This window comes from Micromonospora sp. NPDC049903, assembly GCF_044460945.1.
GTDB lineage: Bacteria > Actinomycetota > Actinomycetes > Mycobacteriales > Micromonosporaceae > Micromonospora.
Genome location: NZ_JBITKL010000003.1, coordinates 285661 through 342839, shown reverse-complemented (window position 1 = coordinate 342839; position 57179 = coordinate 285661). Strand labels below are relative to the sequence as shown.

At 72.0% G+C, this 57179-nt stretch carries 50 protein-coding genes (1 of these 50 running past the window's edge); 22 read left to right on the top strand and 28 right to left on the bottom strand.

The window, feature by feature from the left end:
- The first annotated feature begins 137 nt into the window (after nucleotides 1–137).
- On the top strand, nucleotides 138–932 hold the full coding sequence (locus ACIBO1_RS09295) for a hypothetical protein (protein WP_350696656.1): 795 nt from the start codon (nucleotides 138–140) through the stop codon (nucleotides 930–932).
- A gap of 16 nt (nucleotides 933–948) precedes the next feature.
- Here the strand turns inward: ACIBO1_RS09295 and ACIBO1_RS09290 are convergent, their stop codons facing one another.
- The 4 genes from ACIBO1_RS09290 to fabG all read right to left on the bottom strand — a co-directional run bounded on the left by ACIBO1_RS09290 (nucleotide 949) and on the right by fabG (nucleotide 4430).
- Nucleotides 949–1728 carry an HAD-IIA family hydrolase gene (locus ACIBO1_RS09290; RefSeq protein WP_131054931.1) on the bottom strand — a complete coding sequence of 260 codons (780 nt, stop codon included), beginning with the start codon at nucleotides 1726–1728 and terminating at the stop codon, nucleotides 949–951.
- A 36-nt stretch (nucleotides 1729–1764) separates the two neighbouring features.
- A complete protein-coding gene (locus tag ACIBO1_RS09285) occupies nucleotides 1765–2796 on the bottom strand; it encodes a ferrochelatase (RefSeq protein WP_396743088.1) in 1032 nt (343 codons plus the stop codon).
- Nucleotides 2797–2932: 136 nt separating this feature from the next.
- On the bottom strand, nucleotides 2933–3700 hold the full coding sequence (gene fabI, locus ACIBO1_RS09280; protein WP_350696652.1) for an enoyl-ACP reductase FabI: 768 nt from the start codon (nucleotides 3698–3700) through the stop codon (nucleotides 2933–2935).
- 25 nt (nucleotides 3701–3725) lie between these two features.
- Nucleotides 3726–4430 carry a 3-oxoacyl-ACP reductase FabG gene (gene fabG / locus ACIBO1_RS09275; protein ID WP_396743084.1) on the bottom strand — a complete coding sequence of 235 codons (705 nt, stop codon included), beginning with the start codon at nucleotides 4428–4430 and terminating at the stop codon, nucleotides 3726–3728.
- A gap of 403 nt (nucleotides 4431–4833) precedes the next feature.
- On the opposite strand from fabG, the gene ACIBO1_RS09270 reads away from it, so the two are divergent.
- Nucleotides 4834–4989, top strand: a complete 156-nt coding sequence (locus ACIBO1_RS09270) for a hypothetical protein (RefSeq protein WP_161595013.1) — start codon at nucleotides 4834–4836, stop codon at nucleotides 4987–4989.
- A gap of 20 nt (nucleotides 4990–5009) precedes the next feature.
- Here the strand turns inward: ACIBO1_RS09270 and ACIBO1_RS09265 are convergent, their stop codons facing one another.
- From ACIBO1_RS09265 to ACIBO1_RS09255, 3 genes are read right to left on the bottom strand one after another with little or no spacing between them, the layout of a single operon-like run.
- Nucleotides 5010–5960: a VWA domain-containing protein gene (locus ACIBO1_RS09265; protein WP_350696648.1), complete on the bottom strand. Its 951-nt coding sequence runs from the start codon at nucleotides 5958–5960 to the stop codon at nucleotides 5010–5012.
- Complete coding sequence (locus tag ACIBO1_RS09260) at nucleotides 5957–6970, bottom strand: DUF58 domain-containing protein (protein ID WP_396743079.1); 1014 nt, start codon at nucleotides 6968–6970, stop codon at nucleotides 5957–5959. The genes ACIBO1_RS09265 and ACIBO1_RS09260 overlap by 4 nt, the downstream gene beginning before the upstream one ends.
- On the bottom strand, nucleotides 6949–8052 hold the full coding sequence (locus tag ACIBO1_RS09255; RefSeq protein ID WP_396743076.1) for an AAA family ATPase: 1104 nt from the start codon (nucleotides 8050–8052) through the stop codon (nucleotides 6949–6951). Before ACIBO1_RS09255 ends, ACIBO1_RS09260 begins: the two co-directional genes overlap by 22 nt.
- Before the next feature lie 236 nt (nucleotides 8053–8288).
- Between ACIBO1_RS09255 and ACIBO1_RS09250 the strand changes: the two genes are divergently transcribed.
- The 3 genes from ACIBO1_RS09250 (at nucleotide 8289) to ACIBO1_RS09240 (ending at nucleotide 10834) form a co-directional block, all read left to right on the top strand.
- Entirely contained in the window at nucleotides 8289–8519 is a 231-nt protein-coding gene (locus ACIBO1_RS09250; protein WP_396743073.1) for a hypothetical protein, read from the top strand.
- Nucleotides 8520–8651: 132 nt separating this feature from the next.
- Entirely contained in the window at nucleotides 8652–9173 is a 522-nt protein-coding gene (locus ACIBO1_RS09245) for a PH domain-containing protein (protein WP_396743070.1), read from the top strand.
- Nucleotides 9174–9400: 227 nt separating this feature from the next.
- Nucleotides 9401–10834: a PH domain-containing protein gene (locus tag ACIBO1_RS09240; RefSeq protein ID WP_396743067.1), complete on the top strand. Its 1434-nt coding sequence runs from the start codon at nucleotides 9401–9403 to the stop codon at nucleotides 10832–10834.
- A 10-nt stretch (nucleotides 10835–10844) separates the two neighbouring features.
- Here ACIBO1_RS09240 and ACIBO1_RS09235 read toward each other — a convergent pair whose 3' ends face one another.
- Complete coding sequence (locus ACIBO1_RS09235; protein WP_396743064.1) at nucleotides 10845–11879, bottom strand: phosphatase PAP2 family protein; 1035 nt, start codon at nucleotides 11877–11879, stop codon at nucleotides 10845–10847.
- Between the two features lie 163 nt (nucleotides 11880–12042).
- On the opposite strand from ACIBO1_RS09235, the gene ACIBO1_RS09230 reads away from it, so the two are divergent.
- A complete protein-coding gene (locus ACIBO1_RS09230) occupies nucleotides 12043–12447 on the top strand; it encodes a thioesterase family protein (protein WP_396743061.1) in 405 nt (134 codons plus the stop codon).
- Nucleotides 12444–13274: an MBL fold metallo-hydrolase gene (locus ACIBO1_RS09225; protein WP_396743058.1), complete on the top strand. Its 831-nt coding sequence runs from the start codon at nucleotides 12444–12446 to the stop codon at nucleotides 13272–13274. The genes ACIBO1_RS09230 and ACIBO1_RS09225 overlap by 4 nt, the downstream gene beginning before the upstream one ends.
- A gap of 10 nt (nucleotides 13275–13284) precedes the next feature.
- On the opposite strand, the gene ACIBO1_RS09220 is transcribed toward ACIBO1_RS09225, so the two are convergent.
- Complete coding sequence (locus ACIBO1_RS09220; protein WP_396743055.1) at nucleotides 13285–14220, bottom strand: carbohydrate kinase; 936 nt, start codon at nucleotides 14218–14220, stop codon at nucleotides 13285–13287.
- Between the two features lie 416 nt (nucleotides 14221–14636).
- Between ACIBO1_RS09220 and ACIBO1_RS09215 the strand changes: the two genes are divergently transcribed.
- Complete coding sequence (locus tag ACIBO1_RS09215) at nucleotides 14637–15722, top strand: lytic polysaccharide monooxygenase (RefSeq protein WP_396743321.1); 1086 nt, start codon at nucleotides 14637–14639, stop codon at nucleotides 15720–15722.
- A gap of 63 nt (nucleotides 15723–15785) precedes the next feature.
- On the opposite strand, the gene asnB is transcribed toward ACIBO1_RS09215, so the two are convergent.
- Nucleotides 15786–17747, bottom strand: a complete 1962-nt coding sequence (gene asnB, locus ACIBO1_RS09210; RefSeq protein ID WP_396743052.1) for an asparagine synthase (glutamine-hydrolyzing) — start codon at nucleotides 17745–17747, stop codon at nucleotides 15786–15788.
- Nucleotides 17748–17859: 112 nt separating this feature from the next.
- Here asnB and ACIBO1_RS09205 point away from each other — a divergent pair, with 112 nt between their 5' ends.
- The 3 genes from ACIBO1_RS09205 (at nucleotide 17860) to ACIBO1_RS09195 (ending at nucleotide 23341) form a co-directional block, all read left to right on the top strand.
- Nucleotides 17860–19341 (top strand): aminopeptidase P family protein, encoded by a 1482-nt coding sequence (locus tag ACIBO1_RS09205; RefSeq protein WP_396743049.1) that lies wholly within the window; start codon nucleotides 17860–17862, stop codon nucleotides 19339–19341.
- Between the two features lie 293 nt (nucleotides 19342–19634).
- Nucleotides 19635–21323, top strand: a complete 1689-nt coding sequence (locus ACIBO1_RS09200) for a right-handed parallel beta-helix repeat-containing protein (protein ID WP_396743046.1) — start codon at nucleotides 19635–19637, stop codon at nucleotides 21321–21323.
- Nucleotides 21324–21634: 311 nt separating this feature from the next.
- Nucleotides 21635–23341 (top strand): hypothetical protein, encoded by a 1707-nt coding sequence (locus tag ACIBO1_RS09195; RefSeq protein WP_396743043.1) that lies wholly within the window; start codon nucleotides 21635–21637, stop codon nucleotides 23339–23341.
- A 73-nt stretch (nucleotides 23342–23414) separates the two neighbouring features.
- Here ACIBO1_RS09195 and pulA read toward each other — a convergent pair whose 3' ends face one another.
- From pulA to ACIBO1_RS09170, 5 genes are all read right to left on the bottom strand, one after another.
- Nucleotides 23415–28913 (bottom strand): pullulanase-type alpha-1,6-glucosidase, encoded by a 5499-nt coding sequence (gene pulA / locus ACIBO1_RS09190; protein WP_396743040.1) that lies wholly within the window; start codon nucleotides 28911–28913, stop codon nucleotides 23415–23417.
- A gap of 144 nt (nucleotides 28914–29057) precedes the next feature.
- Nucleotides 29058–29693, bottom strand: coding sequence for a cellulose binding domain-containing protein (locus ACIBO1_RS09185; protein WP_396743037.1), 636 nt, complete (start codon nucleotides 29691–29693; stop codon nucleotides 29058–29060).
- A 173-nt stretch (nucleotides 29694–29866) separates the two neighbouring features.
- Nucleotides 29867–30535, bottom strand: coding sequence for a hypothetical protein (locus ACIBO1_RS09180; protein WP_396743034.1), 669 nt, complete (start codon nucleotides 30533–30535; stop codon nucleotides 29867–29869).
- Nucleotides 30536–30734: 199 nt separating this feature from the next.
- Entirely contained in the window at nucleotides 30735–31124 is a 390-nt protein-coding gene (locus tag ACIBO1_RS09175; protein ID WP_350696623.1) for a hypothetical protein, read from the bottom strand.
- A 37-nt stretch (nucleotides 31125–31161) separates the two neighbouring features.
- On the bottom strand, nucleotides 31162–31836 hold the full coding sequence (locus ACIBO1_RS09170) for a hypothetical protein (protein WP_396743031.1): 675 nt from the start codon (nucleotides 31834–31836) through the stop codon (nucleotides 31162–31164).
- Here ACIBO1_RS09170 and ACIBO1_RS09165 point away from each other — a divergent pair.
- Complete coding sequence (locus ACIBO1_RS09165) at nucleotides 31835–32035, top strand: hypothetical protein (protein ID WP_350696808.1); 201 nt, start codon at nucleotides 31835–31837, stop codon at nucleotides 32033–32035. The genes ACIBO1_RS09170 and ACIBO1_RS09165 overlap by 2 nt on opposite strands.
- A gap of 7 nt (nucleotides 32036–32042) precedes the next feature.
- On the opposite strand, the gene ACIBO1_RS09160 is transcribed toward ACIBO1_RS09165, so the two are convergent.
- The gene (locus ACIBO1_RS09160) at nucleotides 32043–33716 is read right to left on the bottom strand and encodes a right-handed parallel beta-helix repeat-containing protein (RefSeq protein ID WP_396743028.1); all 1674 of its coding nucleotides are present in this window, start codon (nucleotides 33714–33716) and stop codon (nucleotides 32043–32045) included.
- 421 nt (nucleotides 33717–34137) lie between these two features.
- Here ACIBO1_RS09160 and ACIBO1_RS09155 point away from each other — a divergent pair, with 421 nt between their 5' ends.
- Nucleotides 34138–34794 (top strand): C39 family peptidase, encoded by a 657-nt coding sequence (locus ACIBO1_RS09155; RefSeq protein WP_396743025.1) that lies wholly within the window; start codon nucleotides 34138–34140, stop codon nucleotides 34792–34794.
- A 309-nt stretch (nucleotides 34795–35103) separates the two neighbouring features.
- Nucleotides 35104–37959, top strand: a complete 2856-nt coding sequence (locus ACIBO1_RS09150) for an aconitate hydratase (protein WP_396743022.1) — start codon at nucleotides 35104–35106, stop codon at nucleotides 37957–37959.
- 81 nt (nucleotides 37960–38040) lie between these two features.
- Here ACIBO1_RS09150 and ACIBO1_RS09145 read toward each other — a convergent pair whose 3' ends face one another.
- The 7 genes from ACIBO1_RS09145 to ACIBO1_RS09115 all read right to left on the bottom strand — a co-directional run bounded on the left by ACIBO1_RS09145 (nucleotide 38041) and on the right by ACIBO1_RS09115 (nucleotide 46004).
- Complete coding sequence (locus tag ACIBO1_RS09145) at nucleotides 38041–38646, bottom strand: GTP-binding protein (RefSeq protein WP_396743019.1); 606 nt, start codon at nucleotides 38644–38646, stop codon at nucleotides 38041–38043.
- Nucleotides 38627–39013: a DUF742 domain-containing protein gene (locus ACIBO1_RS09140; RefSeq protein ID WP_350696614.1), complete on the bottom strand. Its 387-nt coding sequence runs from the start codon at nucleotides 39011–39013 to the stop codon at nucleotides 38627–38629. Before ACIBO1_RS09140 ends, ACIBO1_RS09145 begins: the two co-directional genes overlap by 20 nt.
- A gap of 5 nt (nucleotides 39014–39018) precedes the next feature.
- On the bottom strand, nucleotides 39019–39468 hold the full coding sequence (locus ACIBO1_RS09135) for a roadblock/LC7 domain-containing protein (RefSeq protein WP_396743016.1): 450 nt from the start codon (nucleotides 39466–39468) through the stop codon (nucleotides 39019–39021).
- 59 nt (nucleotides 39469–39527) lie between these two features.
- Nucleotides 39528–42053 (bottom strand): nitrate- and nitrite sensing domain-containing protein, encoded by a 2526-nt coding sequence (locus tag ACIBO1_RS09130; RefSeq protein WP_396743013.1) that lies wholly within the window; start codon nucleotides 42051–42053, stop codon nucleotides 39528–39530.
- Nucleotides 42054–42148: 95 nt separating this feature from the next.
- Complete coding sequence (locus ACIBO1_RS09125; protein ID WP_396743010.1) at nucleotides 42149–43771, bottom strand: prenyltransferase/squalene oxidase repeat-containing protein; 1623 nt, start codon at nucleotides 43769–43771, stop codon at nucleotides 42149–42151.
- Nucleotides 43768–44625, bottom strand: coding sequence for a terpene synthase family protein (locus ACIBO1_RS09120; protein ID WP_396743318.1), 858 nt, complete (start codon nucleotides 44623–44625; stop codon nucleotides 43768–43770). The genes ACIBO1_RS09125 and ACIBO1_RS09120 overlap by 4 nt, the downstream gene beginning before the upstream one ends.
- Nucleotides 44626–44666: 41 nt before the next feature.
- Nucleotides 44667–46004 (bottom strand): cytochrome P450, encoded by a 1338-nt coding sequence (locus ACIBO1_RS09115; RefSeq protein ID WP_396743315.1) that lies wholly within the window; start codon nucleotides 46002–46004, stop codon nucleotides 44667–44669.
- 483 nt (nucleotides 46005–46487) lie between these two features.
- Here ACIBO1_RS09115 and ACIBO1_RS09110 point away from each other — a divergent pair, with 483 nt between their 5' ends.
- Nucleotides 46488–46736 carry a DUF2630 family protein gene (locus tag ACIBO1_RS09110; protein ID WP_350696606.1) on the top strand — a complete coding sequence of 83 codons (249 nt, stop codon included), beginning with the start codon at nucleotides 46488–46490 and terminating at the stop codon, nucleotides 46734–46736.
- Nucleotides 46737–46817: 81 nt separating this feature from the next.
- Here ACIBO1_RS09110 and ACIBO1_RS09105 read toward each other — a convergent pair whose 3' ends face one another.
- Together ACIBO1_RS09105 and ACIBO1_RS09100 are read right to left on the bottom strand one after the other, a co-directional pair.
- On the bottom strand, nucleotides 46818–47744 hold the full coding sequence (locus ACIBO1_RS09105; protein ID WP_396743007.1) for an RIO1 family regulatory kinase/ATPase: 927 nt from the start codon (nucleotides 47742–47744) through the stop codon (nucleotides 46818–46820).
- Nucleotides 47745–47902: 158 nt separating this feature from the next.
- The gene (locus ACIBO1_RS09100; protein WP_350696602.1) at nucleotides 47903–48577 is read right to left on the bottom strand and encodes an HAD family hydrolase; all 675 of its coding nucleotides are present in this window, start codon (nucleotides 48575–48577) and stop codon (nucleotides 47903–47905) included.
- A gap of 147 nt (nucleotides 48578–48724) precedes the next feature.
- Here ACIBO1_RS09100 and ACIBO1_RS09095 point away from each other — a divergent pair, with 147 nt between their 5' ends.
- From ACIBO1_RS09095 to mug, 6 genes are all read left to right on the top strand, one after another.
- On the top strand, nucleotides 48725–49297 hold the full coding sequence (locus ACIBO1_RS09095; RefSeq protein WP_350696601.1) for a helix-turn-helix domain-containing protein: 573 nt from the start codon (nucleotides 48725–48727) through the stop codon (nucleotides 49295–49297).
- Nucleotides 49298–49399: 102 nt separating this feature from the next.
- The gene (locus tag ACIBO1_RS09090) at nucleotides 49400–50323 is read left to right on the top strand and encodes a TIGR04222 domain-containing membrane protein (protein WP_396743003.1); all 924 of its coding nucleotides are present in this window, start codon (nucleotides 49400–49402) and stop codon (nucleotides 50321–50323) included.
- Complete coding sequence (locus ACIBO1_RS09085) at nucleotides 50320–51135, top strand: DUF692 domain-containing protein (RefSeq protein ID WP_396743000.1); 816 nt, start codon at nucleotides 50320–50322, stop codon at nucleotides 51133–51135. Before ACIBO1_RS09090 ends, ACIBO1_RS09085 begins: the two co-directional genes overlap by 4 nt.
- The gene (locus tag ACIBO1_RS09080; protein ID WP_396742997.1) at nucleotides 51132–51599 is read left to right on the top strand and encodes a hypothetical protein; all 468 of its coding nucleotides are present in this window, start codon (nucleotides 51132–51134) and stop codon (nucleotides 51597–51599) included. The genes ACIBO1_RS09085 and ACIBO1_RS09080 overlap by 4 nt, the downstream gene beginning before the upstream one ends.
- Before the next feature lie 119 nt (nucleotides 51600–51718).
- Nucleotides 51719–52480 (top strand): SDR family oxidoreductase, encoded by a 762-nt coding sequence (locus tag ACIBO1_RS09075; RefSeq protein WP_396742994.1) that lies wholly within the window; start codon nucleotides 51719–51721, stop codon nucleotides 52478–52480.
- Between the two features lie 155 nt (nucleotides 52481–52635).
- Nucleotides 52636–53229: a G/U mismatch-specific DNA glycosylase gene (gene mug, locus ACIBO1_RS09070; RefSeq protein ID WP_396743312.1), complete on the top strand. Its 594-nt coding sequence runs from the start codon at nucleotides 52636–52638 to the stop codon at nucleotides 53227–53229.
- A gap of 7 nt (nucleotides 53230–53236) precedes the next feature.
- On the opposite strand, the gene ACIBO1_RS09065 is transcribed toward mug, so the two are convergent.
- The 3 genes from ACIBO1_RS09065 to ACIBO1_RS09055 all read right to left on the bottom strand — a co-directional run bounded on the left by ACIBO1_RS09065 (nucleotide 53237) and on the right by ACIBO1_RS09055 (nucleotide 56365).
- A complete protein-coding gene (locus ACIBO1_RS09065) occupies nucleotides 53237–55213 on the bottom strand; it encodes an ABC transporter ATP-binding protein (protein WP_396743309.1) in 1977 nt (658 codons plus the stop codon).
- A gap of 110 nt (nucleotides 55214–55323) precedes the next feature.
- Entirely contained in the window at nucleotides 55324–56091 is a 768-nt protein-coding gene (locus ACIBO1_RS09060; RefSeq protein WP_396742991.1) for an enoyl-CoA hydratase/isomerase family protein, read from the bottom strand.
- Nucleotides 56092–56137: 46 nt separating this feature from the next.
- Nucleotides 56138–56365 carry a helix-turn-helix domain-containing protein gene (locus ACIBO1_RS09055; protein WP_007072022.1) on the bottom strand — a complete coding sequence of 76 codons (228 nt, stop codon included), beginning with the start codon at nucleotides 56363–56365 and terminating at the stop codon, nucleotides 56138–56140.
- A 372-nt stretch (nucleotides 56366–56737) separates the two neighbouring features.
- Between ACIBO1_RS09055 and ACIBO1_RS09050 the strand changes: the two genes are divergently transcribed.
- On the top strand, nucleotides 56738–57179 hold the 5' portion of the coding sequence (locus ACIBO1_RS09050) for a cadmium resistance transporter (protein ID WP_396742988.1). The gene runs 158 nt beyond the window's last position; 442 of the gene's 600 nt are visible here — the first part of the coding sequence; the start codon lies at nucleotides 56738–56740; the stop codon falls past the right edge of the window.

The following is a 57179-nucleotide window of genomic DNA, read 5'->3' as shown; positions in this document are numbered from 1 at the left end:
CGGCCCACCGGGTGCGATGCACTGCAAAAGCCGCGTCCACGAACAAATCACGTGGCAGAGTCGCATGATCGACGCGCCGGGGAGGCGGGCGCGCGGCAGTCGAGACAGGGGCGGGCGTCAGCACGTACTCTTTCCGCATGTCCACCCCCGCTGCGGGTGCGGCCATCCTCGCGCCGCGCCGGTCGAGCCGGTTCGTTGCCTGGGTGCGCGCATGGCGCGCCGGGCTCGTGCCCTTCGACGAGGTCGCCGACGAAGTCGCCGGTGACGAGGAGCACCTCGTCGCCGACGCGCCCGGCACCTGGACCGACGTGCCGCTGCGGGACGCCCTGCCCACCCTGGCCAAGCTCTCGCCGGACGAGATCCGACTGGTGCTGCCGGCCCCCGGCGACCCGCGCGGGCTGCCCGGCCCCGGTGACTTCGCCGGTGCCGCGCTGGTGACCGGCGAGGCGGTGATCGCCGGTGCGCTCGGCCTGATCCCTGAAGTGCGGGTACACACCTCCGGCTCCGGGGACACCTTCGAGACTGTGCTCTGGCGGGTCTACCCGCTGCCGCCGAATGCCCCGGCGGCGTCACTCACCCTGCCCGGCGCGGCCGAGGCGGAGGCGGAACTGGCCGCCGCCCTGGCCGACACCACCGCCGCACTCACCCGGCTCGACGTGGCCCAGTGGCGCCCCGAACTGGCCGGCGCCCTGGAAGCGCTGCGCCGCCCCGACGGCACCACCGACCTGCCGCCCGGATTCGACCCGCGTTCCCGCCGGCTGTTCGCCCGCGCCGCCGTGCTCGACCGGGTGCTCGCGCTGGCCGGGCACGCGGCACCGGGCGGCGCGGTGAACAACCACGAGGCCCAGCAGCGCGACGCCGCGCTGCGTCCGCTCACCACGGCCTGCCGACAGGCTCTGGTCGCCGCCTGCAACGCGCCCCTGCGGCCCTGAGACCGCCCACGCCCGATCAGATCTCGTCGATCAGGTCGGCCACCGAGTCGACGATCCGGGACGGCCGGTACGGGTAGCGTTCCGCCTCGGTGCGGGTGCTGATCCCAGTCAGCACCAGGATCGTCTCCAAGCCGGCCTCCAGGCCGCAGAGGATGTCGGTGTCCATCCGGTCGCCGATCATCGCGGTGCTCTCCGAGTGCGCGTCGATCGTGTTCAACGCCGAGCGCATCATCATCGGGTTCGGCTTGCCGACGAAGTACGGCTCCACGCCGGTCGCCTTGGAGATCATCGCGGCCACCGACCCGGCGGCCGGCAGCGCGCCCTCCACCGACGGGCCGGTGGCGTCCGGGTTGGTGCAGATGAACCGCGCCCCGTCGTCGATCAGCCGGATCGCCTTGGTGATCGCCTCGAAGCTGTAGGTGCGGGTCTCCCCCAGCACCACGTAGTCGGGCGCGAAGTCGCTGAGCACGTAGCCCACCGCGTGCAGGGCCGTGGTCAGCCCGGCCTCCCCGATCACGTACGCGGTGCCACCGGGCCGCTGATCGGCCAGGAACTGGGCGGTGGCCAGGGCGGACGACCAGATCGCCTGCTCCGGCACGTCCAGCCCCATCCGGGCGAGCCGGGCCTGGAGGTCGCGCGGGGTGTAGATCGAGTTGTTGGTCAGCACCAGGAACGGCTTGCCGGAGGCACGCAGCCGGTTGACGAACTCCGGCGCGCCCGGCACGGGCTGCCCCTCGTGCACCAGCACACCGTCCATGTCGGTGAGCCAGCTCTGCACGGGCTTGCGGTCATGCATGATCGTCATCCCTGGGGTGTCGGGCCGTCGGTGCGGTCAGGACGGACGGCGCGGCGGGACGCAGCAGACCGTGGGGCAGGTGTCCCACATCGGCAGCTCGCCGAGGCGACGACGCAGCTGCGCGCCGTCCGGGTCGATCCGCTCCCGCACCAGTTCCCGCACCATGGCCACGTAGCGCGGGTCGACGCCGGGGGTGGCGGCCCGGACGAAGTCCAGGCCGAGCTGCTTGGCGGTGTCCAGCGCCTCGGTGTCCAGGTCCCACACCACCTCCAGGTGGTCGGAGACGAACCCGATCGGGCTGACCACCACCCCGGTCGCACCCTGCTCGGCGAGGGTGGCCAGGTGGTCGTTGACGTCCGGCTCCAGCCACGGCACGTGCGGCGGGCCGGAGCGGCTCTGCCAGACCAGGTTGTAGGGCAGGTCGGGGGCCGCGGCGGCGTGCACCAGCCGCGCCGTCTCGGCGAGCTGGGCGGTGTACCGGCCGCCGTGCGGTCCGGCGCTGTCGGCCGCCGAGATCGGCACGGAGTGGGCGGTGAAGACCAGTCGGGTGCTGTCCCGCCGGGCCGGGTCGAGCCGGGTCAGCGCCTCGCGGACCGCGTCGACGTGCGGCTCGACGAAACCGGGATGGTCCCAGAACTGACGCAGCTTCTCGATCACCGGCGCGTCGGCACCGACCGCCGCCCGCGCGGCGGTGACGTCCTCCTGGTACTGCCGACAGGAGGAGTACCCGCCGTAGGCGCTGGTGACGAACGCCAGCGCCCGCCGTACGCCGTCGTCGCGCATCTGCGCCACGGTGTCGGCGAGCATCGGGTGCCAGTTCCGGTTGCCCCAGTAGACCGGCAGGTCGAGATCGTGGGCGGCGAAGTCCGCGCGGATCGCGGCGAGCAGGTCCCGGCACTGCTGGTTGATCGGGGACACCCCACCGAAGTGCTGGTAGTGCTCGGCCACCTCGGCCAGCCGATCCGGCGGCACACCCCGCCCCCGGGTCACGTTCTGCAGGAAGGGCAGCACGTCGTCCGGCCCCTCCGGGCCGCCGAAGGAGAGCAGGACCACCGCGTCGTACGCCATGGGCCCATTCTTGCCGGTGGCCGGCGGCGCCCCGGCAACGCCCCCGGGTCCGGTCGGTAACGCCCCCGGGTCCCGGATGTTAGGAGGGGTCCCCTGCTATACCTGAGGCGTTAGCAGGGGACCCCTCCTTACATCTCTAGGCGCCGATGGCGTGGTAGCCGCCGTCGACGTGCACGATCTCGCCGGTGGTGGCCGGGAACCAGTCGGACAGCAGCGCCAGGCAGGCGCGCGCGGCCGGTTCCTGGTCGGCCAGGTTCCAGCCCAGCGGGGCCCGCTCGGACCAGGCGTCCTCGAACTGCTCGAAGCCGGGGATCGACTTGGCGGCCATGGTCCGCAGCGGCCCGGCGGAGACCAGGTTGCTGCGGATGCCCTGCTTGCCCAGGTGCAGGGCGAGGTAGCGGGAGGCGGACTCCAGCCCGGCCTTGGCCACGCCCATCCAGTCGTAGACCGGCCACGCCTGGGTGGCGTCGAAGGTCAGGCCGACCACCGCGCCGCCCGGCGACATCAGCGGCAGCGCCGCCGTCGCGAGCGACTTGTACGAGTACGTGGAGACGTGCAGCGCGGTCGCCACGTCCTCCCAGGAGGCGTCGAGGAAACCGCCGCCGAGGCAGCTCTGCGGGGCGAACCCGATCGAGTGCACCACTCCGTCGAGCCCGTCGACGTGCTCCCGGACCTTGTCGGCCAGCCCGGCCAGGTGCTCGGGGTTGGTCACGTCCAGCTCGATGACGGGTGCCGGCTCGGGCAGCCGCCTGGCGATCCGCTCCACCAGCGAGAGCCGACCGTACCCGGTGAGCACGACCTGTGCGCCGTTCTCCTGGGCGAGCTTCGCCACCGAGAAGGCGATGGAGGCGTCGGTGATGACGCCGGTGACGAGCAGCCGCTTACCGGCCAGCAGTCCGGACATTACGCTCATTCCTCCGTGCTCAGGATCAGTGGCCCATGCCGAGGCCGCCGTCGACCGGGATGACCGCGCCGGAGACGTACCCGGCACCGTCACCGGCCAGCCAGGTGACCACCGCGGCGACCTCGTCCGGCGCGGCCATCCGACCGGCCGGGATCGACTTGAGGATCTCCGCCTTGCGCTGCTCGGTCAGCACCGCGGTCATGTCGGTCTCGATGAAGCCGGGCGCGACGACGTTGGCGGTGATGTTCCGGGTGCCCAACTCCCGGGTGATCGAGCGGGCCACCCCGACCAGGCCGGCCTTGCTGGCCGCGTAGTTGACCTGCCCTGCGGAGCCGGTGAGGCCGACCACCGAGGACACGAAGATCATGCGTCCCCACTTGGCCCGCAGCATCTTTCCCGAGGCGCGCTTGGCGCAGCGGTACGCACCGGTCAGGTTGGTGTCCACCACCCGGGTGAACTGCTCCTCGGACATCCGTAGCAGCAGCGTGTCGTCGGTGATCCCGGCGTTGGCGACCAGCACCTCCACCGGCCCCAGCTCCGCCTCGACCGCGCTGAACGCGGCGTCGACCGACTCGGCGTCGGTGATGTCGCACCGCACGCCGAACAGCCCCTCCGGTGCCCCGCTGCCCCGGTGGGTGATCGCCACCCGGTCGCCCTGCTTGGCGAACGCCTGGGCGATGGCCAGACCGATTCCGCGGTTGCCGCCGGTAACCAGCACAGTTCGAGACACGGTGGGGTCCTCTCCGGAAGATCGCTGCGGGTTGGAGACTAGGCGCTACCGCACGGTAATCACTAACCCGCCCCGCCCGGCACCGGCACGGTCCGCGCCGATGAACGGCCGGGCCCGCAGGGCCGGTCGACCGAGTGGGCCCGTACGCCACCACGGGTGTACGATCATCGCGTTTGCGGGCCGCCCGGCGGCACCGCTCGTCCGGACCCCGACCGCAGGAGGTGATCGCTGTGCGAGATAGCGATCCTCCCAGTCGTGGCCGGGCCGACAGCCAGTCACGCTGAGCACCGCTCCGCCTGAGTTGGCACCGCTCCCCACGCACCCCCTGCGCCACCGCCCGGCCCACCCGCCGGGGCGACGGAACGCGCGGGTGCGACCGGAAGCCGTTCGGTCACGACTTCGTGTGCGCCTCCTCGATCCACCCCCACGCGGTCCACCCCGCCCGGACCGCCGTCGCCACCCGGAGCGTTCCATGAGCCGTTACGTCGCCCCGCTGGGCTTCACCCTCGCCGCCGTCTGGGTGGCCGTGCTCTTCGTGCTGGCCAGCAGCACCCACTGACCGCACGCCGGCCGCACCGGTCAGAGCATCCGGGACGACCAAAGCAGACTGAACGCCCCGGCACAGAGCGCCAGCAGCAGGGCGATGCCGGCATACCACTGGGTGATCTCCCGCGCCTCGGTCCGGAAACCGATCGAGCTGCCCATGTCCTGGTACACCTGCTTGAGCTCGTTGACCGTGGCCGCCTCGTAGAAGTAGCCCTCGGTCGTCTCGGCCAACTCGGCCAACGCCATCCGGTCCACCGGCACCCGCTGCAACTGCCCACCGATGTCCACGTGCCCGGTGTCGGTGCCGAAGGCGATGGTGGAGACCGGCACGTTCGCCGCCTGCGCCGCCGCAGCCGCCTCCTCCACCGACCGACCGGCCGTCCGGAAGCCGTCGGAGAGCAGCACGATCCGGGCCGGCGGGATACCCGCCGCTCCGTCGGCCGGCACCGAGCGGATCGCCTCCAGGCAGGTGAAGACCGCCTCACCGGTCGCGGTCGCCTCGGCCAGCACCAGCCCGTCGATGGCGCTGGTCACCGCCGGGCGGTCCTTCGTCGGCGGCACCAGCACGTTGGCCGACTTGGCGAACGACACCAACCCGACGTTGTAGGTCTCGGGCAACTCCCCGACGAACTGCTTGGCCGCCTCCTGCGCGGCCTCCAGCCGGCTGGGCGCCACGTCGTCCGCCTGCATCGACAACGACACGTCGATGGCGAGCATGATGGTGGCCCGTTCCAGCGGCTCCCGGGTGTCCACCGCCGGACGGGCCAGCGCACCGGCCAGCACGAGCAGCGCGAGCAGGAACGCGGTCGCCGGCACGTGCCGCCGCCAGCCCAGCCCCTTCGGCGCCACGGTCCGCAGCAGGTCGACGTTGGTGAACCGCATCGCGTACTCGCGGCGGCGCAACTGCCGCCACACGTACAGCGCGGCGAGGGCCAGCACCGGCAGTACGGCCAGCAGCCACCACGGTTGGAGCAGTCGAATCATCGCGTCGTCCCCCGGGTGCGGGCGTGCCGCTGGGCGGCTACGAAACGCACCATGTCCAGCAGCCAGTCTCGGTCCGTACGTAGGCGCAGGTGCGCGGCGCCGGCCGCGCGCATCGCGGCGGAGATCTCGGCCCGCTGGGCGGCGGCCGCCGCCGCGTAGCGGTGCCGCAGGCTCGGGTCGGCGGTCTGCACCTCGTGCAACTCCCCGGTCTCCGGGTCGACCACCGGCAACACCCCCACGTCGGGCAACTCCAGCTCACGCGGGTCGACCACCTCGATCGCCAGCACGTCGTGGCGTACCCGCAGCTTGCGCAGCGGTCGGGCCCACTGGGCCGGCGGGGCGAGGAAGTCGGAGACGACCACCGCGACCCCGCGCCGCCGGGGCGGGCGGTTGAGCATGTCGATCAACGCACCGAGGTCGCCCCGGCCCGGCTGGATCGAGGTACCGGCGATGGCGCGCAACATGCCCTGCGCCTCCTTGCGCCCGGACCGCGCGGGCAGCCGGACCAGACGCCCCGGCCCGGGCGGCTCGGGCGTCGCCCGCCAGCCCCGCCGGGCGGCGGGACGCTCACCACCGCTACCCACCACCGCCCCGATCCGGTTGCCGCCGCGCACGGTCAGGTGGGTGATCGCCGCCGCCGCGGCCACCACCACGTCCCGCTTGAGCCACCGGCCGGTGCCGAAGTCCAGGCTGGCCGACAGGTCCACCGCAAGCCACGTCTCCAACTCCCGGTCGGCCACCGTACGCCGCACGTGCGCGGTGGTGGTCCGCGCGGTCACTGGCCAGTCCATCCGCCGGACGTCGTCACCGGGTCGGTACTCCCGCGACTCCCCCGCCTCGCTGCCCGGGCCGGGCAGCAGACCGGCGTAGTCGCCCTGCAACAGCCCGTCCAGCTTCCGGGTGACCATCAGCTGCAACCGGGACAGCACCGCGCCGGAGCGGTTGTCCGCCGCGTTCGGTGACTGCTGGGGTGAAGGGGTGCTCGGGGTCACGGCCGCTGCCCGGGCCACCCCGAGGTCGGCGCCACCGGACCCGGTGGCGTGGCCTGCTGCCGGGGCGCCACCGACGGCAGCGGGATGGTCGACATCACCCGGTGCACCACGTGGTCGGCCGGCACGTCGTCGGCGAGCGCGTCATAGCTGAGGACCAGTCGGTGACGCAGGATGTCCGGCGCGATGTCCTGCACGTCCTGCGGCAGGGCGTAGTCCCGGCCACGCAGCAGCGCCAGCGCCCGGGTCGCCCGGACCAGCCCGAGCGAGGCCCGTGGGCTGGCACCGTACTGGATCAGTTGCGCCACGTCGGGCATGCCGTGCTCGGCCGGCGTACGCGTGGCCAGCACCAACCGGACCGCGTAGTCGACCAACGCGTTGTGCACGAAGACCTGGTCCGCCTTCTGCTGCAGGGCGATCAGGTCGGCGGTGTCGAAGACCGCGGTGGGTTCGGGCGGGGCCACCCCCATCCGATAGACGATCTCCCGCTCCTCGGCGTCGGTGGGATAGCCCACGACGATCTTCATGAGGAACCGGTCCCGCTGCGCCTCCGGCAGCGGGTAGACGCCCTCCTGCTCGATCGGGTTCTGCGTCGCCATCACCAGGAACGGGTTGGGCACCCGGTGCGTCTCGCCGCCGATCGAGACCTGACGCTCGCTCATCACCTCCAGCAGCGCCGACTGCACCTTGGCCGGCGCCCGGTTGATCTCGTCGGCGAGCAGGAAGTTGACGAACACCGGACCCAGCTCGACGTCGAACTTCTCGCTGGACTGCCGATAGATCCTGGTACCCATGATGTCGGCCGGCACCAGGTCCGGGGTGAACTGCACCCGGGCGAACGACCCGCCGACCACCCGGGCGAGCGTCTCCACCGCGAGCGTCTTGGCCACCCCGGGTACGCCCTCCAGCAGGCAGTGCCCTCGGGCGAGCAGCGCCACGAACATCCGTTCGACCATCCGGTCCTGCCCGACGATCACCCGCTTGATCTCGAACAGCGCCCGCTCCAGCAGCGTGGCGTCCTGCGCCGGAGTGGTCGGCGAAGAGACCGCCGAGGGCGTTGCCCCGTTCGGCGTCGGAGCGTCGGGCGTGGTCGGCTGGGCCACCGGTCCTCCACAGCGTGCTCGGTCGTTGCGGCGTGTGCGTCACCAAGCCTCGCATGCCCGACTGAGTACCGACTGGGGGAGCGACCGATTTCCGCCACGCCGTTGCGCGCCAGGCGAATCGCCGATCGCCAGTGGACAGATGCCGCCCCCGCGTGTGTACCATTCTTCCGTCGCCGGGCGGCTTCCCCCGTGGCCGCCCGGCGCTCACTCGTTCCCCTCGCCCTAGACTGGGTGCGATGGACGATTCCGACACTCCCGTCGAGGCTCTGATCTGTTCGGCCCGAGGGTGTCGCGCCCCCGCCGGATGGTCATTGCGCTGGAACAATCCTCGCCTGCACACGCCGGAGCGGCGCAAGACCTGGCTCGCCTGCGAACTCCATCGCCCCTCTCTCGGTGACTTCCTCACCGCGCGGGGCTTCCTGCGTGAGGTCACCCCGCTCCCGGGATCGCCTACGCTCGAAGAGTGAACGCGTACAACGGACTTTCATGGTGAGCGCGAGGAGTGAGCTTGCGAGCCCCGCAGCCGCGAACAGGGCCAGCTCGGTGAGCGCGAGGAGTGAGCTTGCGAGCCCCGCAGCCGCGAACGAAAGATCAGCTCGGTGAACGATGACGCCCCGAACGCCTCGGTGTCGTCCGGTCCGCTGGAGCCCTGGCCGGACACCGTACGGTGGCAGTCGATCTCGTCCGACCTGATCTGGGTGGAACTGCTGCGCCTGTCGGCCGTGGTGGTCGTCGTCTCGGCGGGCATCGGCATCGGCTGGGCGCTCAGCGGCACCTGGCCGTTCGGCGCGGCGCTCGGTGCCGTGCTGCTGTTCGCGGTCTGGCGGGCGGTGACCATCGTCCGCGCGGTACGCGCCTGGGGCTACGCCGAACGTGAGGACGATCTCCTGGTCCGGCACGGGCTGTTGGTGCGCCGCCTCTCCATCGTCCCGTACTCCCGGATGCAGTTCGTCGACGTCAGCGCCGGCCCGTTGGAGCGGGCGTTCGACCTGGCGACCGTGCAGTTGCACACTGCGGCGGCGGCCAGCGACGCCCGGGTGCCGGGCCTGCGTCCGGCCGAGGCGTCCCGGCTGCGGGACCGGCTCACCGCGCTGGGCGAGGACCGGGCGGAAGGGCTGTGACGGGCCCGGTCGGGGCGGCACCGGACCGACCCGAGCCCCGCACGGGCGACCTGGCGCCCCCGGTCACCGATCCCGGACCACCCGACACGGGCACCTCGGCGGTGCCACCGGAGCAGACCCAGGGCGGGCCACCGGCTGGGCCCGCGCCCTCTGCCCCGCCAGTCTCCCCCGGCACGCCGTTCCCACAGGCGACGCCCCACCAACCGGGCACGCCGTATCCGTACGGGATGCCGTACCCGCCGGGAGCGCCCTACCCGCACGGCGCGCCCTACCCGCCGTATCCCGTCGGGCCGGGGTACCCGCCCGGCGGTTCGCCGGACGCGGCGCAGGAGCGGCAGCGGCTGCATCCGCTGAGCCCGGCGCTGCACGGCGCGAAGTCGTTGGCCGTGGTCATCGCTGGACTGTCCTGGTCGACGCTGTCCCGGGTCGGATTCGGGTGGTTCGTGGCCATGGTGATCGTGCTCGCGCTCGGCGCCACCGTGCTGGCCGTGATCAGTTGGTACTACACCGGCTACCAGGTGGTGGGCCGGGAACTGCGCATCCACGAGGGCCTGCTCTGGCGGCGGACCCGGGCCATCCCGCTGGAACGGCTCCAGGCCGTCGAGGTGGTCCGCCCGCTGCTGGCCCAGCTCACCGGCCTGGCCGAACTACGGCTCGAAGTGGTCGGGGGCGGCAAGACGGAAGCGCCGCTGGCGTACCTCAGCGTGGCCGAGGCGTCGGCGTTGCGCCAGCGGTTGCTGGCGCTCGCGGGCGGGCCGGCCGTCGCTCAGGCCCGCACGGGCGCAGCGGTGCCGGGCGGGCCGGCGGATCAGCAGCCGGAGACGACGGCCGGCGAGGCGGCCGGCCCACCGCCGGGACGGCCGTTGCACGCGGTCGAGAACCGGGACCTGCTGATCAGCCAGTTGCTGACGCCGCAGGCGTTCCTGCTGCCGCTCGGCGTGGCCTTCGTCACCGTGCAGTTCCTGTCGGAAGGATCGTGGTCGTTCATCGCGGTGGCGAGCACGCTGACCGCGATGGCGGGCATCCTGCTGCAACCCGTTCGCCGGGTGCTCGACGACTGGCGGTTCCAGCTCGCGCGGGACGCCGACCGGCTGCGTATCCGCAACGGCCTGCTGGAGACACGGGTGCAGACGGTGCCGCTGCACCGGGTGCAGACGGTGGGGATGACCTGGCCGCTGCTCTGGCGGATGAAGGGCTGGCTGCGGATGCGCCTGGAGGTGGCGGGCTACGCGGCGGGCGAGCCCGACCAGCGCAACCGGCCGGACCGGCTGCTGCCGGTCGGGGACCTGGCGACCGGGGAGATCATCCTCGCCGAGGTGCTGCCCGGGGTCACCCTGGCGTCGTTGCCGCTGGTCCCGCCGCCGAGCCGGGCCCGCTGGGTGAACCCGCTGAGCCGTCAGGTGCTCGGCGCCGGACTGACCGACGAGGTCTTCGCCGTCCGGTCCGGGCTGCTCACCCGTCAACTGACCATGGTGCCGTACGCCCGGTTCCAGAGCGTCCGGGTGGTGCAGGGCCCGATCCAGCGGCTGCTCGGTCTGGCGACCGTGCACGTGGACACCGCCGGTGGGGCCGGCGCGGCTGCCGTCGATCGTGACCTCGCCGACGCCTGGGCGCTGGCGGCCGAGCTGACCGCCCGGGGCCAGGCCGCCCGTCGCGGCTGACGGCCGCCGGTCAGCGGGTGGCCGGGACCACCGGTGGTTCGGCCGGTGCGTCCCGGTCGTCCGGGGGTGGGTCGGCGGCGGCCCGGCGGGCCTTGCGCCGGGCCCACCACCGCTCGGCCGCGCCGACCGCCAGGAAGGTCATCCCGACGTACGCCCAACCGACCAGCACGTCGATCACGTAGTGCTCGCCGCTGTAGACCAGGGTGAAGGTCATCGCCAGCGGGTACGCCAGCAGCAGCGGCCACCACCGGCGTCGGACGCTGTTCATGAAGAACAGCACCACGAACAGCGCGAAGGCGGTGTGCAGCGACGGCATCGCGGCCACCGGGTTCGAGGCGAGCTGGCCGGCGTTGAGCAGGTTGCCGGCGCCGTGCATGCCGAACGCCCGCCAGCCGCGGGTGGAGATCCGCGCGACCTCCTCGATCAGCCCGTTCTGCGCCGCCCACCACGGCGGCGCGGCCGGGTACAGGAAGTAGGTCACCAGGCCGGTGGCGCAGAGGAAGAACCAGCGCCGCATGAAGGCCGCCCACCGGCTGCGCTCCCGCATCCAGAGCACGGTGGCGGCGGCCAACGCCGCCACGAAGTGCGAGAAGTACACCCAGCTGACCAGGACGTCCCACCACCGCACCTCGGGGTGGTAGAGATGCTGCTGCAACCAGACGGTGGGCACCTGGCCGTCCATGGCCCAGCCGAACATCCACCGGTCCGCCAGGATCAGCTCGTACGCGTGCGGGACCGTCCCGTCGTGATAGGCGAAGCCCCGGGACAGGTTGTAGGCGACCAGCAGCAGCACCACCGGCACCCAGTCCCGGGCGAAGCGCAGGTGACTGCGCCACGGGCGGGCGGAGTTCCAGGCGATGGTCCCCGCCCAGATCCAGAAGAACGCGTACAGCGGGTCGGTGGGCAGGCCGATGACGAGCCAGCCCGCCACGAAGGCGACGCTCCACACCGACATCGCGATCACGCGGCGGCGACCGCCGTCGGGCGAGGCGGACGGCTCGGTCGGGGCCGGGGGCTGGGGCTGGGGGTCGGTCACGGCAGACATCGCGGACAAGGTTAACGGCGCACCCTGAGGCATCCCACGCAGGACCACCTGCGTGCCGTGCCGTCGTGTCGGCACCGCCGTCGGCACGGCGAAGCGGAGCCCGACGGGGGGCCATCCGGCGGCACGCGTCGCCGAGGACGCGGCGAGCCCCTACGCTGTGGCCATGCAGGCGCAGTCGGATCTCGCCCTGACGCCGGGTCTGTCCGCCCGGGTCGAGTTGACCGTCACCGACGCCGACACCGCCGAGGCGGTCGGCTCCGGTGACGTGCCCGTGCTCGGCACCCCTCGGGTGGTGGCGCTGGCCGAGGCGGCGACGGTGGCGGCGAGCGCGCCCCACCTGCCCGCCGGCGCGACCAGCGTGGGCACCCGGGTCGAGTTGACGCACCTGGCCGCCACGCCGGTGGGCCGGACGGTGGTGGCGCAGGCCAGCCTGACCACGGCCGACCGGCGCCGGCTGGTCTTCGACGTCGAGGTGACCGAGGGCGGGCAGCGGGTGGCCGAGGGCCGGGTGGAGCGGGTGGTGGTCGACCGGCAGCGGTTCGTCGAACGCGCCGGCCGACCGTCATGACCGTCCGCTTCGTCGAGGTCGCCGACCGGGTGCACGTACTGCGCGAGCCCCTGCTCACGGTCAACGTCACGCTGGTCTGCGGTGCCGGCGAGGCGCTGCTGGTCGACACGCTCTCCAGCGCGCGGCAGGCCGCCGAACTGGCCGCCGCCGTACGGGCGGTCACCGGTGATCCGCTGACGGTCGTCAACACCCACCACCACTACGACCACTGGTTCGGCAACGCCACGTTCGCCGCCGACCCGCCCCGCCCGGTCTGGGCACACGACCTCGCCGCCGAGGCGATGCGCGGCGACCCGGACGGGCTGCGCCGCCAGGCGTACGCGGAACTGCGCGACGAGCATCCGGAACTGGCCGCCGAACTGGCCGACACGCCGCTGCTGGCCCCCACCCGTACGGTCCGGACCGAGGCCGCCCTCGACGTCGGCGGCCGGCAGGTGGTGCTGCGGCACCCCGGGCGCGGCCACACCGACGCCGACCTGGTGGTGCAGGTGCCCGACGCCGACGTGCTGGTCGCCGGTGACCTGGTGGAGCAGTCCGGCCCACCGGCGTTCGAGGACTCCTTCCCGTTGCAGTGGCCCGACGCGGTGGCCGAGCTGTTGCGGTGGACCACCCCGGTGACGGTGGTGGTGCCCGGGCACGGTGAGCCGGTCGACGCCGAGTTCGTCTGGGCACAGCACGCCCAGTTGGCCGAGCTGGCCTGGCTGATCCGGGCCGGGCACACCGGCAGCGCGCCGCCGGAGCGGGTCGCCGCCGAGGCACCCTTCCCGGCCCGTCCGGCGCTGATCGCGGCCCGCCGTGGCTATGCCGAGCTGGACGGCACCGCCTGATCCGGCGCCCTCAGGCGGCGAAGCGCTCGCGCACCTGCGCCCGGGTCGGCATGGCCACGGCCCCGCCCGGCCGTTCGCAGACGAGCCCGGCGACCCGCAGCGCGAACGCCACCCGCTCGATCCAGCCGCTCTCTTCGGTGGGCTCGCCGTCGACGAGCAGGTCCGCGACGAGCGCGGCCATCACCGAGTCGCCCGCGCCGGTGGCATCGACGGCGTCCACCCTCGGCGCGGGTACGCGTACCGGATCGGCGCCGGCGGCGGCGACCACCGCGCCCTCGGGGCCCAGGGTGACCACGACGGTGCCCGCCCCCACCTCGCGCAGGTACGCCGCCACCGACTCCACCGGCTCGCCCGGGTAGAGCAGCTCTGCGTCGGCGGCGCTCAGCTTGACCAGGTGCGCACCGGCGGCGAACTCGGCGACCACCCCGCGTAGCTCGGTCAGCGCCGGCGGACCGTCCAGCAGCCGGGGACGGACGTTGGGGTCGAACACCCGTAGCCCGGACGCCAGCGACCAGGCCCGACGGGCGGCGGCCAGGGTGGCCGGCTCCAGCAGCACGATCGACCCGCAGTAGAGCACGTCGGCGCCCTCGACCAGCGTCGCGTCGACGTCCTCGGCGGTGAGCAGCGCGTAGGAGGGCGGGTCGCCGTAGAACCGGAAGTCCGGTTCGGGGCCGGCGAAGGTGGTGACGGCCAACGTGGTCGGCACCGGGGCGGTGCGGGTCCCGACCGTACCGACCCGCTCGGCGGCCAGCAGGTCGCGGATCCGTCCGGCCAGCACGTCGTCGCCGAGCGAGCCGACGAACTGCACCGCGCCACCGAGCCGGGCGATACCGACGGCCACGTTCAGCGGGCCGCCACCGACGGCCTGCCGGAAGACGGGCCCGCCGTCGCTCTCGGTGTCGAGCAGGTCGACGAGCGCCTCGCCGAGCACCACCGCGTATCCCATCCCGGTCCCTTCCGTCGGCCGTCCGCTGCCGCCCAGGCTGGCACAGCGATCTGCCGCCGGACGTGCACGCCACGGTATTGGCGGGCACCGGCCGACGCGAGCCGGCATCGCGCACATCGAGGAAGAGCTATTGCATCGACGGCGTCGGCGTGCTGGGATGGTGATGCCGGATGGCGCGGGGGCTGCGCGTCATCGGCGCCGGGTCATGGACACGCGAGGGCATACATACGCGTCGACATATCACTGGCGGCATCGTGCCGGAAGGGCATAGACCCCGTGCACACGTCGCCGCATCGTCGCATTCGCCCCTAGCTGCGGGAGCGAACTTTCACCCTCCCGCGCGCTTCGGCGGGGCCACCCCGCACGGTGTGCCCCGCGAGTCAGGAGAACCTGTGCACCGACCTCGTCTGGCCGCGATGTTCTTCGCGGCCGTCACTCTCGCCGCGAGCGCGGTCGTCGCCGTGACGGCCAGCCCCGATCCGGCCGCCGCGCACGGCGCGGCGATGACGCCGGGCGCCCGTACGTTCCTGTGCTGGCGCGACGGCCTCTCCCCCACCGGTGAGATCCGGCCGCAGAACCCGGCCTGTTCCGCCGCGGTCGCCCAGTCCGGTGCCAACTCGCTGTACAACTGGTTCAGCGTGCTGCGCTCGGACGCCAACGGGCGGACCACCGGCTTCATCCCCGACGGCCAGCTGTGCAGCGGCGGCGCCACCGGCTTCCGCGGCTTCGACCTGGCCCGCAACGACTGGCCGATCACGCACCTGACCGCCGGCCGGTCCATCGAGTTCCGGTACAGCAACTGGGCGCACCACCCGGGCACGTTCTACTTCTACGTGACCAAGAACAGCTGGAGCCCGACCCGGGCGCTGGCCTGGAGCGACCTGGAGGAGCAGCCGTTCCTGACGGTGACCAACCCGCCGCAGCGCGGCGCGGTCGGCACCAACGACGGCCACTACTACTTCACCGGGACCCTGCCGGCCAACAAGACCGGCCGGCACATCATCTACTCGCGGTGGGTCCGCTCGGACAGCCAGGAGAACTTCTTCGGCTGCTCCGACGTGGCCTTCGACGGCGGCAACGGTGAGGTGACCGGGATCGGTGGCGGCACGACTCCGCCGCCCACCACCCCGCCGCCGACCACGCCTCCGCCGACCACCCCGCCGCCCACCACGCCTCCGCCCACCACCCCGCCGGCCGGCACCGGTGGCTGCGCTGCCACCCTGCGGGTGACCAGCACCTGGTCCGGTGGTTTCCAGGGCGAGGTCGAGGTCAGGAACAACGGCACCGCGGCGCTCAACGGCTGGACCGCGAGCTGGACCTGGCCGAGCGGCCAGCAGATCAGCCAGGTCTGGAACGCGACCCAGACCTCGTCCGGGTCGACGGTGTCCGCGACGAACGTGTCCTACAACGGAAGCCTCGGCGTCAACAGCAGCACGACGTTCGGCTTCCTGGCCAGCGGTAGCAGCACCTCGCTACCGACGGCCACCTGCGCCGCCCGCTGACGCGGTCGAACGCGGAACGGCCCCCCTGCGGAGTACCGCAGGGGGGCTCGTCCGTGTCTGAGGTCAGCGCACCATGGACCCGACGACGGGCTTGGTGAGCAGCGCGGACTGGTTGCGCTGGATGCCCGGGTCCAGCGTCTTGGCCACGAAGATGGCGTGCCAGACGCAGAAGATCAGGACCGTCCACACCTTGCGGGAGTGGTCGGCCTCCTCGCGCTTGTGCTCGTCCAGCAGGCGCAGCGCGTACGACAGGTCGAGCAGGTCGCCGGCGCCGGAGGTGCTCAGCACGTGCCGGGCCCACTCGTACATCTCGCCGCGCAGCCAGACCCGGGTCGGGGTCGGGAAGCCCAACTTCTTGCGGTTGACGATGGCCGGCGGCACCACGCCCTGCAACGCCTGACGCATGGCGTACTTGGTGGCGTCGGAGCGGGGCGGCAGCTTCAGGTCGACCGGGATCTTCGCCGCGACCTCGAACACGTCGCGGTCGAGGAAGGGCACCCGCACCTCCAGCGAGTGCGCCATGGAGATCCGGTCGGCCTTGACCAGGATGTCCCCGCGCAGCCAGGTGTAGAGGTCGACGTACTGCATCTTGGTGACGTCGTCCAGCTCGGTGCACTCGGCGTAGATCGGCGCGGTGACGTCGGTGTAGCGCACCGAGGGGTCGTAGCGACGCATCAGGTGCTGCTTCTCCTCCTCGGTGAACATCCGCGCGTTGCCGTAGTAGCGCTCCTCGAGCGGCGTCGTGCCGCGCTCCAGGAAGCTCTTGCCCTTGACCCCCTGCGGGATGGCCTTGGAGACCGCCCGCAGACCCTTCTGGACCCCGCCGGGCAGCCCGTTGACGCTGCTCAGCGACAGCGGCTCACGATAGATCGTGTACCCGCCGAAGAACTCGTCCGCGCCCTCACCGGAGAGCACCACGGTGACGTGCTCGGCGGCCTTCTTGGCCACGAAGTAGAGCGGCACCAGCGCCGGGTCGGCCACCGGGTCGTCCAGGTGCCAGACGATCTTCGGCAGCGCGTCGATCATGTCCTGCGGCCCGATCTTCGTCGGGATCGTGGTCACGTCGAGGTGGCGGGCCGACTCCTGGGCGACGTCGATCTCCGAGTACCCGGGCACGTCGTAGCCGACGGTGAAGGTGAGGATGTTCGGGTTGAACTCGCGGGCCAGCGCCACCACCGCGGTGGAGTCGATGCCGCTGGACAGGAACGACCCGACCGGCACATCGGAGCGCATGTGCATGCGGACGCTCTCGCGCAGCGTCTCGCGGATCTCGTGGTAGAGCTTCTGCTCGTCGGCGACCGGGCCGGGCCGGAACACCGGCCGGTACCAGCGTCGCACGTCGATCCGGCCGCCCGGGGTCCAGGTGAGGTACTCGCCCGAACCGATCCGGCTGATCCCCTTGTGCAGGGTGCCCGGCTCGGGGACGTACTGGAGGGTCAGGTAGTGGCTCAGGTTCGCGGTGTCCACCCCGGCGTCCCCGGCGTACGCGGACTGCGCGAACGGCAGCAGGGCCTTCTTCTCCGAGGCGAGGTAGAGCCCGTCGGCGGTCTCCAGGTAGTGCAGCGGCTTGATGCCGTAGTAGTCGCGGGCGCCGAACGCCCGGCGCTCCTGCCGGTCCCAGATGACGAAGGCGAACATGCCACGCAGCCGGGTGAGCACCTGCTCGCCCCAGTAGTGGTAACCGGCGACGATCACCTCGCCGTCACCGTTGGTGGCGAACCGGGCCCCGTAGTCGCGGATCAGCTCCTCGCGCAGCTCGATGTAGTTGTAGATCTCGCCGTTGAAGGTGAGCAGGTAGCGGCCGTCGGCGTAGGGCAGCGGCTCGTGGCTGAGCGCCACGTCGATGATCGCGAGCCGCTTGTGGGCGAACACCCCGTCCGCGTACCGGCCGGAGGCGTCCCCGACCACCTCGACGCCGGTCTCGTCCGGGCCACGGTGGTGCAGGCATTCCAGCGCTGCGGCGATGTTGTCGCGGTGGGCGGCGGCGTCGCCGCGGGCACTGAAAAAGGCCAGGAGTCCGCACATGGCCGTCATCTTTCCACGCGTCCGGATCGGGCGTCGCAGCACTGCCGGGCTCTGGACCGGAACGGGTTTCGGGGTACCGTCGGCACCAGCGATGCGGCGAAGGGAGCGGGGAATGACCGAGGAACGCACCGACGGCAAGCCGGCCGACGGCACGGAGTCGCACGACCCGGACTTCCCACCGGCGTTCCTGTCGTTCATGCGGCAGGGGTGGCGGGACACCGGGCTGCCGGTCGGCCCCCGGCCGGAGGTACCGAACTACGCCAAGCGTCGCGCGGCCCTCTCCGCGGCCTTCCCCGGCGAGACGCTGGTGATCCCCACCGGCGGCGAGAAGGTCCGCGCCAACGACACCGAGTACCGGTTCCGCCCGGGCAGCGACTTCGCGTACCTGACCGGGGACTACGACCCGGACGGGGTCCTGGTGCTGCGGCCCAACGGCTCGGGGCACGACGCCACGTTGTTCATGCGCCCCCGCTCCTCGCGGGAGACCGACGAGTTCTTCCGGAGCCGCCACGGTGAGCTGTGGGTGGGCCGCCGGCACACCCTGGCGGAGAAGTCGACCGAGCTGGGGCTGCCCACCGCCGACCTGACCGAACTGGAGGCGGCGCTGGGCGACCTGGCCCCGGCGCGTACCCGGGTGCTGCGCGGGTTCGACGCCTCGGTGGACTCGGCCGTGCGCCCGTACGACGGGCCCCGGGCCGACGGCCAGCCGGCCCGCGACCGGGAACTCGCGATCGCCGTGTCGGAGTTGAAGCTGGTCAAGGACGAGTGGGAGATCGCCCAGCTCCAGGACGCGGTCGACGCGACGGTACGCGGTTTCGAGGACGTGGCCCGGGTGCTGCCGGCCGACCGGGGCGTCTCGGAGCGACTGCTGGAGGGCGTCTTCGCGCTGCGCGCCCGGCACGACGGCAACGACGTCGGGTACGGCTCGATCGTCGGGGCCGGCGAGCACGCCACGATCCTGCACTGGGTGCACAACCACGGCGTCACCCGTCCGGGTGAGCTGCTGCTGATGGACATGGGCGTGGAGGGGCACCACCTCTACACCGCCGACGTGACCCGGGTGCTGCCGGTCGACGGCCGGTTCACACCGTTGCAGCGCCAGGTCTACGACATCGTGTACGCCTCGCAGCAGGCCGGCATCGAGTTCATCAAGCCCGGTGTGACGTTCAAGGACGTCCACCTGACCTGCATGCGGGTGCTCGCCGAGGGGCTGGCCGAACTGGGGCTGCTGCCGGTGAGCGTGGACGAGGCGATGGACGAGTCGTCGACCGTGTACCGGCGGTGGACGCTGCACGGCTTCGGGCACATGCTCGGCATCGACGTGCACGACTGCTCCCACGCCCGCAAGGAGAAGTACCGGGACGGGGAGCTGGGCGAGGGCTACGTGCTCACCGTCGAGCCGGGGCTGTACTTCCAGCCGGAGGACGAGCTGGTGCCGGAGGAGCTGCGCGGCGTCGGCATCCGGATCGAGGACGACGTCCTGGTCACCGCCGCCGGTGCGGTGAACCTGTCGGCCGGCCTGCCGCGTCGGGCCGACGAGGTGGAGACCTGGCTGGCCGAGCAGCGCGAGGCGGGACCCCGCCTGCCGGGCTGACCCGTACGACCCGCCGAAGGGCGGGCCTTCCCTGGTGGCGGATGAGCGCCGCTGTTGAAGGCCCGCCTTTCGGCGTGTCCGGGAGAAGGTGCCCGGCGCTATCGGTGCCACTCTCCCCGATTGGCAGCCGCACGCCCGAACTGAGTCAGTTATGGGGTTTTTTCGTATTAGTCATCCTCGCGAAGATGCTTCTCATACGGTGGTCATCAGAGGCTACAGGCTGTTTGTAGCTACTCGCACTGCTTAGTACGGGTGCGGGTCAGTCTGGTAGGAGGAAAGGGCGGAAGGCTCTGATGTCCAATGACGAGTTGACTTCGTACGGTGGGCCGCCTCCGGTCCCGCCAGGTCGACGACGACGCAAGATATGGGTGGCCGCCGGAGTCGCCGGGCTCACCGGAGTGGTCGGGCTGGCCGCACTGGGCGGCGTGGCCGCCCGGGACCAGAAGTCCGGCGACCGGAACAGCACCTCGGACGCCCAACCGGCGGCCGCACCGAGACCGGAGGCTCCCGGTCCGACCGCGGAGGCGGACGGCCGGACCGACGACAAGGCCACCCGGAGCGGCGAGGAGCAGGGCGCGGACCGCAAGGGCCATGAGGCGTCCTCCGGCGAGCAGCGCCGCGACGACAAGGATCGGGGACGCGAGGTGCCCTGCGACAGCGACAAGCTGATCCAGGCCATCGAGTACGCCAACGACAACCGCGGTGGCACGCTGGAACTGGCCAAGGGGTGCACCTACGAGCTGACCCGCTCCGACGTCGGCGACGGCACCGGCCGCAACGGTCTGCCGGTGATCACCCAGGCGGTCACGCTCGCCGGGCGCGACACCACGATCATCCGGGCGGCGAACGCCGAGGCGTTCCGGATTCTCAACGTGGGTCGCAGCGGTCACCTGACCCTGAAGAACGTCGTCGTCAAGGGTGGGCTGACCGAGGCCGACCCGATCACGGCGGCGAGGGCGAAGGTCGACCTCGCCGCGAAGGTCGTCGCGAAGCCGGCGAAGGCGGGGGCGGGCGTGAACGGCGCCAAGGCCGCCAAGGCCGCCACGAAGGTCCCCGCCGCCACGAGCACCACCGCACCCGGAGCCGGCGGCGACACCACTGCGGTGGACGTCGAGCCGGGCGACGGCGCCGGTCTGCTCGTGCAGCGGGGTGGCCGGGCCGACGTCGAGCACAGCGAGTTCCTGCTGCACCACGCCGGCGGCAACGGCGGCGCGATCGCCAACTTCGGCACCGCCCGGGTGGCACACAGCCGGGTGGCGACCAGCAGCGCCGGCGGGGTCGGCGGCGGCGTGTTCAACGCGGGGGTGTTCCGGGTCGAGGAGGCCACGATCACCGACAACAGCGCGGTCGACGGCGGTGGCATCGGCAACGGTGTCCCCGGTCTCGGGTTCCCCGGCGGCGGTGGCACGCTCTGGGTCTGGAAGAGCACGATCGAGCGCAACCGGGCCACCGACAACGCGGGTGGCGTGCTCACCTACCGGGGCACCGCGACGTTGACCGAGACCAGGATCGTCGGTAACCACAGCGGCGAGGACGGCGGCGGTCTGCTCGCCCTCGGCGACGGACAGCTCGCGTTGGAGAAGGCCCTGGTGGCCCGGAACTCCGCCGACGACACCTCCGGCGGGCTGGGGGTCGGCCCGGAGAGCACGGCGGTGATCGAGCACAGCGAGATCACCGAGAACGTCGCCGAGCGCAACGGTGGCGGACTGACCACCTACGGCGGCACCGCCGTCGTGCGGAACACCGCGATCGTGGCCAACCGGGTGGTCGGCCAGTACTCGGTGGCCGGCGGCATCTACAACGACGGTGGCCAGGTCCGGCTGGAACGCTCCACGGTCAGGGCCAACTTCTCGGTGCTGCCGCCCGGTGGCATCTGGACCAACAACGGCGGCGTGGAGATCGACCGCAGCTCGGCGGTGACGGCCAACCGGCCGACCAACTGCGTCGGCAGCCCGGTCGTGCCGGACCGCTGCTTCGGCTGATCGTTCCTTCTGTGTACAGGTAAATCCAGAACACGACCACATAGACGGGCTCCTCCGCCGCACGGCGGAGGAGCCCGGGTCGTCTACCACCTGCTCGGGCCGTAGCGGCTGATCGCACCGGGCCGGCCCGTATCGCGCCCTTCCATCACTCCCGCGCAACCCGTACCGAATGTGGGGTTATCTCGGATATGGGCGCGAAGCGAGGAACACTCTCATACGGTGCATGTGGGAGCTACAACCGATTTGTAGCAGGGGAAGCTCACCCGCGTGTGACGACCCTGTCTGGTACGACGAGAGGGCAGAGAGCTCCGATGTCCAACTACCAAGCTAAGAACAACGCCGCGGAGCCGGAGGTGGCGCCGAAGCGGCGTCGCGCTTTCTGGCTCGCCAGCGGCGTCGCCGGCCTCACCGGTGTGGTCAGCATCGCCGCCGTCGGAATCGGCGCCGGCGCGGTCAGCGCCGACGGTCTGCGCTGGTCCACCGCGCAGCAGGTCAGCTCGGACAGCGACCGGGGCCCGGGTGCCGCCGAGGGGCACGAGGGCAAGAAGCGGGACCGCGGTGGCGACCAGCGCGACGACCAGCGCAAGGACCGCGGTGGCAACGAGCACGAGAACCGCGGTGGCGACGAGTACAAGGACCGCGGCGACGACCGCAAGGACCACGAGAAGGAGGTGCCCTGCGACTCCGACAAGCTGATCCAGGCCCTCGTCTTCGCCAACGACAACCACGGCGGCGTGCTCAACCTCGCCAAGGGGTGCACCTACACGCTGACCCGTTCCGACGTGGGCGACGGCACCGGCCCCAACGGCCTGCCGGTCATCACCGAGAACGTCGTCCTCAAGGGGCACGACACCAAGATCGTCCGGGACGCCACGGCCGAGGAGTTCCGCATCCTCAACGTGGGTCGCGGCGGGAACCTGACCGTCAAGGGCCTGACCATCAAGAACGGCCAGACCCGGGCACTGCCGATCAACGGGGACACCCCCGAGGCGGTGTGGTCGCGGTTCTCCAACTCGGTGGAGGCGACCAAGGCCGCCGAGGCCAAGAAGGCGTACCTGCCGCTGCTGCAGGCCGCACCGAAGGGTGCCGCGCTCAAGGCCGCCCAGGCCAAGGCCGCTCCCTCCGTGCTGTTGGAGCCGGAGTCCAACGACGGTGGCGGCGTGCTCGTGCAGCCCGGCGGCAGCGCGTCCTTCTCCGATACGCACATCGTCGCTAACCAGGCCGGTGGCGTCGGTGGCGGCCTGGCCAACTTCGGCAAGGCCGACCTGCACCGCAGCACCGTGGCGGACAACACCGCGTTCCTGTACGGCGGCGGCATCTTCAACGCCAGCGTGCTGCGGGTGGCCGAGTCGAGGATCATCAACAACGACGCGATCATCGGCGGTGGCGGTGTCGCCAACGGTGCCGCCTTCATCTTCCGCGAGGACATCGACGGCGGGACCGCGTTGATCGAGAAGACCGAGATCACCGGCAACGAGGTGCTCGGCTTCGGCGGTGGCCTGCTCGACATCGAGGGCAACACCACCGTGCAGCACTCGAAGATCCTGCACAACACGGCGGTCCTGGCCGGCGGCGGCGTGACCGCGGCGGGCGACGACAGCACCCTGGAACTGGCGCACGTCGAGCTCGCCAAGAACACCACCGTCGGTGTCGGCGGCGGTCTGGCGCTCGGCTTCACGGCGATCGCCAACGTCTCGGACAGCAAGATCGTCGAGAACAAGGCCGGCTTCTTCGGTGGCGGTGTCTTCAACGGCACCGGCGAGGCGACCTTCCGCAACAGCGAGATCAGCGGCAACCGGGCCGTCGGCCCGCTGGGTGTCGGTGGCGGCATCTTCACCGTCTCCGGCGAGATCGACCTGGAGAAGACGAGGGTGTCGCACAACTTCGCCACCCTCGCGCCGGGCGGCGTGTTCAGCTTCATCGGCCAGGTGAACGTGGACGACAAGTCCGCGATCACCGCCAACAAGCCGACCAACTGCGCCGGAACCATCACCGCGATTCCGAACTGCTTCGGCTGATCACCAGACCGAGGTGACGACCCGGCCCCGTCGGACCGATCTGCGGATCGGATCGGCGGGGCCGGACCACGTGCTACCGCTGCACGAAGACCGCCACGCTGCGCGCCGGCACCTGGAACGTACCGCTGGAACGCGCGAACGACGCGGTACGCAGCACCGGGTCGGCCGAGGAACGCAGCACCGGATGCACCGACACGTCCGCCCCACGCAGCGCGTCGACCTGCTGCGTCGCCGCCTGCGGGGTGCCGTTGAAGACCACCGTCACCGACCGCCACGGCCCGCCCAGGCCCCGCGCGTCCAGGGTCATGGTGAGCACACCGGGCGTCTCCGCCGGGCCGGAGAGCGGGAAGGCGACCCGCCGTTGCACCTCCCGTGCGGTGGGCAGCCCGAAGACCGGCGTGGAGGCCCGGATCCGCAGCAGTTCGGCGTACCGGGCATCGGTCAGCGCGATCGCCGCGCAGTCCGGGACCAACGCCGGATCCGCCAGCAGCGGTCGGGCGTACGACCACTTGTCCCGGTTGTCCTCGGCCGGCGGAAGCCCGATGCCGAACCCGTTGCCCTGCGTGCAGTCCCAGCGGATCTGGTTGAACCAGTCCCCCGAGTTGTACGAGTTGCGGTCCAGCGACTTGGACCGCAGCCGCTCGGTGCCGGTGGTCACGAACCCGGCGCCCTGACCCATCACCACCGTGCTCAGCGCCAGCACCTGCATCCGGGCCCGGTCCGTGGCCGAGGTGCCCTGCGGCAGCTTGTAGGCCAACGCGTCGTACAGGATCTCGTTGTCGTGCGCGTCGACGTAGGTGATCGCCTCGCCCGGCGCGTCGGTGTACCCGGCCGGCGAACCGTTGTAGTCCACCTGCGCCCCGGTCACCTCCCGGCCACCGGAGTCGGTGAACCGGTAGCCGCGCAGGTTGCCGGTCAGCCCGACCTTGACCAGGTCGTGCTGGTGCAGCAGCCGGGTACGCTGCTCGGCCGCCGAGCCGTTGACCGGGTCACCGTTGGGGTCGGTGAACAGACCGGAGGCGAAGCCCTGGTGGCGGGGGTTCTCGTCGAACGGGCCGCCACCGCGCACCGCGTCGCGCAGCCGGTCGTTGAACGTGCCGATCCCGGTGCCGGCCATGTTGGCCTGGGTCGCCTGCACGAACCGCGCGTCGTCGGCCACCTCGCCGAAGTTCCAGCCCTCGCCGTAGAGCAGGATCTTCTTGCCGTCCACGCCGTCGCGGGCCACGGTCAGCCGGTCCAGCGCGGTGCGGGCGGCCAGGATGTTGGCCTTCGGGTGGTGGCCCATCAGGTCGAAGCGGAACCCGTCGACCTTGTACTCCCTGGCCCAGGTGACCAGCGAGTCGACCACCAGCTTGCCCATCATGGCGTGCTCGGGTGCGGTGTTGGCGCAGCAGGTGGAGGTGGCCACCGCGCCGTCGTCGAGCAGCCGGTGGTAGTAGCCCGGGACGATCTGGTCGAGCACCGAACGCGGGTCTGTGCCGGCGGCCGAGGTGTGGTTGTAGACCACGTCCAGCACCACCCGCAGGCCCGCGCCGTTGACCCCGGCCACCATCTGCCGGAACTCGACGGTCCGACGTGTGCCGTCGGGGTCTACGGCGTACCCGCCCTCGGGGACGGTGTAGTGCAGCGGGTCGTACCCCCAGTTGTAGCCGTCGGTGTCCTTCACCGCCGCGACGCACTCCTGCTGGCGTTCGGAGTCCGGCGCTGCGGCGGCCAGGTCGCAGTCGGGCTGACGCTGGTCGGCACGCCGTTCGGGGATGGTGGCGAAGTCGAACACGGGCAGCAGGTGCAGGTGGGTCACCCCGGCGGCACCGATCGACCTCAGGTGCCGCATCCCGGCGGTGCCCGGGTCGGTGAAGGCGAGGAAGGTGCCGCGACGCTCGGCCGGCACGGTGCTGTCGGCGATCGAGAAGTCCCGCACGGACAGCTCGGAGATCTGCACCTTGGCCGGCGCCACCGCACTCGGCTTGCGCAGCGTCGACCAGCCCGCCGGCGCCAGCTTCGGGTCGGTCAGGTCGGCGATGAGGCTGTGCGTGGAGTCCGCCGCCAGCGCCACCGAGTACGGGTCGGTCACCGAGGCGGTCACCACCTGCTGGGCCGCCGGCTGCCACGCCTGCACCCGGTACCGGTAGTACGTGCCGGTCCAGTCCCGCGCCCCGCGCACCGACCACACACCGGTGCGGTCGTCGCGGCGCATCGCCACCACGCGCGGCGTGGCGGTGGGCGAGTCGAACAGCTCCAGCGACACCGTCCGCGCGGTCGGCGCCCACACCGCCAGGGACGGCAGGCCGCCCGTGAAGGTGGCGCCCAGGCGGGCGGTGGTGGCCGGGGCGTAGACGTCGTCGAGCACCCCCGGGAGCTGCACGCCGGTGGCACCGAGCAGCGTGCCGTCGGCGGCCCGCTCGGTCACCAGCACCTGCCCGCGCAGTGCCGCCGGCACCTTCGCCAGGTCCCGCTTGTCCAGGGTGAAGGCGCGCCGGTCCCACAGGTGCGGGAACCGGTCGCGCTGCTCCTCGGTGAGCCCGTTGCGGCGCGCGGTCAACGGCATCGAGGTGTACGTGCCGACCAGGTCGCCGTCGACCACGCGTACCCCACCGGCGGGTGCGGTCACCAGCGCGTACGCCCGACCGTCGGTGGGACCGGTCCGCCAGGCGACGGTGCCCCGGTCGATCCAGTGCGCCGCCTGCCGGGTGATGTCGGTGTCGCCGCCGCCGCCGCCGGTGGTCGTCGGCGGCAGCAGCCGACCCGGTGTCGCCGCGAGCAGCCAGACCTCCCGCCCTGCCTCGGCGAAGTCGAGCCGCTGGTCCTGCGGCAGGTCCTTGGTGTCCCCGGAGTGGATGATGTAGCTCAGCCCGGTCGCTCCCTCGGCCAGCGGCACCCGGAACTCGGCGCCGTACGAGTCGATCCGGGTCGGCGGCATCGGCCGGGCCCAGTCGGTGGGCGTGGCCGCGCCGTCCCACAGGTGCAGTCCCCAGCCGTCGTAGTCACCGTCCGGCCGGTGGTAGTGGATCACCGTCACGCCCTCCTCGACCGGCGGTGCCGGTGTCCCGGCGGCCTCCTCCCGGCTCGGATAGGTGGCCGGGTCACCCTGTTTGACCCAGACCTCACCGGTGCGCGTCACGTCCACCGTCCGGTCGTTCTCGACGTCCTTGTTGCCGTCCGCGTCGACCACCAGGAAGCCGACCGACGTCGCCCCCGGCTTGAGCTTCACCCAGGCGAACCGCCCGTACGAGTCGGTGCCGGTGAACGGGCGACCCTGCGGCCACTCGGTCGTGTACGCCGGATCGATGTCGCCCCAGGCGTACAGGCCCCAGTCGTCGTAGTCGCCGTCCGGGCGGTGGTGGTGCACCACCAGCCAGTCGCGGGACGCGCCGGTCGGTGGGGTGCCCACGGTGGCGGTGGAGCGGGCGGTGGCGGTACGGCCCCGGGCGTCCCGGACCGCCGCCTTGTACTCGATCTTCGTGCCGGCGGCCAGCCCGGTCAGGTCGTGGTGCACGGTGTACGGCGCCCGGTGCGCGGAGCCGAGCAAGGTCCACCTGCCGCCCGCCACCCGGGCCGCCATCGTGACGGTGGCCAGCGGGTCCCCGCTGACCTGTGCGGTCACCTCGGCCTGCGTGTCCACCGGCGTAGCCGTGGGGGTGGTGATGGTCAGGCCCGGCTTGGCGGCGGGCAGCGCGACGGGCCGACCGGCCCGGTGCACCACCGCCGACAGCGGGGGCACGGTCACGGTCAGGGTGCCGTCACCGGCGGTCGCCCGCCGACCGGTGGCGCCGTAGACGGCGGTGAAGGTGGCGCCGGCCGACCAGGTGTCCACGGTGACAGTCTGCGCGGTCGGCGCGTTGTTCACCGCCACCACGTACTCGGTGCGGTCGCGCGGGTCGAACCGGGAGAATGCGAAGACACCCGGGCCGTCGGCGGCGTGGCGCGTCACCTGCACACCGTCGCGCAGCGCCGGGTGTGCCCGGCGCAGGTCGCCCAGCCCGGCGATGGTCCGGTAAAGGGGATGCGTCCGGTCGAACTGGTCCTGGGCGTGGGTCCGGTCGGTGCCCAGCAGGTCGTCGTCGAGGTAGTCGGCGGTGCGGGAGGCGAACATCGGCTGCCGGGCGTCCTTGTCCCCGCCCGCGCCGGTGAAGCCCTGCTCGTCGCCGGAGTAGACGACCGGCTGACCACGGGTGAGGAACATCAGCTCGTGAGCGAGCTGATCGCGGCGCAGGTGGGTGGCCGGGTCGGTGTCGCCGTTGACGATGAACGAGCCGATCCGCCCCATGTCGTGGTTGCCGAGGAAGCTGGGCAGCCGCCTGGCGTCGGTGTCCCGGGCGGCGTAGAGGTCGTCGCGGGCGTACAGGTCGGCCAGCGTTGTGGCGGAGCCGTCGGCGGCGGTGAAGCCACGCGCCGCCTCCTGGAAGCCGAAGTCCAGAGTGGCCGGCAGTCCACCCTGCCGGACGTAGCTGGAGGCGGTCTCCGGGTCGGCGCTGTAGACCTCGCCGAACATGAAGAAGTCCGGCTTGCCGGCGCGGGCCGCGGCCTGCGTGACGCCCTGGCTGAACTGCGGCCAGAAGTCCATGTTGACGTGCTTGACGGTGTCCAGTCGGAAGCCGTCCACGCCGGTTGCGCGCACCCAGTCGGCGTAGATCTTCGTCATGCCGCGGACCACCTCGGGTCGCTCGGTCCACAGGTCGTCGAGACCGACGAAGTCACCGTACTCGCTGTTCTCGCCGACGAAGGTGGAGTCGCCCCGGTTGTGGTACATGGTCGGGTCGTTGAGCCAGGAGGGCACCTTCACCGTCGCGTCCGCCGGGGTCCGGAAGGTCGGGGTGTACGGGAAGGACCGGGTGTTCACCTCGGGGAAGGGCCGCGATCCGTCGGCGAAGTTGCGGTCCTCGAAGGGCCGCCCCTGCGCGTCCCGGTAGGGCGTGGTCGCCTTGTCTACATAGGTCTGCCGGTTCTCGGCGTAGCTGATGACGTCGGCGGTGTGGTTGACGATCACGTCGAGAAAGACCTTGATGCCGCGCCGGTGCGCCGACTGGACCAGGCGCTTGAGGTCGGCGGCGGTGCCGAAGTGCGGGTCGACCTGGGTGAAGTCGGTGATCCAGTAGCCGTGGTAACCGGCCGACGCGTCGTCGCCCTCGCCCTGCACCGGACGGTTGGCGAAGACCGGGGCGAGCCAGATGGCGGTGGTGCCCAGTCCCTCGATGTAGTCGAGCCGCTCGATCAGTCCCTTGAGGTCGCCACCCTGATAGAAGCCCTTGTCCGTCGGGTCGTAGCCGGTGCGCAGGCGGTCACCGGTGAGGCCGCCCCGGTCGTTGCGTGGGTCGCCGTTGGCGAACCGGTCCGGCAGCACGAAGTAGAACTGCTCCGCCGTCGCCCGCTCGTCGGTGCCCGCCGCCAGCAGGGCGGCGGCGGACGGCTCGGTGGGCCAGGTGACGGCGCCGGTGGCACTGGGCGCCCCGGTGGTCGGGCGACCGGCGGCGGTGGCGCTCTCGGGAACCGCGACCGGCGCGCCGGCCAGCGTCAGGGTGAGCAGGAAGACGAACGCGAGCAGGGCCTTACGCGACAGCGGCGGGGGTTTCATCGACGGCCTTCCTCTGGCTGCTGATTGGCCCGCACGCTAGCCCTTGCCGAAACATTCTGCAATACCTTGCAAGCATGACGGCAACAGAGCAGTCTCTTGCGCAAGGATGAGATCGGTGGCGGCCCGCGACCGGCGGGCCGGGAGTCACCGACGACTACAGGCACTCCCTGAGACGGAGCAGTTCCTCGGCGAGGGATCGGCGAACTCGATGTGGAAGCGCAGCGCCACCGAGGCACCCGCCGACAGGTGGGGACCACTGCGATAGGTCAGCGTGCCCCGACGCCCGTCGAACGTGCCCTGCGGCACCCCTTCCAGCCACGCGGTCACCACCCGACCGCCCGCGTACTCGACCCGCGCCACCCACCCCAGGTCGCTGCGCGACGTGTTGCGGATCAACACCTCGGCGATGAAGCCGCCCTGGAAGGTGTCCATCACCCGGTACTGCGCCTCGATCGGTGCGGGCTTGGCCACCGGCGGGGCGCTGCTACGCGGCGGCGACGGCACCACCGGCGGCGCCTGCGGGGTCGACACAGTCGGCGGCGACGGCTCCGGCGAGGTGATGCCGGCCTCGCTCGGCGGGTCGGTCTTTCGCGGCGAGAGCCCGGGCACCGCCGGCGCCGGCGGACTCGCCGCCTCCCGTCCGGCCGAGGACGCCCGCTCGGGGATGGGTGGGGCGGCCGCCGGCCCCTGGGGCCCGGGATCGAACTCCGGGCCCGGTCCCCGGTACGCCCCGATCGCGATGACGAACAGCATCACCATGGCGAGCAGGCCGATCGACATCAGGATCCAGGGCGAGGACGCGACGGCGGGACCGGGTGATGGTGAGAGATGACGCGGAGCGCGACGCATACCGGACATGAATCTCCTCAGCGGGCAGCCGGGCAAGCGTAACGATCTTCAGCGAAAGGGAAAAGTCCCCAGGGATACACCGAACCGTCCTAACAGTACGGTCATCACAGGGCGCACGAGGAACCGTTGACCACACAGTGGGCGGGGTACTCGCCACCGCCGGTGCGGCTGAACCGCAGATCCACCGTCTGCTGCGCTCCGGCGGCGAGCTGCACCGTCCCACTGAGCAGGTACCATCCACCACCCTTGATGCTCACCGAGACGCCCGGTCCGCTGGAGGCACGGATCCCGGTCACGTCGCCGGTGAAGCGCAACTCGACCTGCCAGTCGCGCGACTCGGCGGTGCCGTTGCGCACCACCACCTGCGCGCGGAAGGAGTCCGGTTCGACCGCACCGCTCACCCGATAGCTGGCGGTGAGCGCACCCGGCGCGGCGGGAGACGCCGACGGGGCGGACGTCGGTCCGCTCGGCGACCGGCTGGCCTCCGACCGCCCAGCCGGGGAGGCGGTCCGCGACGGTGGAGTCGGCAGCGCCGACGATCCTGGCGTGGCGGACGTGGCGGCGCCATCCGGCGCCGGGCTGAGCCGTTCCGGACCGGACGGGGCAGACGTGGCCGGGTCCGATGTGGACGATGTCGGCAGCGCCATCGCCGGCCCGGGCTTCCACGACGACGGCTGCTCCGGGCCCCGGAAGGCCAGCGCCGCAACCACCAGCAGCACCGCCAGCACGCCGACACCGACCGAGACCACCACCCAGGGGGCCGAAGCGATCATCCGCGGAAGGGCCCGCCGACGGGCCGTCTCCGTGGTCTCGGCACCCGACGGCCGCACTGCCATTGAGGTCCCCCCTCGTCGCACCGACGCGACAGCCTAGTCACGGCGGCAGCGGGGAGCGAAACGGGTGGGGGCGGGTCGTCCGACCCGCCGGGCCAGGTCCCCGGGACGGCCGGGCACGACGGCCCGCGCCGCGAGGTCAGCCGGTACGGATGACGGTGCAGATGACCGGACCCTCCGTGGCGGCCCGCAGCAGATAGCGGTACCGCTCGCCGGGCACCTGCCGGCCCTGGCTGTCCAGGAACTCCCACCGCACCGCCACCTCGGTCAGCAGCGCGGAGACCTGCTGCACCTCCTCGATGTCGGCGTGCGCGGCGACCAGCTCACGCTCGGCGTAGTCGGGAGCGGCACCCACGAAGGACAGCGCCACCGCCGCCGGCGAGGTGAACGAGAAGCTGTAGGTGTCGGCGACCACCAACCCCGGCAGGGCGTAGCAACCGGCGATCGCGGGCAGGTCGCCGACGGTCAGGGCCACGCCGTACCGGTCGAAGAACTCGGTGAGCGTGTCGAGATCGGTGGAAGCATTCACGTCGCATGCAATTGCCGCCACGCCGGTCGGCGAAACCTCAGCGCTCCGGGATCCGCACCTCGATCTCGCTGCCCAGCCGGGCACCGCCCTGCAGGCCGAGGTCGTCACCGCTCCAGAACCGGCCCGGGTCGTACCAGTTCGGCCGCTTGCCCGGCGGCAGCAGGCCCATCGCCTCGTAGGTGACCGCGACGACCTCGGCGCAGTACGCCGTCTCCAGGGTCCGTTCGCGCTCCAGGGTCCGCTCGCGGTCGGTACTCGCCCGCTGCCGCCGTGGTACCGGCAACCGCACCGCCGGCACCCGTCCCCGCATCCACCGCCAGGCGAGCTGCGCCGTCGACGGGAACGGCGTGCCGTCCAGCCGGGCGATGGTCCGCAGCACCGACCGCTCCATCTCGGCGTCCACCGGTGGGTCGAGCTGACGCAGCCAGGCCCGCTGGCCGTACCGGTTGGCCCAGACGCAGACCGCGTCGCGTAGGTCGTGCAGTTGCACCCCGCGCTGATGGGCGCCGGTCCACATGTCCGGCAGCGACCGACCCAACTCGGCGTGCCACATCAGCGGCGGCATGTCGTCCAGCACGACCGCCATGCCCACGTGGTTGACCGGGCTGTTGGTGATCGACTGGATGGCGCGGTCGGGCACGCTGCGGCCGCGGAAGACCCACACGTCACCGGTACGCGTCAGCTCCACCGCCTCGTCCAGGCTGATGCTCATGAAGGACTACCCTATGCGGATGCGGCAACGGATGCGGTGGTGGAAGGTCCTCGGGTTGGCCGGTCTGGCCGGGGTCGCGGCCTCCGGCGTGGTCATCGCCCGGGCGGAACGGCGACGGCGCGCGTACACCCCGGAGGAGATCCGGGCCCGGCTGCGCGACCGCCATGCCGAGGCCGCCGCGCCCGACGACGCGGGCTGAGACCCGCTCAGTCGATCTCGACGTGGTTGCGGTCCCAGCGACCGCCCACCGGCGGACTGTCCAGCCGCAGCGCGCTCTCGGCGTTGCCGGCGAGGTCGTTCTCCTCGACCCGGCAGGACACGCAGGAGCCCCGCTCGGTGATCCACAGCCCGTGCGTCTGCGTCGGCTCCTCGCTGCTGTCCCAGATCCGGTTGCCGCGCACCGACGCGGAGTCGAAGTGCGCGTTGACCACGATGCCGGCCCGCACCGGCGCCGCCGCCGGCAACTCGTACGCCGTACCCGGTGCCGGGACGTCCTGGTTCCACGCGGTCGCCGCGTCCGGTCGCAGTTCGGCCAGGTCCAGGTCGGTGTCGCTGTTGCCGACCACCACCGCCACCCGGGAGCCCACCCGTAGCACCTTGCCCCGGTGCCCGTTGGTCGGCCAGTTCGCCGACCGGTCGGTCACCGCCCGACGGGCGTAGCGCACCGACTCACCGGAGCCGGTCGACGCCGGGGCGCACTGCCGACCGTTGTTGCGGATCCGGTTGTCCACGATGGCCGCGTCGACCATCGGCCGGTCGATCCGGATCGCGTCCAGACCGTTGTCCCAGAACCCGTTGTCGCTGATCACCACGTCCGACGACGGACCCTGGTAGCCGGCGCCCAGATCGTGCTGGTGATAGCCGTACCAGCCGTTGCCGCTGATCCGGTTGCCCCGGATGGCGTACGGCCCGGGGGTGTTGCCCATGCTGATCCCGTCGCGGACGTTGCGGTCGATCACGCAGTCACTGAGGATCCCGCCCCGACCGGCGATGCCCGCCGTGCCGTTGGCGGAGACGTCGAAGCCGGCCTCCAGGTTCCCGGTGATGGTGCAGGCCGAGACGATCAGCCCGTCGGCACCCCAGTCGGAGATGCCGAACCGGTTGGCCTGGCTGTGGCAGCCGATGATGCGGTACCCGCGCGGGGGCGTCCAGTACGACTTCTGCAACTCCAGGAAGATCCCGTTGGTGCCGTTGCCGAGGGTGGTGCAGTTGGCGATCGTGCAGCGTTCCACCTCGCCCCAGCCGCCGATCCCGATGCCGATGCCCGCGCCACCCATCTCCTCGCCGTTGTCCAGCCGGCCGCAGCCGACCACCACGACGCCGTCGATCAGGCTGTCCTGAAGGAAGTCACACCCCAGCCCGGTGGCGCCGGTGTGGTGGATGTAGAGGTTGCGGAACACACCCCGCACCACGTACTGGAGACCGAGGCCCTTGGCGAGGTAGTTGTACTCGGCCATGGCCACACCCGAGCCGTCGATCTCGAAGTCGGCGAAGGTGCAGTCGGCGATGTGCCGGTCGCGGTCCGCGCCGTGCTGCACGGTGGTCCAGAAGGCCAGCGGCGTCGGGTCGGCACGGTTGCCCTCGTTGCTCAACAGGAACCGGGTCGCGCCCGGCCCCGCGCCGATCAGTGAGACGCCGCTGCGCCAGACGGTGCCGGCGTCCCGGATCGAGTAGATCCCCGGCGGGCAGTAGATGACCCGGGCCCGGCCGTCGGCGGCGTACCCCTCACCGAGCCGGTCGACCAGCGCGGACAACGCCGGTTGGTCGTTGGTGACACCGTCACCCCGGAGGCCGAATTCGTGCGCGTCGCACCAGAGCGGCGCCCCGGCGACCGGGGACAGTCGCTCCCGTGCGGCGATGTACCGGCTCTCCTGCCACACGACGCGCTCCCCTGAAGTCGACGGCCTCCTCGCGAGCCGGGTGCTTTCCCGCTCCGATGCCCCGGAAACGCGGCCTGTGCGATGTCGGAGGTCTGCCCGCGCACGGCGACGACGACGCGTACGCCCGAAAGTTCATGCCCTTTTGTCCGTTTCGTCGCCGACCGTCGCCTCGCCATGGCCGCCCCGATCGCGGAATCATCGGCCCGGGCCGGGGGTTGTACATGGCATGACCGCGACGCCTCCCCCGGCGCCGCACCCCGGGACCCGGGTCGGAATGACCCCGCACCCCCCGGCGTTACACCTGGCCCGGACGTCGTAGCAGTCCCCACCGCGCGGACGCCGACGGACCCGGGACATCCCCCGCGGCACCCGTCCCCCACGGGAGATCGCCGCACACCCCCGACGAAAGGTTCAGATCATCATGCGTACCACCATGCTGCGCAAGACCGCTCTGACCATCGCCGCTGCCGCCGCCACCGCCGGAGGCATCGCCGCACCCGCGATCGCCGCCCAGGCCACCCCGGGCGTCCAGGCCGTCGCCGTGCAGGCCGACCGTAAGGGCCACAGCGAGCGTCAGCTCGACGTCCGCTACGAAGCCCAGCCCAACTTCTACTACTGCGGCCCCGCCGCCGCCCGCAACGCCCTCAGCGTCCAGGGCAAGAACATCGACGTCCACACCATGGCCAAGGAAATGGGCACCACCGAGAACGGCACCGACTCCATCAACGACATCACTCCCGTCCTCAACCGCGAAACCGGCAAGAACGCCTACAAGTCCGTAGAAATCAGCACCCCCACCGCCGACAGCCGCCAGACCGACAAGCTCCGCGACGACATCGTCCGCACCATCGACAACGGCCACGCCGTAGTCGCCAACATCGCCGGCACCACCACCGACACCAACGGCACCACCCACAGCTTCGAAGGCGGCCACTACATCAGCGTCACCGGCTACACCAACAACGGCGACACCGTCACCATCGCCGACTCCGCCAACCCCAACCAAGCCCGCTACGACCTCCACATCGACGACCTCGCCAACTGGATCGCCACCCGCGGCTACGCCACCACCTCCTGACACCACCACACAACGGCCGGCCCCCACACAGGGGGCCGGCCGTCGTGGCATGCAAGGAAGGGACCCCTACCAACGCCTCCTGCATAGCAAGGGACCCCTCCTAAACACCCGTACCGCACCCACACCCACACCTGCGCCGACGCCGGCACCCACGCCCGCGTCACGTCCACTCCGTGACGCAGGGTTGCACTCATAGCAAGACGGACGTACGGTTTTGTTGACAGCGCGTATCGGCGGTAAGTGTTGCCTAACCACGGCGGCCCTCCGGCCGGTGCGACAGACTGCTCAGGACTACTCACGGTCGCTGGTGTGAAGGAGTACGACGTGGCGAGCCTCGACACCTTCGGTGCGAAGACCCAGCTACGCGTCGGAGACGCGAGCTACGAGATTTTCAAGATCAGCCAGGTGGAGGGCCACGAACGGCTCCCCTACAGCCTGAAGATCCTGCTGGAGAACCTGCTGCGGACCGAGGACGGCGCGAACATCACCGCCGAACACATCCGCCAGCTCGGCGGGTGGGACCCGACCGCGGACCCCAACGTCGAGATCCAGTTCACCCCGGCCCGGGTGCTGATGCAGGACTTCACCGGCGTACCGTGCGTGGTCGACCTGGCCACCATGCGTGAGGCCGTCCGCGACCTCGGCGGCGACCCCACCAAGGTGAACCCGCTCGCCCCCGCCGAGCTGGTCATCGACCACTCGGTGATCGCCGACCTGTTCGGCCGTGAGGACGCCTTCGAGCGCAACGTCGAGCTGGAGTACGCCCGCAACAAGGAGCGCTACCAGTTCCTGCGCTGGGGGCAGACCGCGTTCAACGAGTTCAAGGTGGTGCCGCCCGGCACCGGCATCGTGCACCAGGTCAACATCGAGTACCTGGCCCGCACGATCATGGAGCGCGGCGGCCAGGCGTACCCGGACACCGTGGTCGGCACCGACTCGCACACCACGATGGTCAACGGCCTGGGCGTGCTCGGCTGGGGCGTCGGCGGCATCGAGGCCGAGGCGGCCATGCTGGGCCAGCCGGTCAGCATGCTGATCCCCCGCGTGGTGGGCTTCAAGCTCTCCGGCGAGATGCCGGCCGGCACCACCGCCACCGACCTGGTGCTGACCATCACCGAGATGCTGCGTAAGCACGGCGTGGTCGGCAAGTTCGTCGAGTTCTACGGCCCCGGTGTGAGCGCCGTGCCGCTGGCCAACCGGGCCACCATCGGCAACATGTCCCCGGAGTACGGCTCCACCGTCGCGATCTTCCCGATCGACGCGGAGACCGTCCGCTACCTGGAGCTGACCGGCCGGGACCCGCAGCAGGTCGCGCTGGTCGAGGCGTACGCCAAGGAGCAGGGCCTCTGGCACGACCCGTCCGCCGAGCCGCAGTACTCCGAGCACCTGGAACTGGACCTGGGCACCATCGAGCCCTCGCTCGCCGGACCCAAGCGTCCCCAGGACCGGGTGCCGCTGGGCAGCGCCAAGACGCTGTTCCGCGGCGCACTCACCGACTACGTCGCGGCCGACGAGACCGGTGGCGACCCGGGTCGCCGCCCCGGCGTGCCGCAGCAGGACAAGCCGTTCGGCACGGCGGGCCCGGCCGACGAGGCCAGCGCCGAGTCCTTCCCGGCCAGCGATGCCCCGGCCAACGAGGTCAACGACCCGGCCGACGCCCCGCGTGACCTGGTGACCGCCGCCGTCGGCTCCGGCGGGCGGGCCAGCAACCCGATCCGGGTCACCGGCACTGACGGCAACGAGTACGAGCTGGACCACGGCGCGGTGGTGATCGCCGCCATCACCTCCTGCACCAACACCTCCAACCCGCAGGTGATGATCGGCGCGGCGCTGCTCGCCCGCAACGCCGTGGACAAGGGCCTGAACCGCAAGCCGTGGGTGAAGACCACCCTCGCGCCGGGCTCGAAGGTCGTCATGGACTACTACGAGCGGGCCGGCCTCACGCCCTACCTGGAGAAGCTCGGCTTCCACCTGGTCGGCTACGGCTGCACCACCTGCATCGGCAACTCCGGTCCGCTGCCGGAGGAGGTCTCCGCCGCGGTGAACGAGGCCGACCTCGCCGTGGTGTCGGTGCTCTCCGGCAACCGCAACTTCGAGGGCCGGATCAACCCCGACGTCAAGATGAACTACCTGGCGTCCCCGCCGCTGGTGGTGGCGTACGCCCTCGCCGGCACGATGGACATCGACCTGGCCAACGAGCCGATCGGCGAGGACAGCGCGGGCCAGCCGGTCTACCTGCGCGACATCTGGCCGAGCAGCGCCGAGATCCAGGACGTCATCGCCTCGGCGATCGGCGCTGGCGGGTTCAGCTCCGCATACGCCGACGTCTTCGCCGGCGACGAGCGCTGGCAGTCGCTGCCGACGCCGACCGGGGACACCTTCGCCTGGGACGGCGAGTCCACCTACGTGCGCAAGCCCCCGTACTTCGAGGGCATGCGGCCCCTGCCGGCGCCTGTTCTCGACATCGGTCCGGCCAGGGTGCTGGCCAAGCTCGGTGACTCGGTGACCACCGACCACATCTCCCCGGCCGGCTCCATCAAGGCCGACTCCCCCGCCGGCGAGTACCTGGCCGGGCACGGCGTGCCGCGCCACGAGTTCAACTCGTACGGCTCGCGTCGGGGTAACCACGAGGTGATGATCCGGGGCACCTTCGCCAACATCCGGCTGCGTAACCAGCTCGTCCCAGGGGTGGAGGGCGGCTTCACCGTCAACCACCTGACCGGCGAGAAGACCTCGATCTACGACGCCTCGGTGGCCTACCAGGAGGCCGGCATCCCGCTGGTCATCCTGGCCGGCAAGGAGTACGGCTCGGGCTCGTCGCGGGACTGGGCGGCCAAGGGCACCATGTTGCTGGGCGTCAGGGCGGTCATCGCCGAGTCGTACGAGCGGATCCACCGCTCGAACCTGATCGGCATGGGTGTGCTGCCGTTGCAGTTCCCGACCGGCGAGAGCGCCGACTCGCTGGGGCTGACCGGCACCGAGACGTTCACCGTCACCGGTGTCACCGCCCTCAACGACGGCTCGATCCCGCGTACCGTGCGGGTCAGCACGGACAGCGGCGTGGAGTTCGACGCGGTGGTGCGGATCGACACCCCGGGTGAGGCGGACTACTACCGGCACGGCGGCATCCTGCAATACGTGCTGCGGCGCATGATCGCCAGCTGAGGCGACGAACTGCCGAAGGGCTCCCTCCCCGGTCGGGGAGGGAGCCCTTCGTTCGTCCGGCCGAGGGCGCTGGACACACCGTCACTCGACGGCGCGGCCACGGGCCTCCCGGATCTTCATCGCGTGCTCCACCACGGTGATCAGCACCTCTTTGACCGACTCCCGGTTGCGGGCGTCGCAGAGCAACACCGGCACCTCGGGATCGAGGTTCAGCGCGGCCTGCACCTCGTCGAGACGGTACGAGCGTGACCCCTCGAAACAGTTCACCGCGACCAGGAACGGCGTACCCCGCCCCTCGAAGTAGTCGATGGAGGGGAAACAGTCGGCGAGCCGACGGGTGTCCGCCAGCACCACCGCGCCGATGGCACCGAGCGCCAGTTCGTCCCAGACGAACCAGAACCGGTCCTGGCCGGGCGTGCCGAACAGGTACAGCACCAGGTCCTCGCTGACCGTGATCCGGCCGAAGTCCATCGCCACCGTGGTGGTCTGCTTCGCCTCGACGCCGGAGAGGTCGTCGATGCCGACCCCCGTCTCGGTCAGCACCTCCTCGGTCCGCAGCGGGCGTGTTTCACTGACCGCCCCGACCAGCGTGGTCTTGCCGACCCCGAAGCCGCCGGCGACCAGGATCTTGATCGCTGTGGGCAGGGCGACCGCTCCCGGCGGCCGCTCAGAGTGCCCGTAGTCCATTGATAACCGCCTCGAAAATGCTGTGGTCGGGTATGCCGACGGTGGTGTGCGGCTCGCGGATCTGCACCAGGCTGCGTGCCACCAGATCGCCGAGCAGGACCCGCACGGTGCCCACCGGCAGGTCCAGATGTGCCGCGATCTCGGCCACGGACTGAATCCGCTGACAGAGGCCGACGATCGCCAGGTGTTCCGGGCCGAGACCGATCTCCGGGGAGACGTCCGAGCGGGTCGCCGTCACCAGGGAGATCAGGTCGAACGTGCCGGTGACCGGACGGGCCCGGCCGCCGGTCACCGCGTACGGACGGACAACCGGACCGGCATGGTCGTCCACCCACTGGTGGTCCGCGGACTCTCCCTGCACCGTCATCCGGGCTACTTCTCCCCGCCGGTCTGCTCGGCGGACCGGGACGGCGACGCGACGTACTTGCCGACCCTGGTGACCAGCATCGCCATCTCGTACGCGATCAGACCCACGTCGGCGTCCTCGGAGGCCAGCACCGCGAGACAGGCGTTACGGCCGGCGGCTGTGACGAACAGGAAGGAGGACTGCATCTCGATGATCGTCTGCTGGACCTGCCCGCCACCGAACCGCTTGCCCGCACCGCGGGCCAGGCTCTGGATACCGGCCGCCATCGCTGCCAGGTGCTCGCCGTCGTCGCGGCTGAGCCCCTGCGACGAGGCCATCAGCAGACCGTCGGCGGACAGCGCCACCGCATGTTCGGCCTGCTTGACCCGGCCGACGAGGTCGTCCAGCAACCACGTCAGGTCGGCACTCGAAGCCGTCTTCTGCGCCACTTCGTCGTCCTCTTCTCCCCGGCTCATCGCCGTGCTCATCTGGGCCTGACCAGCGCTGACCCGGGCCAACGGGCCAGCGACGCGGATCAGGTCGCCGGTTGGTCGGCGCCGTCGGAACCGTCCTCGGCACGCCGGCCGCCATCGAGCAACCTAGCGGCGTCGGAGCGTCCGCGCCGGGTGCCCGTCTGGTACGAACTCATCATGCGCCGAACCTGTTCTGGTTCGCGGATCACGTCTTCGCCGTCGTCGGCCGCCTCGGGCTCGTTGCGCAGCGCCGGGGCGAGACTGGCCTGTCGCACCCGGACCGGCAGGCCCGACTCGGTACGCCCCAGGTCGGACTCGGCCACCGTCGGCGTACCCGGCTCGGGCGAGGTCGCCGCCGGAACGGGCGGGCCCGTCGGCGCACCGGGCGCGACCACCGCGTCGGCCGGCGGGCGCGGCGGCCGGGCCGGGCCCTCGCCCGGCGCGGAGGTCACCGGCACCTCGATCGGGATGGTCGGGCCGTCCAGGGCGGACTGACCGGGCCGGCGGCGGGACCTGGTCGGCAGGACGGTGGTCTCCTCGACGGACTCCACCGACGGCTGCGCGACCGGTCCAGCGGCGGCTTCCCGTGCTGCGGTCGGCGAGGCCACCGCCACCGGTGCGGGTGACCGCTCGTCGCCGGCGGGGACCGCCCCGGCGGGCAGCACCGGAGCCTCGCTCCGCGTGGCCGGCGGCGGGACCGCCGGCTGTGCGCCGTCCACGGTGATCAGGTCGCTCGGGACCAGCACCACCGCGGTCGTCCCGCCGTACGGCGACTCCTTGAGGTGCACCCGCACCCCGTGCCGGTCGGTCAACCGGCTCACCACGTAGAGACCCAACCGGGACGCGTCGGCGAGGTTGAGTTCGGAGCGGTCGGTGATGCGGTGGTTGGCGGCGGCCAGGTCCTCCTCGGTCATGCCGAGGCCACGGTCCTCGATCTCGATGGCGAACCCGTTGGCGACCAGTTGTCCCCGCACCTCGACGGTGGTGTGCGGCGGCGAGAACGACAGCCCGTTCTCGATCAGTTCGGCGAGCAGGTGGATGACGTCACCGACGGCCCGCCCGGCCAGCGACACCCCGCTGATCGGGAGCACCTGGACCCGGGTGTAGTCCTCGACCTCACCGACCGCGCCACGGACCACGTCCACCATCGGCACGTTGCGGCGCCAGGCCCGGCCGGGCGTGGAGCCGGAGAGCACGATCAGGTTCTCCGCGTTGCGCCGCATCCGGGTGGCCAGGTGGTCGACGCGGAACAGGTCCTCCAGTTCCTCCGCGTCCTGCTCCCGGCGCTCCATCGAGTCGAGCAGGGTGAGCTGGCGATGCACCAGGGCCTGGGTACGCCGGGCCAGGCTGAGGAAGACGTCGCGCACCGCGCGGCGCAGTTCCGCCTGCTCCACCGCGGTCCGGACGGCCGTCTCCTGCACCACGTTGAACGCCTTGCCCACCTGACCGATCTCGTCGTCACCGAACTGCAGCGGCGGCGCCTCCTTGGCCACGTCCACCTGCTCGCCACGGCCGAGCCGATCCACCACGCTGGGCAGCCGCTCGTTGGCGAGCTGGAACGCGGCGTCCCGCAGGCGCTGCAACTGCTGCACCAACGCACGGGCGGTGGTGACCGAGACGACCACCGAGGCGATGACGGCGAGCAGACCGAGACCGGCGGCGAGCACCAACCGGATGATGACGCCGACGGCGACGGGGGTCGCCCGTTCGACCACGTCGTCACCACCGGCCAGCACGACGTCGCCGATCTCGATCAACGCCGGGCTCGTGGCATCGGTCCACGCCTCGGCGCTGAACGGCACCCGGGTGCTGTTCCCGGCCAGCATGACCTGGTTCTCCAGGTCGGTCAGTCGACGGAAGTTCGGGCCGGCGGACATCTGCTGGTAGCGCGTCTGGTCCGCCTGCGGCAGCCGGACGACCGCCTGGTCCGCGACGAACTGGCGGGCGCCGACGACCCGGGTGAACTCCGCTCGCTCGCTCGAGGTGATCCGACCGGCGGCCAGCACCCCGGCGAGCAGGGCGTCCTCCTGGGACAGCAGTTCCCGGGCCCGGTTGAGCTGGATCAGTTGGACGGTGTCCTCGGCGACCTGGTCGTCGTCGAGGTTGCCCAGCTCGTCGTAGACCTGATAGATCGACTCGATCACCTGGGTGAACGCCCCGCCGGCCTCGCTGCGGCCGATGTTGCGGCCGTCCACGGCCGCCCTGGTGTCCGACAACGCGGTGAGCCCACGGTTCAGCTCGCCGATCCGCTGGTGCAGGCCGTCGCTACCGAGCAGGCCGACCTGCCAGTGCCCGGCCGACTCCTTGAACTCGGCGGCCAGCTCGTCGGTGCGCTGACGCACCTGCACGAGCTCACCACGCCTGCGGTCCTCGGGCCGACCGAGGTACGCCAGCGAGGTCCGGCGTTCCAGCTGCAGCTGCAGCAGCAGTGGCTCGGTGGGATCGAACACCCGCACGTCCAGCGCCTGTACGCCGACCAGGTTGACGCCCTCGCGGACGGTCACCCAGGCGGTGAAGCTCCAGAGTGCCACCAGCGAGGCCAACAGGGCCACGACCTTGGTACGCAGATTCGAACTGCGGGAACCCATTACACCGTCCCTGGCCCGGAGCGAGTTGATCGGTCAGTCAGGCGGGCCACACACGCACCGACCCCGGCGCACGCTAACAGCGTCACCGTAGCAACTCAAGCGCTCGTGATCATGCCCTGGTGGGAGGCTTCGGCGCCCTCACCGCCACCGCCTGCCGCGCCGGATTCGAGCGCCAGACGCCGTGCCGCGAGCACCGCCGCGCGGACCACCAGGACCGGGGTGTAGAGGTCCTTGTCATGCCACAGTGGAGGATCACCGACGGCGTCGACCTGCAGATGTACCAGCGCCCGGGCAGCGGCCTGCACCACCTCGGGCCGCCGGTCGCCCGCCCCGAGCAGGACCTGCACCGCGTACGCCGTCTCCTCCGTGGTGGTCGACCAGCGTCCCCAGCCGCCGTCGTCGCGCTGGGTGGCCAGCACCCAGCCGACGGCCCGGTCGACGGCCTCCCCGGCGGCCTCCGGCGGTGCGTGACCGGCCAGCGCCAGGGCCGCGCAGGAGGTGGCGTAGTAGGGCGAGGCGTGCCAACGGTCCGTCCAGTGGCCGTCCGGCTGCTGCACCTCGCGCAACCAGCCACCGAGGGCGGCCACCCGGGCGCCGTACCGGTTCGCGCCCTCGCGGGTGTGCCGGGCGTGCCAGCCCAGCGCCTCCAGCACGTGCGCGTTGGTGGTGATCGAGTCGCCGTCCTCCCCGCGCCAGGTGCAGAAGTGACTGCCGAGGTCGTAGCGGAACAGACTGGTCGGGTCGACCGGCCGGCCTAGCCGGGCCAGGGCGTACAGGGTGGCCGAGGTGGTGTCCGCGTCGGCCGGCAGCCCCGGCCCGGTCGCCGCGCCGTCCGGTCCGAGCGCGGCGGCCAATCCGGCCACCACCGCCGGCGACGGTCGGACCGGTATCCCCGCCCGGATCAGCGTGCCGAGCGTCCAGGACCGCTCGAAGACGCTGATCGGGGTGCAACACGGCACCGGGCCGTCGTGCCGGGCCACCACCTCGTCCAGGTACGCCCGCGCGGCCCGGTCCGGCGCACGCCGGTGGTTGAGCCACCCGGCCGTGGCGGCTGGTGAGGCGCCCACCGCGCCGTCGATCGGGCGGACCTCCTCGCGGGTCGCGGCGTTCGGCCCCAGCACCTCGTAGGCGTGCCACAGCTTGCGCGGCATCGGCCGGTCGGTGGCGAGCAACGCGGAGACCGCGTCGAGGCGCCGCCGGTCCACCCGGGGCAACGGATGCAGGCCGGGCAGTGCCGGGGCACCCCGGTCGCGTAGCCGGGTCAGGTGCGTGTCGATGCGACCGGTCAATGCCGGCACGATCAGGTCGGCCGCCGGGGTGTCCGGCAACGGCGCGCCGGCTCCCAGCCGCCGGGCCAGCGCGGTCAGCCCACGAGCGGCGGCGTCCACCAGGTCCGACGGTGCCGGGCCGGAACGGTCGGCCGGCTCGTCCCGGGCGAGGACCGCGACCAGGGCCTCGACGGCGCTCGCCGTCGGCACCAGACCGTACCCGCCGGGCAGACCCCAGGCGCCGTCCGGTCCCTGCTGACCGAGCAGGTACGCCAACCGCCGGCCGTGGCCACCGAGCCACGGGGCGTCGGCGACCAGGCGACCCGTCTCGTAGACCGAGGCACTCACCTGCCCGGCCGGTTCCCGGTCCAGGTCCGCGACCAGGTCGGCGGCCGCGTCGGTGACGCGCTGCGCCGTCTCCGGTGGCCCGGTGACTCCTGCGGCCGTCACGGCGTGCCCCAGAAGTCGGTGGACCGGTAGAAACCGCTGCTGAAGCCGATCTGCCGGGCCAGGTAGTCGGCCGCCACCGGGCAGTCGCCGCGGAGCGTCGCGAGCTGGTCCCGGGCCTCGGCGACCAGCTCGGCGATCCGCTTCTCCACCTCGGCGCGGGACACCAGCAGCAGCGCGTTGAGGTCACCCCAGCGCAGGTCGCGCTCGTACGTGCCGAGGTCGTTGACCAGGCGTAGGATCCGCTGCACCTGGTCGCTCGCGGCCAGCAGCGCGTCGAGGTGCGCCAGGGTGGCCGGATCGTCGGTGTGGATCCAGTGCACGACGTTGACCACGGTGCAGGCCAGGTTGGCGGCGTTGTCCAGGTACTCCGCGAACCCGGGCCGGGTGTCCGGCGACTGCTTCCAGTCCCACTCCCGGGCCATCGCGGCGAGCACCTTGCGGGTCTCCTCCCGCCAGCGCTCGCGGTGCGCGGCGAAGGCGGGCACCGTGGCGAGTTCGTCGCGCAGCTCGGCGAGGAAGGCACCGAGCTGGTCGCCCTCCTCGGGCGTCCCGCCATCGACCACTGCGAGGCAACGGGCGGTCAGCCGGTCGATCTCGTCGCGCGAGCGGGCCTCGTGGTCCACCAGCCAGTCCACGGCGAAGCCCCACAGCACCGCCCGGTTGGTGACCCGGAGCCGGTCGAGGGCGCACCAGGGCGCGCCGAAGGCGATCGCCATCGCCACGTTGCCGAACAGCGTGGCGTCGAAGGGCCGGGCCGGGAACAGCTCGGGGTACGCGGCGGCGACCGCCGCCAGGTCGCGCTGACCCTTCGCGGCGAGGGCGCAGATCCGGCCCTGTTCGGCGGCGTCGGTCATCTGGTCGCCGGAGCCGACCGGCGACACCTCGGTCCGGGAACTCACGCCGCGACACCCTGCGCGGGCCGCAGGACCACCTCGACCGGTTCCAGGGGACGCAACGCGGCGGCCACCTTGATGCCGGGTACGGCCGGACGGCACAGCCGGAACCGGAACCGGCTCAGCAGGCCGGCCACGATCAGCGTCGCCTCCAGATAGAACAGGTGCATGCCCAGGCACTGGTGCGGGCCGCCGCCGAACGGGAAGTGCGTGTACCGGTGCCGCTGTCGGGCCTGTTCGGGCCGGAACCGGTCCGGGTCGAAGACGTCGGGTCGCTCCCAGAACATCGACATGCGGTGGGTGATCAGCGGGCTGACCACCACAGTGGAGCCGGCCGGGATCCGGACCCCACCGATGACGTCCTCCTCGACCGCGTTGCGGGGGAAGAGCCAGCCGATCGGATAGAGCCGGAGCAGCTCGTCGAGCACCTGCCGGGTGTAGCGCAGGTCGCGCAGGTGTTCCTGGCGTACCGGCTGGCCGCCGACCACCTCGTCGATCTCGGCGTAGAGCCGGGCGGCGATCTCGGGGTTGCGCTCGATGTGCGGCCACAGCCAGGTGAGGACGCTGATCGTGGTCTCGGTGGTGGTGGCCACCATCGCCACCGTGTCGTTGCGGACCTGCTGCTCGTCGAGTCGGCCACCGCCCTCGGTGCGGCCCCGCCACAACGTGCTGATGATGTCGTCGGCGTCCTCGGCGGTCTCGTGGCGGGCGGCCCGCACGGTCGGCAGCAGCAGGTCGTCGATGAGCTGTACGGCCCGGCGGAACGTCCGGTCACCGGGCATGGGCGCGGCCAGCGGCGCCCACGGCATCAGGATGCGGGGCATCACCGAGCGGGCGATGTCGTCCTGCGCCTGCATGATCCGCATCGCGTCGGGCACCGAGATCCTGTCCGCGAAGAAGACCCGCATGATCGCCGAGCAGACGATGCGGGCCTGCACCGTGCCCATGTTGACCGGTCGACCGGTACGCGCCGGCTCGGCCAGCTCGTCAACGGCCTCCTCGATGGCGAGGGCGAGGCGGTCGACCATCGCGTCGATGCGGCGGGCGGTGAACAGCGGCTGGAGGATCTGCCGGCTGTCGGCCCAGTGTTCGCCGTCGCTGAGGATGCCCTCGCCGAACAGCCGCTTCAGCGGGCGCCACTGCAGACCGTCGCCGGCGCGCACGTAGTTGCCGGAGCGTTCGCGTAGGACCTGTTGCAGGTGCTCGGGGTGGGTGACCAGGTACGGGCGCAGCGAGCCGAGGTTGAGCCGGACGACCTCACCTGCGGAGCGTTCGCCGAACTCGACGAGGGCGCGGGCCGGATCACGCAACAGGTTCGGTAACGTGTACCGCAGCGGGATCGATGCCGGTCTCCGGGTTCGGGCGCAGTTCACGTCGTCGGCTCCCAGTTGGGCGGGCCCCGGGGGTGAGGGGCGTTACTCTTCGAAATGCCACGATTGCGATGAGCATGACATTGCCGTAGCACTCCTCACTAGTCACGCACCGAGAAATCTTCATGGTCGACATTCCCGCCGTCCACAACGGAGGCATGGCGTACCGGTCAGGTGCACGAGGGACACCGCACTCCTCCCGTACTCCCTTCCACCGCTCATCGCGCCTGATCAACACCGGTCCACGCGGCCTCGCCCCGAGTGCCGACCCACGCCGAGGCGAGGCACTCCCGAACCCCGCCGCCCCTCTCAGGTGATCTTCGTCATCCCTGCTCACATCAGAGGTACGGAACCCGTGGCAGCGATCGGCCGACCGGGCGGGCAGGCCCCTCGGCGCGGTCCCGCCGCGAAGAACCCGGGCGCGGCCGGGCCTGCTGTGCCAGGCTCAGGGGCATGGACGACACGACCATCCTGAGCCGGATCTCCGATCTGGTCGACGAGGAGCACCGGCTGCGCGCCGAGGCGCAGGCCCACGAGGCGGGCACCGACGACGAGGCCCGTGCCCGGCTGCGTGAGCTGGAGGAGTCCCTCGACCAGTGCTGGGACCTGCTCCGCCGTCGACGCGCCGCGCGGCAGGCACACGGCGATCCCGACGCCCAGGGCGCACGCCCGGTGCCCGAGGTCGAGCGGTACCTCCAGTAGGCACCCGCCGGGCTCCGGGCAGCGGCGGAACCGCCACCCGGAGCCCGTCGTCCGGCCCGACCGACGGCCGAGGCCGGACCGTCAGCGCAGACCGGCCTCGCGGGCCAGCAGATCGGTCAGAGCGTCCGGCTCCTGAGGCAGGCCCCGGGCGGTGAACCAGGTGGCGACGACCCGCACGTCCCGGGCCAGGAATTCCCGCCCCTGTGGGTTCGCCACCACGTCGACCACCTGCGGCAGGTCGATCAGGACCAGCCGCCCCTCGTGCACCAGCAGGTTGTACGGCGACAGGTCACCGTGCGCGTACCCGGCGCGGGCCAGCACCACCAGCGCGTCGACGAGCTGCTCCCACAGCCTGCGCAGCTCGCCCGCCTCGGGACGCAGCTCGGCCAGCCGGGGCGCGGCCCGCCCCTGGTCCGGGTCGCCGAGGAACTCCAGCATCAGCTCGGTGCCGCGCAACTGCACCGGGTACGGCACGGCGACCGTGCCGAACCGTTCGCCGATCTCCCAGAGCCGGGCCAGCGCGGCGAACTCGGCCGCCGCCCACTGCCCGGCGACCATCTGCCGGCCGAACGCGGTCCGCCCGGTCATCGCGCGCATCTCCCGGGACCGGCGGACCCGCCGTCCTTCGAGATATCCGGCGTCGCGGTGGAAGAGCCGGTGTCGGGGATCGCGGTAGCGCTTCGCCGCCAGCAGGCAGGCCCGATCGGTCTCCGGTACGGCCCGGCGGACGAGGTGGACGTCGGCCTCCTTGCCGGTCTTGAGCACCCCGAGTTCGGTGTCCTTGGCGGCCAGTTCGGTGACCAGCCACGCCGGATGGGGTTGCGGGCCGTGCACCGCGTCGTCCCAGGAGGACCAGACCTCACCGGTCTCCGGGTCGGGCTCGTCGTCCGGGTCGGTCGGGGCGGGGCCGGACGGCCGCCCGCGCTTCAGGAAGTGTGGTTCGTCGTCGTCGAAGCGGCGCTTGCCGCGGGCTCGGCGCTCCGGCACCGAGGAGTCGTGATCGCGCACTGCGCTGGTCGTCCCTTGTTCGAGGTGGATGGAGGCAGGAATTGACCTGCGAGAACGGCCATGACCGACCTCCTCTCCTCGACCGGGCGCACGCCCGGCAGCACGATGCGCGGACCATGCTCGTCGCGTCGCCCCGCCGGGGCAACCCGTTTTCGACCTCAGGCGCGGGTACGCCCCGCCGCGCCACCCGTGGCGCCCATGATCGCGGCGATGGCGGCGATCACCGTGTCGACGGTGACCGTCGGGGCGAACCGGGCGTCCGTCCAGGGCCGACCCCGGTGCAGCCAGACGCTGGGCAGCCCGACCGCGGTCGCGCCACCGATGTCGGCCTCCGGGCCGTCGCCGATCACCCAGGCGCCGCGCAACGGCATCCGGGCCCGTTGTGCGGCCAGCGCGAAGATCCGGGGGTTGGGCTTGCTGACCCCGGCCTCCTCGGAGATCACCCAGTCGGCCACGTACCGGTCCAGGCCGGTACGCCGGATCTTGGTGTCCTGTAGGCGGACCGTGCCGTTGGTGACCACCACCGGCATCCAGCCGGCGTCGTCGGCGATCCGCAGCGCGCAGGCGACCAGCGGATCGAGCCGGGTGAACTCGACGATGCCCTCGTGCAGCTCCTCGACCAGATCGATGGAGGGGATCCGCAGGCGGTAGCGGTCCCGGATGGCGTCCGCGACGTCCCATCGGTCGGTCAGCCCGTCGGCGTCTATCGACAACAGCCATTCGATGTCGTGCGCGGGCGCACCGATGCCGTCGAGGAAGCGCTCTGCCCAGGTGCGGAACGGCCCGGCCCGGTCGAGCAGGGTGTTGTCCAGATCCAGCAGGAGCAGTGGCACTCGGGCACCTTACGGGAATCCGGTACCCGCCCGACAGGGCCGGAGGTTACGCGGTGATGTCGTACCGGCACTGACCCCGACCAGAACCCGATTTCCAAGCCGTACGTACGGTTTGCGTTACCCCGGGTGAGCTGACACGATCGTGACGTGCCCAGAGTAAGTCAGGACCAGCTCGACGCCCGTCGACACGAGATCCTCACCGCCGCGCGCGCCTGCTTCGCTCGGCACGGCTACGAGGGCGCCACCGTGCGCCGGCTCGAAGAGGCGACCGGGCTGTCCCGAGGGGCCATCTTCCACCACTTCCGGGACAAGGACTCGCTCTTCCTGGCCGTCGCCGAGGACGACGCGGCGACGATGGTGGAGACCGTCGCCCGCAACGGTCTGGTCCAGGTCATGCGGGACCTGCTCGCCCGCGCGGTCTCCCCGGACACCACCGGATGGCTCGGCAGCCAACTGGAGGTCTCCCGACGGCTGCGGACCGACCCGGCCTTCGCCAAGCGGTGGGCCGAGCGCTCGGCGGCCATCGCCGAGGCCACCCGGGACCGCCTGTCCCGGCAACGCGAGGCCGGAGTGCTGCGCGAGGACGTACCCATCGACGTGCTGGCCCGCTTCCTCGAACTCGCCTACGACGGCCTGGTCCTGCACCTGGCCATGGGACGACCCGCCGGGGACCTCGGCCCCGTCCTCGATCTGGTCGAGGAGGCCGTCCGTCGCCGCTGAACAGTCGGTAACGGCCCGATAACCCGGCTGTCCCGGCCTCGGCACGGTGGCGTCCGCGCTCCACAATGTGTCTGCGTTCCCTTCGCGCGACAGGAGCAGGTCATGACGGATCCCGCGGCGGACTTCCACACCTGGGGCATTCCCAGCCGCACCTTCCTGTTTCTCTATCTGGCGGCGGCGCTCGTCCTCGTCGTCGGCACCCTGATCCAGCGCCGGGCGGTGCTGTCCGGCCGCTCCGCGCCCCCCGCCGACCAACTCGGCCCGCAGCAGCTCGCCTTCCTCAACGGCGGCGAGAACCTGGCGGTCTGGACCGCCATCGGCGCGCTGCGGGGACAGGGCGTGATCGGGGTCGACAAGCACCACCGGCTGACCGCCGACGCTCCCCTGCCACCCGGCGCGACCCCGCTCGACCGCGCCGTCCACCACGCCGCCAGCCAGCGCTGCCCCGCCCGCCAGGTCATCACGACCGAGTGGGTGAGCCGGGCCCTCACCGAACTGCGGGACGGCCTGGACCGGCACGGACTGCTGGTCACCCCGGAGCAGCGGGCGGCCCTGCGGATCGGCCCGCTGCTGATGGCCGTGCTGTCCGCGGTCGGCATGGCGCGCATCTTCGCCGGCGCGGCCAACGGGCGACCGGTCTGGTATCTCGTGGCCGTCGTCCTCGCACTCAGCGTGGTGGCCACCCTGTTGTTCGCCCTGGTGCCCCGACGGACCAAGGCCGCCGACGCGGCGCTGCGGCTGCTCCGCATGCGCAACCACCACCTGGCACCGCGTAGCAACCCGTCGTACGCCACCTACGGCGCCGCCGGCACCGCGATGGCGGTGGCCCTCTACGGCAGCGCCACGATCTGGGCCATGGACCCCACCTTCGCTCAGCAGGCCGAGCTCCAGCGCCAGGCGGCCACCGGCACCGGCGGCACCGCCGCCTGCGGCGGTGGCAGCACCGCAGGCGCGAGCGACAGCGGCGGTGGCTGCGGTGGTGGAGGCGGCGGCGGGTGCGGCGGCGGTGGAGGATGCGGCGGATGACCGGCCCGCACGGGGTGGGCATCGGCTGGCGACCGGAGATCGCCGGATTCGTCGCCGACCTGCCCGGCCTGCGCTTCGTCGAGGTGGTCGCCGAGGGCGTGTCCCCCGCCGACCCACCCGACGGGCTGGTCGAGCTGCGTCGACGCGGCGTGACCGTGGTGCCGCACGGGGTACGGCTCTCCCTCGGCGGCACCGAACCGGTCGATCCGGCCCGGGTCGGTCACCTGGCGGCGGTCGCCGAACTGGTGGCGGCACCCCTGGTCAGCGAACACATCGCCTTCGTCCGGGCCGGTGGCCTGGAGGCCGGGCATCTGCTGCCGCTGCCCCGCACCCGCGAGGCGGTCGACGTGGTCTGCGCCAACGTCGCCCGGGCCCGGGCCGACCTGCCGGTGCCGATCGCGCTGGAGCCGATCGCCGCGCTGTTCGACTGGCCGGACGACGAACTCGACGAGGCCACCTTCCTCACCGAGATCCTGGACCGCACCGACGCGCTGCTGCTGCTCGACATCGCCAACGTGCACGCCAACGCCCGTAACCGGGGCACCGACCCGCTGGCCCTGCTGGATCGGCTGCCGTTGGACCGCGTCGCGTACGTGCACGTCGCCGGCGGCGCCGACCACGGCGGCTTCTATCACGACACCCACACCGACCCGGTCGGCCAGGACGTCCTCGACCTGCTCGCCGAGGTGTGCGCGCGACACCGGCCACCGGCGGTCATGCTGGAACGCGACGGGCACTACCCGCCCGCCGCCGACCTGCGCGCCGAGTTGGACGCCATCGCCACCGCCAGCGGCTTGCCGGTGGTGACGTGAGCGTCGACCCCGACGAGTCGCCCGCGCCGGGCGACACGCTGGCCGAGCGGCAGGCGCGACTGGTGGCCGCGCTGGTGGCCGGCGGCCCACCGCCCCCGGGGTTCGCGCCCGCACCGCTGGCCGCCGCCCGCGCGGCGCTGCTGCGCAAGCGGGCCGGCGAGGTCGCCCGCCACTGGCCGCTGCTCACCGCCGCCCTCGGCCAGCGCTGGCCGTCGACCTTCCTCACCTGGGCCGCCGACCGGCCCACCGGCGGTGGCCTGCGCGACGGCTGGGACCTGGCCCGCGCGCTGCGCGACCGCGCCGAACTGCCGCCGCTGGGCGCCGAGGAACTCGCCGTCCGCGAAGCCACCCTGCGCTACGACGGCGCTCGGGCGCCACGCCCCCGCCGCTCCCCCGCACTCGCGCGCGTCGACGGCGCCGTCGCGGTCCAACTAGCCGGCCGCGTACGCCTCCTCCGGAGGTAAGGAAGGGACCCTTTCTAACGCCTGCGGTATAGCAGGGGTCCCCTCCTAACATCAGGGGTCGACGCGGCGGACGGACCCGGAGGTGCCGGACGCGCACCGGCTGCGGCAGGATCGGTGTCATGGATCTAGGACTCACCGACCGGGTGTACGTGCTCACCGGCGCCTCGCGCGGCCTCGGTCACGCCACGGCGCGGAGCCTGGTCGCCGACGGCGCCCGGGTGGTGCTCTCGGCCCGGCACGCCGACGCGGTGGCCGCCGCCACCGCCGAACTCGGCGGGCCGGAACACGCCGTCGGCATCACCGCCGACCTCACCGACCCGGACACGCCCGAACGGCTGGTGCAGGCCGCGCACCAGCACTTCGGCCGACTCGACGGCGCCCTGGTCTCAGTGGGTGGACCGACCCCCGGCAGCGCCGCCTCAGTCGACGACGAGCAGTGGCGACGCGCCTTCGAGACCATCTTCCTGGGCAGCGTACGGACGGTACGGACGGTGGCCGGGGCACTGCCCGACGGAGGCGCCATCGCGCTCGTGCTGTCCACCTCGGCGCGGGGCCCGGTCACCGGGCTGGGCATCTCCAACGGCCTGCGCCCCGGTCTGGCCGGGGTCGCCAAGGACGTCGCCGACGAGTACGGCCCCCGTGGCGTACGGGTGGTCGGGTTGCTGCCGGGGCGGATCATGACCGACCGGAATCGGGAACTCTTCGCCGCCAGCGGCGACCCCGAACAGGCTCGCGCCGAAGCCGAGGCCGGCATCCCCCTGCGCCGCATCGGCGACCCCGACGAGTTCGGGAGGGTGGCCGCGTTCGTGCTCTCCCCGGCCGCGAGCTACCTGACCGGGGTCACCATCCCCGTCGACGGCGGCGCGCTGCGCGGCCTGTGACCAGGCAACCGAAGGGCGGCGCTGACCGTCCGGCGACCAGGCGACCGGAAGGCAGTCCCGCCCGTCCGGCGACCGGGCGACCGGAAGGCGGCGCTGCGCGGCCGGTGACCGGTCATACAGAGGGCGGCCCGGTGCGAAGTGCCCGTGGCGCGGCGGTGCCGGGTCCCGGACCCGCCGCGCGGACCGACGGCGTGGATCGGGGGTACCGGCCGACCCGGGAGGAGTTGGCGTCGGCCGTGGACCGGCTGCTGCCGGACGTCATCGCGCCCGGGTTGGACGTGCTGTTCGTCGGGATCAACCCCGGGCTGTGGTCGGCCGCGACCGGATGGCACTTCGCCCGCCCCGGCAACCGGTTCTGGCCGGCGCTGCACCGGGGCGGGTTCACCCCGCGCCTGATGCACCCCAGCGAGCAGGACGAGTTGCCCGGGCTCGGGCTGGGCATCACCAACGTGGTGGCCCGGGCCAGCGCCCGCGCCGACGAACTGTCCGCCGCCGAACTCGTCGACGGGGCACGGGAGCTGACCGGCAAGGTCGCCGCGTACCGGCCGCGCTGGGTGGCGGTGGTCGGGGTGACCGCGTACCGGATCGGGTTCGCGCGGCCGAAGGCCACCTTCGGCCGGCAGCCCGAGTCGCTGGCCGGCGCCCACCTCTGGGTGCTGCCGAACCCCAGCGGCCTGAACGCGCACTACACCCCGCAGACGCTCGGTGCCGCCTTCGCCGAACTGCGCGAGGCGACGTCCCGCGAGTGAACCGCCGTCAGTTGGCAGCGGCCGGCGGCATCGCCTCGTCGGCGAGGTACTCCCGCGACGGAATGATCACCGGCTCCACCATGGCCTGGTCGGTGTGCGGGGTCGGGGAGTCGGCCACCGCGAACTGGGTGCGGTACAGCTCGGCGTAGAGGCCACCCACGGCGACCAGCTCGTCGTGCCGACCGCGCTCGACGATGCGGCCCTCGTCGAGGACGAGGATCTGGTCGGCGTCGCGGACCGTGGAGAGCCGGTGCGCGATCACCAGCGCGGTACGCCCGGTCAGCGCCACCGACAGTGCCCGCTGCACGGCCGCCTCGCTCTCCGAGTCGAGGTGCGCGGTCGCCTCGTCGAGGATCACGATCGACGGTGCCTTGAGCAGCAGCCGGGCGATCGCGATGCGCTGCTTCTCGCCGCCGGAGAAGCGGTAACCGCGCTCGCCGACGGTGGTGTCCAGCCCGTCGGGCAGCGCCCGGACCAGGTCGGCGACCTGTGCACCGGCCAGCGCCGCCCACAGCTCGTCGTCGGTGGCGTCCGGCTTGGCGTACCGCAGGTTCTCGGCGATCGTCTCGTGGAACAGGTGCGAATCCTGGGTTACCACGCCGATCTCGTCCCGCAGCGATTCGAGGGTGGCGTCCCGCACGTCGACGCCGCCCACCAGCACCTGGCCGTCGGTGACGTCGTAGATGCGGGAGATCAGCATGGACAGCGTGGACTTGCCCGCGCCGGAGGGCCCGACCAGGGCGACCATCTGCCCGGGCTCGACCCGGAAGGAGACGCCCTTGAGCACCGGCTCGTTGACCGTACGGTCCAGCGTGGCGACCTCCTCGAGCGACGCGAGGGAGATCTCGGCGGCGCTCGGGTAGCGGAAGCGCACGTCACGGAACTCGACCCGGCCGGCGTCCCGGGGCACCGGGACGGCGTCGGACCGCTCCTTGATCGCCGGGTCCAGGTCGAGCACCTCGAAGACCCGGTCGAACGAGACCAGCGCGCTCATCACGTCGACCCGGACGTTGCTCAGCGCGGTGAGCGGACCGTAGAGCCGGGTGAGCAGCAACGCGAGCGTCACGACCGTACCGGCGCTGACCTCGCCGGTAACCGCCAGCCACCCGCCGAGCCCGTAGGTGAGCGCCTGGGCCAGCGAGGCGACCAGCAGCATCGCCACGAAGAACGTCCGCGAGTACATCGCGGAGGTGATGCCGATGTCGCGGACCCGCTCGGCGCGGGCGGCGAACCGCCCGGCCTCGGCGTCGGGGCGACCGAAGAGCTTCACCAGCAGCGCGCCCGCGACCCCGAACCGCTCGGTCATGGTCGCGTTCATCTTGGCGTCGAGGTTGTACGACTCGCGGGTGATCTCGGCCAGCCGCCGGCCGACCCGCCGGGCCGGGATGATGAACACCGGCAGCAGCACCAGCGACAACGCGGTGATCTGCCAGGAGAGGGTGAGCATCACGGCGGCGGTGAGCAGCAGTTGGATCACGTTGCTGACCACGCCGGAGAGCGTCGAGGTGAAGGCCCGCTGGGCCCCCATCACGTCGTTGTTGAGCCGGCTGACCAGCGCACCGGTCTGGGTGCGGGTGAAGAACTGCAACGGCATCCGCTGCACGTGGTCGTAGACCCGGGTCCGCAGGTCGAGGATGATGCCCTCGCCGATGCGCGCCGAATACCAGCGCTGCGCGAGGGAGAGCATCGCGTCGGCGACGGCCAGGCCGGCGATGAAGAACGCGAGCCGGATGACCAGCGCGCCGGCCTCGTCGCCGCCCCGGGTGATCGCGTCGATGACCTGACCGGCGAGCAACGGGGTGGCCACCCCGATCACCGCCGCGACGATCACGGTCAGCAGGAACACGACGATGTCGCGGCGGTACGGCCGGGCGAACGCCACGATCCGCCGGGCGACGCCGCGCTGCAACCGGTGACTGGAGATCTCGTCACCGTTGCGCATCGACCGCAGCATGCTCCAACCGCCCATGCCGCCGGCGGCCATCGGGTTGGACACACACACCTCCGGGAAGGGCCTCAGTACGCCGTCGGGTCAATTGTCCCGACAGCTACGACAACCTCGTGAGTAACCTGGGTCTTCCCGAACGGTCCTTACTATTCTGTGTACCCGGCAAGATCGCGGATCCGCCGGGTCTGTGCCTCCCGCTCGGCCCGCTGCTGCTCGGCGTGCGTCCGTCCGGACGCACCGGCGAGCAGTGCCTTGATCTCCACCACGGCGTCACGCTGGTGCGCGAGCAGCCCGGCGGTGAGATCGCGTACCGCGTCGTCCAGCTCCGCGTTCGGCACCACCAGGGTGGCCAGGCCGAGACGGTCCGCCTCGGCGGCGTCCATCCGCCGACCGGTGGTGCAGATCTCCAGCGCACGGGCGTAGCCGACCAACTCCACCAGGCGCTTCGTGCCGGCCAGGTCCGGGACCAGGCCCAGCGTGACCTCGGCCATGGACAGCTTCGCGTCCTGCGCCAGTACCCGCAGGTCGCAGGCGAGGGCGAGCTGGAAGCCGGCGCCGATGGCATGCCCCTGCACGGCCGCGACGGAGATGACGTCCGGACGATGCAGCCAGGTGAAGCCGCTCTGTAGGGCGGCGATCTGGTCGGCGCACTCCGCTTCCGGCAGTGCGGCCAGCTCGGCGAACGAGCCCGGCCCGGTGGCGCCCACGACCGCCAGGTCGAGGCCGGCGGAGAACGCCCGTCCCTCGCCCCGGACGACCACGACACGTACGTCACCGGGCAGGTCCCGGGAGAAGTCACTCATCGCGCGCCACATCGACGGGGTCTGCGCGTTGAGCACGTCGGGCCGACACAGGGTGACCGTGGCGATCGGCCCGTCACATTCCAGCCGGACCCCGGTCGCCTCGGTGGTCACCGGGCGGCCCGGGTCACGGTGGTGGTGTACGACGCTGACGGGCGGGTCACGCCTTCTTGCGGCGCCGGGCGCCGCCGCGCTGCCGCAGCTGCACCCCGGACTCGGTGAGCACGCGGTGAATGAACCCGTAGGATCGGCCGGTCGAGGCCGCGAGAGCACGGATGCTCTCTCCTCCGGTGTACCGCTTGACGAGGTCCTTGGCGAGCGTCTGACGCTCGGCTCCGACGATCCGGCGACCCTTCTCAGTGCTGGTGGCTGTGCCAGTGGCTGCCATGCTGTGTCCTCACGTCCCAGACTGTGCGGTTCGGATACGGTCCCACCTATTAGACCGCCTCGAACGATCATGCGCCAGATATCAACTATTCGCCAACCGACACGCTATGCAATGTCAGCTTCCCGATAGGTGACGACCGTCGGCACGCGGTCGCGGCGCCAGGCGCGCCAACGGCCCGGAGCTGGCTTTCGGCGGTCGGCCACCGCCCGCACGCACGGTACCGCCGACACCACGGTCCGCCACCATCCCCTCACCACAGGTATAGACCGTGGTCACCATCCGACGCCCCGAGGCGCGGGCTCCCCGACCGGACCGAGCCGCCTCGCCCTCCGTCGCGCTCCGATCGGCCTGCTGGCCCGTACGCTGCCGGCCATGCTCGACCTGCTCGGCACCGCAACCGTCGCCGCGGTGGTCTTCGCCGCGACCAACATCGACGACATCGTCATCCTGACGGTGTTCTTCGTCGCCGCCCGCACCACCGGCCGTCCCCGCGTCGGGCAGATCGTCACCGGCCAGTACCTGGGCATCGGCGCCCTGGTGCTGGCCAGTGCCGTGGTCGCGGCCGGGCTCCTGGTGGTACCCGACGAGTGGACCGGCCTGCTCGGGCTGCTGCCGATCGCCCTCGGCGTCCGCGCGCTGCTGCGACGCGACGACGACGAGCCGCCTCCGGTGGTCGCCGGTGTGGTCGGCGTGGCCGCCGTGACCATCGCCAACGGCGCCGACAACGTGGCCGTCTACGTGCCGGTGCTGCGCACCCTCGGTCTCGCCGACGCCGCCGTCTTCGGGCTGGTCTTCGCGGGCCTGGTCGCCGTGT

Bases quoted from the DNA above. Each gene is read 5' to 3' on its own strand.
- ACIBO1_RS09295 (WP_350696656.1), top strand. From the start codon at position 138: ATGTCCACCCCCGCTGCGGGTGCGGCCATCCTCGCGCCGCGCCGGTCG.
- ACIBO1_RS09290 (WP_131054931.1), bottom strand. From the start codon at position 1,728: ATGCATGACCGCAAGCCCGTGCAGAGCTGGCTCACCGACATGGACGGT.
- ACIBO1_RS09285 (WP_396743088.1), bottom strand. From the start codon at position 2,796: ATGGCGTACGACGCGGTGGTCCTGCTCTCCTTCGGCGGCCCGGAGGGG.
- fabI (WP_350696652.1), bottom strand. From the start codon at position 3,700: ATGTCCGGACTGCTGGCCGGTAAGCGGCTGCTCGTCACCGGCGTCATC.
- ACIBO1_RS09265 (WP_350696648.1), bottom strand. From the start codon at position 5,960: ATGATTCGACTGCTCCAACCGTGGTGGCTGCTGGCCGTACTGCCGGTG.
- ACIBO1_RS09250 (WP_396743073.1), top strand. From the start codon at position 8,289: ATGGACGATTCCGACACTCCCGTCGAGGCTCTGATCTGTTCGGCCCGA.
- ACIBO1_RS09240 (WP_396743067.1), top strand. From the start codon at position 9,401: ATGCCGTACCCGCCGGGAGCGCCCTACCCGCACGGCGCGCCCTACCCG.
- ACIBO1_RS09235 (WP_396743064.1), bottom strand. From the start codon at position 11,879: ATGTCTGCCGTGACCGACCCCCAGCCCCAGCCCCCGGCCCCGACCGAG.
- ACIBO1_RS09230 (WP_396743061.1), top strand. From the start codon at position 12,043: ATGCAGGCGCAGTCGGATCTCGCCCTGACGCCGGGTCTGTCCGCCCGG.
- ACIBO1_RS09225 (WP_396743058.1), top strand. From the start codon at position 12,444: ATGACCGTCCGCTTCGTCGAGGTCGCCGACCGGGTGCACGTACTGCGC.
- ACIBO1_RS09220 (WP_396743055.1), bottom strand. From the start codon at position 14,220: ATGGGATACGCGGTGGTGCTCGGCGAGGCGCTCGTCGACCTGCTCGAC.
- ACIBO1_RS09215 (WP_396743321.1), top strand. From the start codon at position 14,637: ATGTTCTTCGCGGCCGTCACTCTCGCCGCGAGCGCGGTCGTCGCCGTG.
- asnB (WP_396743052.1), bottom strand. From the start codon at position 17,747: ATGTGCGGACTCCTGGCCTTTTTCAGTGCCCGCGGCGACGCCGCCGCC.
- ACIBO1_RS09205 (WP_396743049.1), top strand. From the start codon at position 17,860: ATGACCGAGGAACGCACCGACGGCAAGCCGGCCGACGGCACGGAGTCG.
- ACIBO1_RS09200 (WP_396743046.1), top strand. From the start codon at position 19,635: ATGTCCAATGACGAGTTGACTTCGTACGGTGGGCCGCCTCCGGTCCCG.
- ACIBO1_RS09195 (WP_396743043.1), top strand. From the start codon at position 21,635: ATGTCCAACTACCAAGCTAAGAACAACGCCGCGGAGCCGGAGGTGGCG.
- pulA (WP_396743040.1), bottom strand. From the start codon at position 28,913: ATGAAACCCCCGCCGCTGTCGCGTAAGGCCCTGCTCGCGTTCGTCTTC.
- ACIBO1_RS09185 (WP_396743037.1), bottom strand. From the start codon at position 29,693: ATGTCGATCGGCCTGCTCGCCATGGTGATGCTGTTCGTCATCGCGATC.
- ACIBO1_RS09180 (WP_396743034.1), bottom strand. From the start codon at position 30,535: ATGATCGCTTCGGCCCCCTGGGTGGTGGTCTCGGTCGGTGTCGGCGTG.
- ACIBO1_RS09165 (WP_350696808.1), top strand. From the start codon at position 31,835: ATGAAGGACTACCCTATGCGGATGCGGCAACGGATGCGGTGGTGGAAG.
- ACIBO1_RS09170 (WP_396743031.1), bottom strand. From the start codon at position 31,836: ATGAGCATCAGCCTGGACGAGGCGGTGGAGCTGACGCGTACCGGTGAC.
- ACIBO1_RS09155 (WP_396743025.1), top strand. From the start codon at position 34,138: ATGCGTACCACCATGCTGCGCAAGACCGCTCTGACCATCGCCGCTGCC.
- ACIBO1_RS09145 (WP_396743019.1), bottom strand. From the start codon at position 38,646: ATGGACTACGGGCACTCTGAGCGGCCGCCGGGAGCGGTCGCCCTGCCC.
- ACIBO1_RS09140 (WP_350696614.1), bottom strand. From the start codon at position 39,013: ATGACGGTGCAGGGAGAGTCCGCGGACCACCAGTGGGTGGACGACCAT.
- ACIBO1_RS09135 (WP_396743016.1), bottom strand. From the start codon at position 39,468: ATGAGCCGGGGAGAAGAGGACGACGAAGTGGCGCAGAAGACGGCTTCG.
- ACIBO1_RS09130 (WP_396743013.1), bottom strand. From the start codon at position 42,053: ATGGGTTCCCGCAGTTCGAATCTGCGTACCAAGGTCGTGGCCCTGTTG.
- ACIBO1_RS09120 (WP_396743318.1), bottom strand. From the start codon at position 44,625: ATGACCGACGCCGCCGAACAGGGCCGGATCTGCGCCCTCGCCGCGAAG.
- ACIBO1_RS09110 (WP_350696606.1), top strand. From the start codon at position 46,488: ATGGACGACACGACCATCCTGAGCCGGATCTCCGATCTGGTCGACGAG.
- ACIBO1_RS09090 (WP_396743003.1), top strand. From the start codon at position 49,400: ATGACGGATCCCGCGGCGGACTTCCACACCTGGGGCATTCCCAGCCGC.
- ACIBO1_RS09085 (WP_396743000.1), top strand. From the start codon at position 50,320: ATGACCGGCCCGCACGGGGTGGGCATCGGCTGGCGACCGGAGATCGCC.
- ACIBO1_RS09075 (WP_396742994.1), top strand. From the start codon at position 51,719: ATGGATCTAGGACTCACCGACCGGGTGTACGTGCTCACCGGCGCCTCG.
- ACIBO1_RS09065 (WP_396743309.1), bottom strand. From the start codon at position 55,213: ATGGCCGCCGGCGGCATGGGCGGTTGGAGCATGCTGCGGTCGATGCGC.
- ACIBO1_RS09055 (WP_007072022.1), bottom strand. From the start codon at position 56,365: ATGGCAGCCACTGGCACAGCCACCAGCACTGAGAAGGGTCGCCGGATC.